We start from the raw sequence: 57,671 nt of genomic DNA on the forward strand, positions 1-57,671 counted from the left end.
TCTGCTGCCTAATATACGGAATAGCGGAGATGAGCACTCCTCCATTTTTGACATCACTGAAAATTCACAAGCAAGCAGTACTAGTTCAACCCGTTGTTCCAAGGTTTCCGTACTTAATGTGAGTTCGTTATACAGTTTGTCAATCGTTCGATCCAGAGGCTGTACCTGAACCCATAAGTGAATCTTTGGATAAATCCCCCGTTCAATGAGTTCAATAGATGCCCAATGATCCAATGCTTTCAGAACACTTTGATAAGCGTCAATGATTCGCCCTTCTCGCACCGCTCTTTTACCATGAACGTAATTGACCAAAAAGCGGGAGAACTCATGAAATCGCTTCTGCTCCCGCAGTGGATCGTTAAAATCAACAATTTCCTGTCTTAAAAGACGGACCCTGTCATCCCGTTCCCAAACAATACGACCTTCTAGCACATAATCTATAATGTTGGCTTGTTCACCAGCGATAATCCATTCCTTCAGACAACTGAGCGTTGCGTACAACACTTGGCATCTTAATCCATTCATAAATAAGTGTTGAATAGAACGAACTGGCTTGGTGCCTTCTCCAATAATTAGAATGAGTTCATCAAAGTCATACAACATCGAACCGTGAAAATACTCTCCCGGCTTTCTGTACGAAATAACACCTATCGAATCTTCCTGCAACAATTCATCATGCCTCAGGTTTAATTTGGTTAGCTGCACTTCTCCCTCCATACCTGCAAGGCGGCTATGACCGCAAATTGGATATTTGGATACATGTGATCATTTCTACATAAATAAGAGACTTCCTTCTTCAATTGTATAATTTTTTATCTTATTCACTTATTTTTTTCAGTGTTACCCAAGCGCTTGCATCAGCAAAAGTTCGATTCCACACACCAATTCCTCCGAGCTTCAGCGATTTGGCAAGTTCTACTCTTGCCTTCAGAGATACCTGATCCTCCAGCCAAATCTTTTTGACCACACCATCTTCTGTATACTCAACATAATTTTGACCTTCGGAAGCTCTAAACTTAGGCTTCAACTTAAATTTGGCTATGATATCCGCTGCTGCCTCCATACCAAGTGATTTGGAGGAGACCTTAATCTTCCCTTCTTTGGGAGTCTCGGACCACACGCGAGTATATAATGGAATACCTAAAACCACTTTTTGAGGCGGCACTTCATCTTCCTGAATAATTCGCTTAATTGACGCTTCCGTCCATGGTAACGAGGCGACAGAACCAGCCTTTGGACTAGCCGCCCAATGTTCATCATATGCCATTACCATGAGGTAATCTGTGATGGTGCCTAATGATTTTCGATCTAAAAAAGCTGACCACATCTCACTTTGAGATTTAGGCGTTACATCAATGGACAGTATCAAATCATGTTCCCGCGCCATCGGTTTAAGTTCCCGCAAAAATTGGGTGACATTTGGGCCATCCTTCGTATGAACATTTTCAAAGTCAATATTAATACCGTCCAGATCATTTTCTAGGGCAAGTGAAATCATCTGATCTACAATCGACTTTCGACGTTCAAAGGTGGACAAAGCTTCAGTTGTTAATTCGGGATTAAAGCTGTTGCTCAACAAGCCCCAAACCTCCATCCCCTTGCGATGTGCCCAGCTGACATAGGCAGGATCTGCCTTGCTTTCTACAGTGCCTTCATGATCGACGACACTAAACCACGTTGGGCTCACCACATTTACTCCAGGCATAGGATCAAACTTGGAAGGATCGGGCTTGCGATTATAGACAGCTTCCCAAGCGAGGTTTACTGATCTACCCTCCCAATGTCTCTCCGAGATGGACAAATCGTCCTTAACCGAAGGGATCACAAGCTCTTCTCCTTCAGCGACATGGTCTGACTTAATGTATCCTGCATAACCATTGTCTAACTGAACAAAATACCAATCGCCCTGTTTGGACCAAATACGCACCTTCGTCCGCTGAGATATATCTGTCAAAATGAAAGATAGGCTAGAGGCTTCTTTACGCAAGGCGATTCTAGCATCCTGTGGGCCATCCTTCTTTTCCACACTCCCCAGCCTGACCTTCTCTCCAGCCTTCATTAGGATGACAGCACCAGTCACAGGGTCTTCGTGTATAGAAACGCCGTATACTTCACGTACAGCCTCTATCGGGATATATACCTCTCCACTGATTACCTGAGGGGTTGCGCTCAGCGCATATGTTTTACCATTCAGTTCCCCTTGTGCCTTCGAAACCTTCATATGGAGCAGGTTCTGTCTCGTCGCCATAATGACGGTTTGGCTGTCATCCTCGTAGCGAACCGTAGGATCAATTTTACTTTGCACCAATTTAAGCGGCATCAGCATGTTCTTGCCGGAGCTCTGAGCTTCATACCCAGTCAACTTTCCCTGCATAAAAATAGGACGGACACTGCCCTGCCAATCGGGTTTCTCGTGAAGGGGATTACCAAACCATACGACAGTAATTGCACATATAATCGCTGCAAATAATAGCAGGCTTGCCGCTCCTTTGAATCGTGAACGTTTACGGCGGCGTCTGGAATGATTTCTGGCCAATATTGAACCTCCATTGTATGAACTTTGAATTTCCGTAATTTGTAACCTCAACAGATTACTTAAAACAAAAATAAAGTGATTTAAACAAAAAAACGCGGTAAATCCCCGCTTATGGGGAATTCCTCACGTTTCCAATCCATTACAATATATACATACCGCACAAAAAACTTCTATTCCTTGTTTCGTTACGTTTGTTTGTTACTACAAGCTTTGCATACTCCGTGTAACTCCATACGATGTCCATGCACCTCGAAGCCTGTTTCCAACGCGGCATGGCGTTCCACATCGGCCAAATACGGATAACTGAAATCTTCAATCTTTCCGCATTTTTCGCAAATGATGTGATAGTGCTCCGAAATATTGGCATCATAACGACTGGCGTTATCTCCATAGGTCAACTCATGTACCATACCCGCTTCTATAAACATCTTTAAGTTATTATAAACCGTAGCCACACTCATACTTGGAAACTTGGACTCAAGCGCTCGATATATTTCATCTGCAGTCGGGTGCCCCATAGTTTCCATTAAATAGTTTAATATGGCATGACGCTGGGGTGTTATGCGTACACCTGTCTTCTTCAGAAGTTCCAAAGCATGCTGGACGCGTGCTGCCATATATGTCCACCGCCTTATCCCTTACTTACGATCCTATCAATTACCACGCATCTATTTACAATTCACTTCTAAACCTACTCACATTGTACGGTCTACTTAAGTTTCTTGTCAACGCGCCGCATTGTCACCGGATGTTCCTATAGAAGTATCTGTCTCAGAAGCTCCGGGTTCAGCCGGAGAGCTTTCAGATGTATCGGGCGCAGTCGTACCCCCGGAATCATCCAAGTCGGGTAACGACGGCATCAGTAACTTTTTAATGGTTAAATTACTGTTGCCCTCTACGTTGATCGCATACTTGCCTGTCCCGTTTTGGCCTGAAATACTTTTACTGTCTATTTTAAATGGAAAATCGGATTGAAGATTACCATAACTGCTTGAACCCTCTAACTGAAAATCTCCATTCGACGGAAGATCCAATACGATATCACCGACAGCACTGTATATTTTCCAATCTCCGCCTATCTGCTCGCTATGCACTTTGATAGAGCCATTAAGCGAATTTGCATTCAGCTTGGCGGTAGAATTCAGCACATTCATGTCACCATTCTGAGTATCTACGGTGATGCCCCCTTCCGAACGAGCGAGCTGAATATCACCTACCATAGTGTGCAGTGTCACAACTCCTTCAATATCGCCTGCTTGCATGTCGCCACGGTTCGTGCGCACATCCACATCTCCAGAAATCCGATGCAATTTAACCTGACCGTTCAACGTACCTCCCTTGACATTGCCGATAGCGTTATTAACAGTGAGATTTCCATTACCGCTCTCGAGCCGAATGCTGTCAATAGCATCAACTCCATTCAAGGAAATATTCCCGTTGGAGGTTCTAATCTGCACATTGAACCGCCGGTCCTCCGGCACGGTGATCAGCATGTTCACACGGGGCTGACGTTTGCTTGATGCTCCGTACGACTTTGCCTCTGGACGAATCTGGATAGTCTTGCCGTCGGTAGAAGTCAGTGAAGAAGCTTGAGCAATCTTGTCCGCTTCGGCAGCAGGAGCTTGATCCACCCATAGAGTCCCTCGTACCTCTATATTGGACACAGGCCGTCTGATCAGTGTTACATCACCATTAACCGAATCAACTACTAAATCGGACGTCTGCATAGTTACAGGTACCAGCATACCACCCATATCATACCGATTCTCTTTAGCCTGGCTAAAATCCATAGAGGCTGACGTCAGATTGAGGCTGACACGGTTCCACAGATACATATAATGATTTTGCTGGGTCACGATAAAAACCGAGGCTGCCACTACCAAAGCGGACAGAATCCCCTTTAAGTCAGGTCTGAATCGCCTTCCGTTGTCAGACTTGCCTTCTTTCCGATAGTACACGGCAAAAAAAATCAGATACTCCAGTCCCCAAAGCACAAAGATTACGGGCCACCAAACGAGGAGCTGAAGCATATATTCAGTATTTTGAAACACATCTACAATAAGCAAAATGCCTACAGCCATCAACAGAAGCGAAGAGGTGTAGCGCCCGACTCTTATTTTGCGGTGCACGCCAGCTTCACCCTCTTTCTTTCAACTTTTTACGCTTAGAGGTCAGAAAGGCTTCCCTTAGAAAAAGGAATACACCGATCATCATTAATAAAATGGCCAGTGTAAGGAATCCATAATCCTCAAAGAAATTACTCAACCAGCGAGGTTTCATGCGAAACAAAATCATAAGCCCACCGCCTGCCACCATCAGCACAGCAAAAGCAAAGCCTCTCTCCCATGCATAAAAAGGACTACTTTGCTGGCCTCTAGCATCCATTCGTATATAACGATCTGGCTTACGCCGATAGCGAACCATGTAATCTGCTGACTGTAAGACATCATATACATTATAAAAATATAAAACGGGTATGAACAATCCAAGCAAAATAAGTAATGGAATGTTAATCCTCAAGCCGTCAGAGGAAACATACAGCATCGCAAAAATATCTAGCAGGAGCAATACAATAAAACTAAGCCCCCTAATAAACAGCCCTAAAAAAAGATGTCCCAGTCCGGGTAACAATGCCGCCATGATAATGGCAATCACTTTGCGAAGTTTAGCGTATTTTAGACGCTTCCCCTGTCTGGGCTGTTCCCGCTGTTCCGACGCTTGTAGCTGTCCAGCCTCTCCAGACGGTAACGGTTGTTCCGAGTTCATGCCATCCTCCCCTTTGAATCCCATGCGTGGTTCCTCTGAAAAACACTTCAATGCTTACATAGTACCCCAATCAGATTTAAGAGTAACTGTTAAAAAAAGGTACCCTATTACTCAACAGAGACTGCAGCTATATCTTCCCATTGTCGTAAATCTGCTGCAATACGTACAGGATTAAAATCATGACGGGCCAGCACCTCTAGGGAAACCTCCATACTCTGCCGATCTGGGTGTAATTCGTGAAATGGGACATTTTCATGTTCTTTAATCATTATTTTACGTATTTCCACTTTTTCTTGCTCTAAATAAGTCGAAATCTGCTCCAGCAGTCCGTGAGAGGACAATCCGTACAATGTAATAAGATGACGCTTGCGTCCACGCATATACCGAAGTTCAACTTTGTTAAACACCCATAAATTTAAAAATACGAGCACTGTCGCCGCTATAGACGGGAAATAAAAGCCTGCTCCCACCCCAAGGCCAATAGCAGCCACGACCCAAATGGAAGCCGCAGTCGTTAGTCCGGTAATGGATTTACCTGTGAACATAATCGTCCCTGCACCCAAAAAGCCTACGCCAGTGATCACAGCCGTAGCCAAACGAGCGGGATCTATGCGTACATTAGCTTCTTTAATAAAATCGGCAAAGCCGTAAATGGAGAGTAGCATAATCAGCGTCGAACCAAGGCTGACCATAATATGAGTCCTCAAACCAGCTGCGTGATTGGAACGTTCGCGTTCAAAGCCAATGAATCCACCGAGAAGCATGGACAGTAAAAGCCGTAAAATGATATGTGAATCGTCTATAATCCACGGATTATTCATTCGAGTCTCTCCTCCCGGTTATGTCGTGTTTCCCACTCCGGGTGCGCGATTTGTGGGCTTATGTGCATTTTTAATGCCAATTTAATGATATCTCAATGCTATTCCACCCTATGCAGATGGTAGGTGGTTAATTCCACGCCTGGGGCGACCTCGGCCGCAGATACGGGGCGAAAGCCATGTTTTCGGTATAATGTCACCGCAGGAGTATTTAAAGTTCCTGTAGAGACGATAAACAACGGGATATTTTGATATTCATTCAAAACATGCTTCATTAAAGAGTCTGCAATGCCTTTACGAAAATGATCCGGGTGAACCATCATACGGGTAAGGGTAAGCGAATCGGGCGACTCAGACTGCACAGCCAGTGCTCCTAGCAATTCACCGTCCTCCAGCCACCCATAAAAAGACTCTCCACAGCTTCTCAGCGTATCCAATGTATCCATCAGTGGAGGAATCTCATCAAACCCAATCAGCTCAGCTTCCAGCCTATAGGCAACGTGCTGTAGACGCCATATCTGACTGACGATATCATCATCTTCCAATGAACATAGGGTAATCATGCTGTTTTCCCTCCTAAGGAAACTCATAAAATGCCATCAGGATTCTAAAGCTTGTTCGCGCTAATCGTTCTCAGCGTCTATGCAAAAGGGGCCTGTCCCTAAAAGACAAGCCCCTGTCAAATCTATGCCATTAGCGGTTCAGCACTTCCGTCAGCAACTTATTAGCAAGCCCAGGGTTTGCCTTCCCCTTGCTCTCCTTCATCACTTGACCGACTAGGAAGCCGATGGCCTTTTGCTTGCCAGCTTTGTAATCTTCGACCGATTGCGGGTTAGCTGCTACAACTTGTTCGACAATCGTCAGGATTGCACCCTCATCACTGATTTGTACAAGCCCTTTTTCTTCAACAATTTGCTGTGGCAGTTTATCACTTTCCAGCATTTCCTTGAAGACCGTTTTAGCGATTTTGCTATTGATCGTTCCCTTCTCCAGCAGTCCGATCATTTCACCCAAGCCCCGTCCGGTCAATTTAACCTGCGACAGCTCCACACCGGCACTGTTCAAATAACCGAGTAAATCCCCCATAATCCAGTTGGATACTGCTTTGGCATCCTTGGTGAATTGAAGGCTATCCTCGAACAAATCGGCCAATGGCTTGGAGGACGTAATCACCTGGGCATCATACTCAGGTAATCCATATTCCGAAGTGTAGCGTGCTTTACGCTGGTCAGGCAATTCAGGAATCGAAGCACGGATGCGTTCTTTCCATTCCTCATCTATATGCAGTGTAACGAGATCCGGGTCTGGGAAATAACGATAGTCATGGGCCTGTTCCTTACCACGCATGGATAAAGTTTTACCTTGCGCTTCATCCCAACGACGTGTCTCCTGTACAATCGTTCCGCCTTCGTCCAGCGTCTGCTCCTGCCGGAACTGTTCATATTCCAGTCCGCGCTGTACGCCACGGAAGGAGTTCATGTTTTTCAGTTCCGCTTTAGTTCCCAGCTCTTTTTGTCCATGCGGACGAAGACTGATGTTCGCGTCGCAGCGAAGTGATCCTTCCTCCATCTTCACATCGGATACGTCACAATACTGCATAATGGCACGTATTTTTTCCAGATAGGCCTTCGCTTCTTCCGGCGAAGATATTTCCGGCTCCGAAACGATCTCGACCAATGGTGTGCCGACCCGGTTAAAATCGACCAAAGATGCGTAGCCACCATCAACATGTGTTAATTTGCCTGCGTCCTCTTCCAGATGCAGTCGAGTAATACCGATACGCTTTGTCTCACCATTCACTTCAATATCAATCCAGCCATTTTCGCCAATGGGTTGATCGTATTGTGAGATTTGGTAAGCCTTAGGTGAATCGGGGTAAAAATAGTTCTTGCGGTCAAATTTGCTCACATCAGCAATGGTGCAATTCAGCGCCATTGCTGCTTTCATCGCATAATCAACGGCCTGACGGTTCAATACCGGCAGCACCCCTGGATGACCGAGACAGACCGGACATGTATGAGAGTTGGGTGGTGCTCCGAAGGATGTCGAGCATCCACAGAATATTTTAGACTTCGTATGCAATTCCACGTGCACTTCAAGTCCGATGACCGTCTCATATTTGGATGTAGTTGTAGACATGAATAGGTTCCCTCCTTTTTGGCAAATTACAGCTGCGGACGCTGCTTGTGAAATTCGGTATTTTGTTCAAAAGCATGAGCTACGCGTAACACGGAAGACTCGTCAAAGGCTTTTCCGATAATTTGTAGTCCGACTGGCATTCCATCCGCAAGACCACACGGAATGCTGATAGCTGGCACACCAGCCAAGCTTACCGGAATCGTCAAAATATCGTTCAAATACATTGTTAATGGATCGTCCACTTGCGAGCCGATTTTGAAAGCAGTTGTCGGTGCAGTAGGTCCGATAATCACATCATATTGTTCAAATACACGATCAAAATCCTGTTTAATCAGTGTGCGCACTTTTTGAGCTTTCAAATAATAGGCATCGTAGTACCCGGAGCTGAGTGCATAGGTACCCAGCATAATCCGACGCTTCACCTCGGGACCAAACCCCTGCGTACGGGACTGATGGTATAGATCAAGCAGATTGTCCGGATTGTCAGAACGCACACCATAGCGCACGCCGTCAAAACGGGCCAGATTGGATGACGCTTCGGATGAAGCCAGCAGGTAATATGTAGCTACCGCATATTCTGTGTGAGGGAGAGACACTTCTTCCCAAACAGCACCCAGTCCTTCCAGCGTTTTCAGTGCATCCAGCACCTTTTCCTTGACCTGAGGATCTACGCCCTCACCAAGATACTCTTTAGGCACAGCGATACGAAGTCCTTTTACATCCCCGGTTAAAGCGTTCAAGTAATCAGGAATGTCTACCTTCGCAGAAGTGGAGTCCTTCTGGTCATAACCTGCAATGGCTTGCAGGACATAGGCCGAATCCTGAACATTTTTAGTAATGGGTCCAATTTGGTCTAAAGAGGAGGCAAAAGCCACCAGTCCAAAACGGGATACTAGACCATAGGTTGGTTTCAGGCCAACTACACCGCAGTAAGAAGCAGGCTGGCGAATGGAACCACCTGTATCCGAACCGAGCGTGAAATAAGCCTCACCCGCTGCAACAGCCGCAGCCGAACCGCCACTGGAACCGCCGGGAACACGTTCTAAATCCCAAGGGTTACGTGCAGGGAAAAAGCTGGAGTTCTCGTTAGAGCCTCCCATGGCGAATTCGTCCATGTTCATTTTACCGAGTGTCACGGTTTGCGCTGCGCGTAACTTGCTAACAACTGTGGCATCGTAAACGGGATCAAAATTTTTCAAAAACTGACTGCCACATGTTGTACGCAGCCCTTCTGTCACGATATTATCCTTAATACCAACCGGCAGGCCAAACAACAGCCCTCTTTCCTCTCCGGAAATCAGCTGATCATCCAGCTGACGTGCGGATGCACGGGCCTGTTCCTCGTCAACGGTAATATAAGCTCTGATCTTGTCTTCCCGCGCACCAATCGTCTCCAGAGCGTGTCCCACCAGATCACTCACGGAAATTTCCTTTTGATGCAGCTTGTTATGTATCTCGGGCAATGTGTTATTGAACAAGCTCAATTTGCATCCTCCTTTCAAATATGAGATCTATTCCAGAACAGCAGGAACCTTAAACTGTCCGTCTTCTTCTTCAGGTGCATTGCGCATCACTTGCTCATGTGTCAAACTCTCGCGAACTTCGTCGTCTCGCATGACATTGCTGACGTGCAGCACATGAGTGGTCGGTTTTACCTGCTCCGTATCCAGCTCATTCAGCTTCTCCGCATAATGGAGTATGGCGTTTAATTGTCCTGTCATCGTTTCTTCCTCAGCCGCGGTCAGATTCAACCTGGACAGCTTAGCTACGTGACGGACATCTTCCGTGGAAATGTTCATACAAAACCCTCCTCATGTATATGAGGATTTTGCAAAAAATCCAATAAGCGACTTCCAATGAGCAAGATATAGATCAAAATGGTTTAGTTCGTCTATATATTGCACTTCAGAGCGGCTGGAATCGAATTTTGCAAAATCCTGATATTAAAAAATGCTGCACCGAACTTCGAAATAACGTTTTTAATTATAGGATAGAACCCTTTACAATTCAATCTTTGACGCGGTACAGAAGCAAACTATACATCAATGAGGTAAATGCTGCTAAAAGAATATAAAAAAAGCACCTCTCGGTGCTCTTTCGAGAAAACTATAGGAGCTGAGATTGTGCCCATTATATATTTTTAAAAAGAGTCGGCAGTAGCCGACTCCTATATCCAAGCACGCAAATTGACTTGTCTGATAAAATCAGCCTGTGACAACAACTCTGCCGCGGTTTCTTCTTCCTCTTCAGTCTCTACTGAATCAAGACCACCGTTCATTACATGCTTGAACAGTTTCTCATTATGAGTAGCAAGGGCGTAATCTATCAGCGCTTCACGCTCAATCCGCTCGGCTTCCAGCTTGAGAATACTCTCTTCCAGCTCGATGTCCCCGGATGGTACAAAAAAATTGCGGTTCACCTTCGGTACGCGAATGACATAGTCAAAAGCATTGTCCGCATTACGGTCGTAAGCAATGATATAACCATGTTCGCCCACAGGAAGATTCTGCTCAAAAGCATCCGCGACGATCATAATTCTAGCTCCTAAATGATGCATCGTTAGCCCCCCCGTTTGTCTGAACTTATCTGCTAAGTCTACTAAAAAAAAAGTAGCTTGTCTATATCATCTATGTATCTTCATAATCGACCGTCTCCACGTCCCAACCTATGTTCATTCAGCCTCACATGCCAGTTTTGTGAAGAAATTCCGCCCCGTCGTTTCACCTTTTTCCAAGTTATGATCTTCGGCGCGGAACCTACCACAGAATCTTCAATATCTATTATATTGGGAACACGGAAACTACCTCCAATCTCACGTTGTACCCCATATATATGTTTTCTTTTCATTCTTGCTCCCCCTTGTGATCTGACGGCCTCATGCCTCTTTATCCTCTTAATGGGCAAAAAAAAGAACGCAAACCGGGATTCATCCACAGCTTGCGTGCTTCGCGAGTTTAGTATGTAACTTTAATAAATTTATGTTAACAAAAATAAAAACCTTTGTCTATACATAATTTATAATTTGTTGTCGAAATGGGGCAAAACCTGTCACACCTTTGATTTTGCCCCTACAGAAAACGTTCATCACATTTACCGGATATACGGATTATTAGCTTTCTCATAACCGATGGACGTTTTGGGACCGTGACCGGAATAGACTGTAACGTCATCTCCGAGCGGAAACAATTTGTTCTGAATAGAATCGTATAGATCCCGTTCCCGGCCACCCGTCAGATCCGTGCGTCCGACGCCCTGACGGAATAGCACGTCCCCGGAAAAAAGATCTTTGCCGCACAAAAAGCTGACACTTCCGGGTGAATGGCCCGGTGTATGGAAAACCCGGAACGTGTGCCCGATCAGGTTCAATTGCTGACCTTCTGCCAAATCATATTCGGCGGGTTCCGTCGAGATTGGAGGGGAGGCCTCTGGCCACATCAAGGAACCATTCAGCTTAGGAGATGTGAGCCAGTCTTGCTCCAAGGCGTGCAGATAAACCGGGCAGCCTTTGGTATTGCGAATCTCCTCTACTCCTCCGATATGGTCAAAATGGGCATGAGTCAGCAGGATAGCTTCAATGGTCAGTGGCTCAATAGCTCTGAGCAAAGGACCCGGATTCATCCCCGGATCAATAATAACGGCGCGCTGCGGATCATCCCCTTGAAGCAAATAAGCATTGGTTTGGAGAGGACCGAGATTAAAGCTGCGAATAGATAACGTCATAAGTTAAAATCCCGAGATCAGCTCGCGTAATTCCTGAACAATCACAGGATGGACCTCGGTTCCCTCCCCATATTTTTCAGCCATTTCTTTACGAGCAACTGCGATTTTTTCTTGATAATCATCAGCTTCCCGATCTGGATTTTCACGTTTGAATCCGATCATAATTTGTTGGACATGTGCAGGGCGTGGTCCCCAGTGGCCAAGTACGTGACCTCCTGTATCCGCAAAAATCACAATCGGAACAGCACGTCCGCCCATTGTCAGGAAGTCATCCATCAGCGCCTGATGGTTTTCCAAGATTAATACTTCGGTCGGAATCCCGCTATTCTCCAGCGCGCGGAACACAACTGGCACATTGCGCACCACGTCCCCACACCAGTCGGCAGCCAAAATAAGCACGCGCAGATCATCCCGATGGTTCAAGCTTTCAAAATACTCTCGATCCTCTTCGCGATTCCATACAAACTGATCGTACCCAGAGCGGAAGGCTTCTTTGTTCTTTTCCATGCCCTCCATAAACTGTTCAGGGCTTAAGCCCTTTCCGAAGTATTGCGATACATTAGTACGGCTCATGTTATACACTTCCTTTTTTGTTTTTGGACAAAATCCATTTGATAACAAAATAAATGATCAAGAGTGCAAGGGCAACCAGCAAAATCGGTTTGATGTAAGGTGCTGCCACTTCGTCAATTTGCTCCCACTTGTCTCCTAGCAGCATACCTAAATATATAAACAAAACAGACCAAGGTATAATCGCTAGCGTTGTCAAAATAGTAAAGCGCCATACGTTCATTCGAGCCAACCCGGCAGGGATTGAGATGGCATGACGCACAACAGGAATAAAGCGAGCTGTGAAAATGACCCCTGTGCCGTATTTGTTAAACCAGGCTTCAGCATGGTCGACATGACTTTTTTTGATAAGTATATATTTCCCATACTTATCTAATACCGGTCTGCCGCCATAGCGCCCAATCCAGTAAATGAATAGCTGGGCCAGCACCCCGCCAATCGTTCCAAAAACGACTGCGCCAAAAAAATTAATATGACCCGAGGATACCAAAAAGCCACCATAAGCGAGGACAATTTCGCTTGGAATGACCTCCACCATCAAGCCTAGCATAATACCAAAATACCCAAGACTACGAATGATCTCAAACAAATAATTAATGATACTAGATATTTGGTCCACTTCTCTTCCCACTCCCTGCCTGTTTCTCTATTTTCATTAGTGTATCACAGCGGCAGAACAAGTCGCCACTTCCCCCAAATAGGGAGGTCAGTGACCCCGCCCCCTCTGCCCGCATAAGTTGAGAGAGAGAGGAGGGGGTACAATATGCCTCCCGGCAAATTCCCTAAACATGACAATTCACAATCCCGTTTACCCACGGCTCGTGGTATCCGCCGCGCATGTACCAAAGAGTTGTATCGAACCTGCAAACGTCTGCCTGTTCACATTGCTCCTGATCTGGTCAAGCAGGGCGAGGAGCTATACTGCCGCAAGGTCGTCGGACACCTTATCTGGATTGCGGAAAACCATAGTAACCGCAAACTACTATGCGACTGGTGGGACGAAGATGTCAGCGAAGAGCTTGCGGCATTGTGGAAGGTGGATCGCGATGTTTTGTGCACCGCTTTTAGAAATGCCTATGGTGGATAGATGTTTGCGTACTGCAACTATGAACTGTGAACTACAAAAAAAGTGGAGCCACCCCGCAGTGGCTCCACTTTTACTATATTCCTAGCTGTGTGTCTGCTTTTTCCCTGCTCCTTCGGGAAGCAAATCCGCACAAGCGCGTTCCAAATAAGGATCAGCATGAATAAAATCCCGAAATGCTGTGTATTCACGCCACAGAACGGATTGTTCTCCCGCCTGCCCTTTGACGGCACGAATCAGAATGTTTTTAGGTGTATGCTCCATGTCGATAAATTCCAACAGCTGTGTCCGATATCCCATCATATCCAGCAGTTTGGCCCGGATTCCATCTGTTGCCAGTGCAGAAAAACGCTCCTTTAAAATACCATGGGAAAGCAACGGCTCCAATACCGGATTTTCCAGTTGGCTGAACAGCTCATGCTGGCAACACGGAACCGACAAAATGACGGAAGCTCCCCAGCGGACGGCCTTTTCCAGCGCCGCATCCGTTGCTGTATCACAAGCGTGCAAGGTAACAACCATATCCACCTGTTCCAGTTCGTTATAGTCTGCGATATCACCGACCAGAAACTCCAACTGTCGATATTGCAGCTTTTGAGCCAGAACATTACAGGTTTCAATGACATCTGCCTTCAAGTCCAAACCAACGATCTGCAATGGTCGCTTTTGCTGTACAGCCAAATAGTGATACAGCGCAAAGGTCAAATACGATTTGCCACAGCCAAAATCCACAATCGTCAATGGGCGGCCTACCGGAAGGCTAGGCAATACATCCTGCACCATTTCGAGAAACCGGTTAATTTGACGAAACTTATCATACTTGCGGGCCAGTACCTTACCATCCTCATTCATTATCCCCAGCTCAATCAGGAAAGGAATTCGTTCCCCTTCTTCGAGCACATATTGCTTTTTGCGATTATGAGACAGGTCGGCTTTACTTTTGCTCGGTGACTTTGTCAGAATGGATACTTTATATTTTTTACTGATCAGCACTTGGTAGTCTGCATCCTTGGCGCATAAAAGTCCTTGGCGGAACGTGTCCTCAAACAAGGCAGTCATACGCTCATTAGCTTCGTCAGGGGTCAGATTTTCATGAATGACTTTGTTGCTATAATGAAAAGCAAACTGGTAATGCAGCTTGTTTTTCAATTCTACAGGTTTGATTTGCACTTTAGTAAAAGAAGCATCCTCCCGTTTGCGAAGCTGACTCAGCGTCGCTGTTATGAGGGATCCTCCCGTGGTCAATTGGTATATAAGTTCGCGCAGTGAATCCAAAAGGTACATCTCACTTTCTTTCATGTAATTGGGTGATCTCAGTCAAACCCTCGGTGACTTCCTGGCGTGAAATTCCACCCAGCTCCAGCTCTGCATTGGTCTTATCCAGTAATTGACTATAAAACGCCTCCGCTTCCGCTAGAAGCTCTGGCTGCTCCCATGCCAATCCAAACCAGACATCGGCTGCTTCGTCCAGCCTGTTTTCTCGCTCGTAATGAACAGCCAACAGTTTGCTGGTTTCAGGGGGAAGCTCATATTCACGCACCAGTTTCACGATACACGCTATTCGTTCAGGCAGGACCTGCAGATCACGAGTCGCGCCATTCGTATCGCTGTACAAATATAAATGAAGAGATTTCATCAAGATTCGTATGCCCTCGTCTGTTCTGCTGGTTTCCAGGTAAATCACGGCTTCTTCTTCCAAAATGCGAGCCACCTGCTGGAGCTTGTCCGCTTCAATTCCAGGGCCCAATCGGAAAAGCTCAATAATTTGTTCCGGCGGCAATCGTCTGAGCAAATCTGAACGAAGACGAAACTGCTTGTTGAGCAGGTCATCTAGTTGTTTCAGCGCTTCGACGTGTTTATTTTCACGCCTTAGACCGAGCACCGATGCTACTGCCGATGTCAATTCTTCCATCATACTGAGCAAATAATCTTTTCTAAGCAAGCCGTTCCCTTCCTTTCATTCCGATGCCTAGACAACCAGGAACCCTGTCCCTTCTGATTGTAAGACATCCTTGTCTAAAAGCCAAATGCCCTACCATGCAGAAATACCACTTATAACCTTCACCCTCAGTTAACAACATCAATGATCAGGAAGTCAGAATGCTCACGTATGGCAGTGAATTCCTACGGTACAGCACTTTGTAGCAGATCATTTGACTAGCGAATGACGTTTTTTTTTAATCAATATTGCTTCTTCGTTAGTGTTGTGATATTTTTGTTTCATACGAAACAAAAAATCAATCAGTATATTTAAACATTCCATAAAATTATTTATAATAATTATTTTCTTTAGAAACAAAATTTATATGAATATTTTTGTGAGAAAGGATGATGGAGTTTGGGTAAACAATTTAGCTCGATATTACCGGAACATCAAGAGTTTATACAGCGGCAGCACATTTTCTTTGTAGGATCAGCACCGCTATCCAAGACAGGGCACGTTAACCTTTCCCCCAAGGGATATGATTCCTTTCGTATTCTATCGGACCAAAGGGTAGCCTATCTCGACTTGGCGGGAAGCGGCAACGAGACAAGCGCCCACATTATCGAGAACGGACGGGTAACAATCATGTTTTGTGCATTTGAGGGCGCTCCCAGTGTACTAAAGCTCTATGGTACTGGTACCGTCACGCTGCCCGATACTAAGCAATGGAATGAACTGTACCCTCTCTTCAACCCGCTTCCCGGTGCAAGACAAATCATTGTTGTGGACGTTCACATGGTGCAGAATTCATGTGGTTTTGCGGTTCCCTTTATGACATACACGAGCGAACGGGAAAAGCTGAAGGAAGTTTCGATTCAGATGGGAGAAGAAGCACTTAAAAGATATGCCTATGAGAAAAATTTGGAGAGTATTGACGGTTTGCCGACAGCGTTTGCCTTTAACAAAAGCAACATAAATTAGACACCTTACACACCTTAAAATAATTGACTACACAAAAAACCGGGACCTTCTGATTATTGCCTCAGACGGTTCCGGTTTTTTGGGCTTCCCTTAGTCTATTTTTTTAAGTTCTGCTCTAAAAATGTCAAGATAGCGTTCGCTAATAACTCCGGTGCCTCGAACAGGCTCATGTGACCTGCTTCCGGTAGGGTAACCTGAGTTACTCCGGCCCGATCTGTTGTAAACGTCCGCGCTGGAGGAATCGCCTGATCCTGCTCCCCCGCTACTAAAAGGGCTGGCAAGGCAGAAGCTGACAACACATCCCGTCGGTCAGGACGCTCGCGCATAGCCAATGATGCTCCTACAGCTCCTTGCGGAGGTGTTTTGTAGCCAATTTCTTTGACTTTAAGTAATTGGCTGGACATCGACTCCACATGATCAGGAGCAAACAGTCCCGGTACGAGTCCATCTACAAATTTGGTAATCCCCTCCGTTTGGATGGTGGATACAGCCTTATTCCGCTTTTCTTTACCTTCGTCTGTATCTGCATAAGCTGTGGAATGAATCAGTCCAAAGGCTGTAAGGCGCTCTGCATGTCTCTGCACTGCCGAAAGGGCTAGATAGCCTCCTAGGGAGTGACCAAACCAGGCAGCCTGAGGGATGTCCAATTGTTCTTGAAGTTTAAGCACATCATCTGCCATTTGATCAATCGTATAGGCTCCTAGTGGAGCATCGCTGCGTCCATGTCCACGCAAGTCTGGAACAATACAACGATAGCTTTGGGACAGCAATGGAACAACCTCATCCCAATAGGAGGAGCTTCCGCAAAAACCGTGCAATAAAATGATCGGATCTCCTTTTCCCTGTTCGGCATAGCAGATCGTCGTTCCTTCGCATAATACCTTTTCCATATGGAACCCTTCCTTCTCTGTATATAATCTATTGGAGCTGAATATATTAGTGAGTAGAACATGCTGATGTATATTATTAAGCAGACCATCAATATCTGAAACGGTAACCCTCTGGAAAATCTTGCGAAGCTGTTTTCAAACCAAATTCATAAGCCGCCGCATTAGCAATATGCGCAGCCATTGTCATGACCACGTGAAGCGACGTCATTTGGAGTGTCCAATAGGGTTTGGGACTGCGCTCATTCACAATCGCTGCAACACTATAATGACCAACAGACGGCAGAGCCAGCCCCACCGATCGCGCAGGGGTTAGCGGTTCACGCGCAATAAGAAACATTCCCGTTGAGCCGTGCTGTCCAAGACATGCATCTATGGCGATCACATGATGATCTTGGGGAATGCACTCCAAGTATGAAACCAGATGATCTGCATCACAGGGCTCCGTCATTGTGCCAATCACGTGCGGAAAGCCTTGCTCCTTGAGCATGGTGCCTACCAGTGGCCCGAGTGAATCACCCGACGAGCGATCCGTACCGATGCAAACAAAAGTCAACTTATCTATAGCATGCTGATGATGAATTTCTCGAAAAAATGGCGCGAGTCCATCTCTATCTGTTTTCTTTACATTATGTTCTAAGGACGAGCGGCCGGGTGCAGAAGTTCGATTATACAAAGACAACTTTGTCGCACCTCCTTGGTTCGGTTGTATATCGGTAATCTGGCTTTCAGTACATTCTACAACAAAAACATGATACAATACAGGCAACTTCCCCTGTTATGAAAGGATGGAAAATTAACGATGGATTTGTCTGTACCGTCTCATGCCAACATTGAGTATATGATTGAGGGTATTAAAACCAAGCTCCGTATGGCGAGTGGTGCTGCTATGCAGGCATCCGCTTTCTCGCTGGAGCAATACGAGGACATCCATGATGTCTATGATATGGTGATAAGCAAGCCTAACCTGAGCATTTCAGAGGTTGAAGCTATTGTTTCTGAACTGGGCAGATTACGCAAATCCTCCTGAATTAGCTTATAGGAAGACAACTTAGCTGTCTTACATCCTATCATCATGAGCAACAGCCTTTATGGCAGTGGCCCTGTCAGCGTAAATAAAGCTCGTATCTGCGCTCGTCTCAATAGACGTGCACCGGGATACGAGCTTTATTTTTTTGATTGCATATGCGCATTTTCATACACTTCTTCACTCACTCAGGATGCTTCAAGGCAAATCCGCTAACACCAATTCAGATATATCCTCATTACCTGTAGCTCGTATCTTTAATGTACAGCTTTTTTGAATTCGTGCAGCATCACCAGGCCCTAACTGAAAATCTCCATCCTGGCACGTAACTTCCACATGACCGCTAACTACATAAATGTGGGTGCGGCGCTCCTCTTGCTGCGGATATTCAAGCTGCTGGCCTTTTTCCAATCTGCTCAGATACAGATTTATATCCTGCGCGATAGATAATGCTCCCTCCACTTCTGAACCAGACACAACAGGCTGAAGCCGATTTAGGCGTTCACTGTGCTTGAATCTTTGCACCTGATAAGAAGGCTGAATGCCAGGGCTCTCGGGTAAAAACCACATTTGCAAAAAGCGGACCGGTCTTTCATCCCCAGTATTTCGCTCTTCATGTTCAATTCCGGTGCCTGCACTCAGAACCTGGATCGAGCCGCTTTTTAAATCCTGCTCATGTCCCAAGCTGTCGCTATGATGCAGTTGGCCTTCAATTACATAGGTGACGATTTCCAAATCGTGATGCGGATGTCTTTTGAAGCCTTGCTGCGGTTCAAGCTCGTTATCATTATGGGCTAGCATACAACCAAAATGGGCATTGCTCGGATCTTCATAATCGGCAAATGAAAAGCTAAACTCACTATGAATCCATCCTTTATTTGAGGTATGTCTTTCTGCCGATGTCACTATTTTAATCATCCTTAACACCTCCATGGATTCCAGTTCCGTAAAGCAGCCTTGCTTTGTGATGACTATCCCACTTCCGGCCCTGGCATTTACAAACGCTGTGATACGATCCCTTTACCCCGGGCTCAAATGCCTCAATCAGCCTGTCGTCTCCGTCGGGTTTTGCTCTTAAGTTCATTATTAGTTAAGTTAATAGTACGAAAAATTGAATCTATCACAGCCATAAGGAGGAGATTTATTACATATGCTATCCCATGAACCCCAATCATCCCGGTTCCTACCAAGCTATTTGCGTCGTAGTCTGTATGCATCTATTATCATGATCGCTGTGTTGCTGCTCATCGCCTACTCTGTGAAATGGATTGGCACAGCTCCTTTTCTATATTGGGATGAACGCATACAGAATGTCGTTTTTCCAGACACAGCAGCTGCTCGTTACCAACTGTTAACCATCGCTATATTCATTACATCTTTCGGTTCATTCCGCATGTCGCTGATCATCGCCCTCGGTGCTGCCACCTTGTGTTGGGTCAGTCTTCGCTCAAAAGCTTATTCCTTTGCGATCCTAAGCAGCTTTACGGCGATGTGGGTGCTGAACACGCTCATTAAAGAAATTTTGCAACGGGAACGCCCGTCACTTCAACATTTGGTTGAAGCCGGGGGCTACAGTTTTCCCAGCGGTCATGCGATGATTTCCATGGGATTTTACGGAATGATATTTGCCATTTGGGCCATAGAACGAAAGATTCGTGGGCGTTCGCTCTTTCTTCCGTGCGTTCTTGGTGCACTACTGATTCTCTTGATTGGATTAAGCCGCGTATATCTAGGCGTTCACTTTCCTACAGATATTGTGGGTGGCTATATTGCAGGTATTATTTGGCTGGTGTTTACCGTTCCTGTGATCTATTGGCGAGCGCGTATGCAGCTTCCTTCCACTCCCCACCGGTAAATGTCCGAGACGGCTTTTTGTTTCACTCCGGGTCACGACGTTTATATACGAAGTAAGCAAGGCACAGCAATATCGAAGCTCAGCATTCATCAAAAACGTTATGATTTTGTGAACTTAGGATAAGGGAGGCGATCCTTGTGTGGGGAATTGTACTAAGTATTATAATGGCTATTATTATTGGATTGATTGGCGATGCACTGGCTGGTCATGAAATGCCTGGCGGCATTGCGGGCTCTATGATTGCTGGATTTGTAGGAGCTTGGCTAGGTGTCATGCTATTGGGAGACTGGGGCCCGGTCATCGGAGATTTTGCAGTCATTCCAGCCATACTCGGAACCGCATTGTTCGTGTTCTTGCTCGGACTTGTGTCCAGGCTATTAAGAAGGGCTACCTAACATTTATATATATTTTTTATTCTATAAGAGGAGTGATATAACATGAGTAACATTGACAATCAAAATATGACAGGTACTTCAGGTTTTGCAAAAGGTTTATTTATTGGAGGTTTGATTGGTGCTGCCGCAGCCCTGCTGTTCGCGCCGAAGCCGGGTCGTGATTTGCGTAGTGATCTGTCTGATAAAATTACAGTTGTCTCCGATAAAACAAAGGACGTGGCATCTGTAGTTAGCAGCAAAGCAACAGATTTGGCCAAAACCGTTTCCACCAAAACAGCAGATGTAGCCAAAACGGTATCCGAGAGCAAAGACAATATCGTTTCCAGCGTAACTAAAGCTTCTGCCGATGTCGCTAATGAAGCGGCCAAAGCGGATAAAGAAGTTATGGATGCAACGGCTCAGGCGGCCAAGGATACACAGAAACAATTGAATGCTAATTCCTAATAGTTACACATTCAGATGACAAAAAAATAAGCCCTAGATACTGAACAGCCAGCATGCAAGAAGCTGGCTGTTTTTAAATGATAGAAAGGCTGGGATGACAATGAGCAAGCCAAACTCCTATGGAGATGATCTTACCGCGAACAACAAAAGAACCTTTCATCCCCTACAGGCTCAAGATCAGCCAGATGAGGTTTCATCCAAGCAGGCTTCTTCTACTCCTGATCATGTTAAAACGCATGATCAGGAGAGAGACTTTGATGTAAATGAGCATCCTTTTGAGCTGCGCCATGAGGTCAAGCGGCTTAACAAACGCTTAGATCAAATAGCAGATACGCTCGAAAGAGCAGAGTTCAAAGATATTCTGGAGAACTACTCCAGCACTAAAAGAAGAATTATGAGCAATCTGACCGCAGGGATTGCACGTGGTCTCGGCCTTACGCTGGGTACAGTGGTCATACTCGCCTTGCTCGCTTGGTTGCTCAGTTTCCTGGTACAATTAAATCTTCCGGTCATCGGAGATTTCATCGCCGAATTATTAGGATATATCAAAATGAGCCAAGGTACTAAGTAATTGTCCCTATCTCATTTAAAAACGATCCATCGTAACCAGTAATAGACTCCTCAAAGAGCCTCCAGTTACGATGGATCGTTTTTTATTTGTAAATTGTAACAGCTGTAGTCAGTCGCTACAATTTGTTGCGCTTGTTAGCTTTCAATAAGTCTCCTGTCCACCCCTTCATCATCAGCCAGCCGTACATTCCCGCCATACTTAGCAATGTGGCAATAATCACGGTGGTAAAACCCCAGCCTGTTTTAATCCAAGGCAGATTTTCAAAGTTCATGCCCCATATAGCGCCCACTACAGTTGCTGGTGTAAATACGGCGGTGACAATGGTGAGCGTCTTTGTAATCTCATTCCCCCTAAATGCAGAAATGGCGTCGTCAATGGAGATCAATGTGTCGATTTCCTTTTCATAATGCAGGAAAAGTCCTTCCATCCGAGTAACACGGTAAAGTAACTGCTTAAAAAAGCGATTCTCCTCCAGCTTATCCAGATATGCCTCCCGAGAAGCCGTTACCAGCTCTGAAAAAGGAATGAACATATTGCTCCAATACAACAGCTCGAAACGTGCATTCAATATAGAATCCATCAGCGTCCGAGCATTCCTTTTTTCCATGTCCTCTTCCAGTCTTCTCAGGTTGATCTCGAACTTATCCATACCTGTATGAAAATAATGAAGCACGGCTCTCGCCAATACAAACATGCCGTCAGCTGCATCCTCACACTGTTCCAGCATTTTTTGACGTTCCGCTGTGTGCATAATTTCACGGGTATTTTGATCCAAATTTAACGTCACTAACTTCTGATTTAGGACCAGAAAATAAAACTTGTTGCAATTGCGCTGACTGTCGATCTCCTCCTGAACAGAGTAGATCAGCGACCCGTACATTAAGGACTGATTGCCATCTGGAAAGCGCACAGATATAAAGCTGGATGGAATGTCCTCTACCTTGTCCAGCCATTCTGAGGCTTCTGGGAGCTTCTCCTTCAAGTGCTGTATGACCGAATCTTGCCAATTCCCAGCACTGATGTCCCACCATTCCCATCCTCCACGAAAGGAAGAAATCTGTTCAAATGCTGCCATGGATTCCAACCTTCCTCCCAACCTTTTTCGCTTTATAAAAAGGACACGCTTCCCATATCGGAATAACGTGTCCTTACGATGTGACGTCAAATATTTTAAGCCATATAATCTGCCATCTACTCATGAAATAGAGGAATTAGACATAATCTGCTTCAGCTTTTCCGTTGCCCGCTTCTGAATACGGGAAACGCTCATCTGCGATACGCCCAACGTCTGTGCAATCGCACGTTGAGATTGACCGTCCTGAAATGCCAGAAGAAGCACCTTTTGTTCCTGCTCCTTCAGTTGGCTTAAAGCCTGCTGCAAATCCATTCGTTTTTCCACAGTGTCATAATCGTTAGCATCCGAGCTAATGAGCTCGCCTAACGTAGCTGCACTCTCTTCCTGGGATAAAGGCGAGTCCAGTGAAACATAGTGATAGCACTCACGGCCAGCAAGCACCTCAATCGTTTCTTCCACGGTAAGATCCAAATAGGTCGCAATCTCGTCCACATTAGGTGAGCGTTCCAATTTAACGGTCAGTTCATCAATAGCATGTTGAACAAGCGCACCCTTTTCCTTAATGCGGCGAGGAACCTGGATGTACCAGGATTTGTCGCGCAAATAATTTTTCATATGTCCCAGCATACTTTTCATAGCGTACGGTTCAAATGGGATACCCAAGCTGATATCGTATTGCTGAAGCAGACGTATCAAAGCCATCTGACCGGTCTGATATAAATCCTCGTATAAGTCCGGACGGTTACGGGAGATCTTCCCGGCAGCCATCTTGACCATCGGCTCATACTTACGGATCAGCACGGTAGCAATCTCGTTATCTTTTGTTTGCTGGTACTCCCAGATTAGACCAACGGCTTCATCCATCGACTCCGGGGGAGTTACCTTTTCATTCATACTCTTTCCTCACTTCTGGTCAGTCGCTTTACAAGCACCACTTCGGTGCCTTTTCCTGTCTCATTCAAGATATGGACATCGTCCATAAGCGCCTGCATGAGATAAAAGCCTAATCCGCCTATCTGCGCATCATTCAACTCCTTGTCATGCAAGGATGCGATGCGGGACGGGTCCTCCACACGTTCAAAGCTCTCCCCTTCATCTTTGACACGAATGGACAACGAAACTTCATCAAATTCGAATATTACTTCCACGACTCCCCCCTCATGACCATAAGCATAAAGGACAGAGTTATTACAGGCTTCCGATACAGCCACTTTCATGTCTTCAATATCCTCATAAGAGAATCCCATTTTCGCGGCAATACCGTATAAATTTAATCTTACAATATCAACAAAGTCAGCAGTTGCCGGCAAATTAAGAACTACTTTTTGAATTTGAGCATTCATTTCTTTTTCTTTCCTTTCCTATTGGGAATTCTCCTGGGGGACAAAGAATTTGGCAATACCGGTCATATCAAACAGCTTTTGAATTTGAGGCGGTACCTCTTGAACAGCAAAGCGAGACTCCATCCCATGCCTTGCTTTTAAAATGGATAACAAGATACCAATACCCGTGCTGTCAATGTATTTAAGGTCTCTCAAGTTAATAATCAAATCTTGGCTGGACTCCCCCACCAAAGGCTCCATCACCAGACGAAAATCAGGTGCTACTGAAAGATCCAACTCTCCACTCAGATAAACGGTATTTACGCCATCGGTTGTTTCTGTAATTGCATTAAACTTCTCATTTTTATTTGTATTCATAGGCCTACTCTCCCGAAAAAAGATTTCCCTACATACTAACCCATTATACGAGCATTTGAATCACGGTATAACTTTTTAAACACTACCAAATACCACCATCTAAGCTTCATTGATTTGATCTTTACCCGACTGCATTGGAAAATGGTCTGGAGAATGCCGTAGCAACGCCTGTTTGACACTACTGATTTTAACGGGCTTACTAATATAATCATTCATCCCAGCTTCAATACATCGAGGCTGAATACCCTCCATGACGTTAGCCGTCATGGCGATAATGGCAGGTTGGGATCTTCCCGCCAATTGCTCACGCACTCTACCCGTACACTCTAGACCGTCCATCACAGGCATCTGTAAGTCCATAAAGATATAGTCATAGTCCTGATTCGCCATGACCATATCAAGCGCCTGTTGCCCATCTGCTGCCACATCTGAAGCTAAACCGAGCTTATCCAGTATATTTACCATCAGCTTCTGGTTAATCGGATGATCATCTACGACCAGTACAGGTTTACGGCTTGGAGATTCCTGATGTGGAATTTCCCAATCGTGGCTGGACTCCCCCTCCAGTTCATTTTCCTGAGCAAAGCCAAGCTTCATTGTAAAATGAAACGTCACGCCCTGTTCTCCGCTCGTATCTACACGGATATCTCCGCCCATCATATTCACTAAGGTTTTACAAATGGCGAGTCCTAACCCGGTACCACCATATTTACGCGTCATTGAAGAATCCAGTTGGGAAAAGGGCTGAAACAGCCCTCCAACCTTAGTGGGATCAATACCAATGCCTGTATCCTTCACAGAAAACTCAACCGTAAGTCCATTGTCGCTTTGCTCTTTGACAGATGCGAAGACATACACCCCGCCCCGGTCTGTAAATTTGACGGCATTGGATACCAGGTTAATCAATACTTGACGCAATCTTCCCATATCTCCATATAACACAGGAGGCATCTGTTCATCGAGGAAATAAACCAGTTCCAAGTTCTTTCGGTTCACCTCTACCGTAAATAGGCTGAAAACTTCCTTGATACAGGAAACCAGATCAAAAGGATATTCCTCTACCTCCATTTTGCCTGACTCCAGCTTAGTGAAGTCCAGAATATCATTAATGACTGCTACCAGCGCGTCTGCACTACGACGGATGATATCGGCATATTCCTGTTGGTCACTTTGCAACTCCGTCTCCATCAGCAAATCAATCATGCCAATGACGCCGTTCATAGGTGTGCGGATCTCATGGCTCATCATCGCCAGAAATTCCGTTTTGGCATTGGCAGCAATCTCTGCTGCCTCCTTGGCGGCAATCAGTTCGCTGTTCATCTTCTCCAGCTGCTGGGTCTTCTGATGAAGCAGCATGGACTGTGTCTTCAAGCGCTTGTTTGTCAGATACATTTGCACGAAGCCTTCAATTTTGGACTTGAGAATTTGCGGGATGAACGGCTTCACCATATAATCAATACCGCCCGCTGAATACCCCGCAAATAAATGCTCCGCTTCCTTGCTGTTAGCTGAAATAAAGATAATCGGAATATCCTTCGTTTTCTCTCTGGCCTTGATTAACTTTGCGGTCTCAATTCCATCCATACCCGGCATCTGCACATCGAGGACTACGATTGCAAATTCATCTTTTAATAGACATCGCAGCGCTTCTTCCCCGGATGTGGCCTTTACCAAATTATATTGTTCACTCTCCAGCACCGCCTCAAGAGCGAGCAGGTTCTCAGGTCTGTCATCTACCAGCAATATATGAATCGGTTCATGAAGCCCCATGGAATCCTCCTATGCATCTCTATTTAATCTTCCGGTAAATTTTTTCTATCCGGTCCAGCGGCTCGTAGGAATCACTATAATCGGTAAAGTGTATGGATTCCTTGGCCCCAAGCACCAACACACCAAAATGACTCAAGCTATCATAAAACAACCCATGCACGTGGTTGCGAAGTTCGTCGTTAAAATAGATCATGACATTCCGGCAAAAAATAACATTGAACTCGTTAAAGGACCGGTCAGTCGCTAAGTTGTGCTCCGCAAAAATAATATTTTTCCGTAGAAAAGGATGAAACATCACTGAATCATACTTGGCTGTATAATATTCAGAGAACGATTGTGTGCCCCCGGACTCCAAATAATTTTTGGTATACAGCTTCATTCGGTCAATCCCGTATACGCCTTCCTTCGCCTGCTGTAAAGATAGGTTATTCATATCCGTCGCATAAATGCGGGCCTTATCATATAAGCCTTCTTCATGCAGCAAGATCGCCATAGAATATACTTCCTCACCAGTGGAGCAACCTGCATGCCATATTCGAATGTACGGATACGTTCGCAAAATAGGAATGATTTTCTGCCTGAAATTCAGAAACAGCTCCGGGTCACGGAACATCTCGGTCACCGGAATGGAAAGGCTTTGTACCAGTCTATCGAAGGCGCTGCGATCATGCAGCACCTTCTCCAGAAGTCCTGATATCGTGCTTACATTCTCGGACTGCGCATGATAATAAACACGCCGCTTAATCGATGGCAGAGCGTAGTTACGAAAATCGTAGCCGTACAGCCGATGTATACCTTCCAGCAACAGCTCAATCTCAATCAATTCCCGCTCAGTATCATTCGATTTCACTTCATTAGCAGCATTATCCGACATATCCTTAGATGTCATAATCTCTCTCCAATTCCTAAATAGGTTTTGCCTGTGCCGCTCCAATCATGTGTCGATTTATATTACCCATTTTTTTGGGTTACGAATACAACCACACCCGCATTAATGATAAAAGCTGTTCGGTTTGAATCGGTTTTTTTACATAATCGGAAGCGCCTGCCTCAATACACTTGGAACGATCATCCTTCATGGCCTTGGCTGTCAGGGCAATAATAGGCAACTTCTCGAATTGTGGCATTAGCCGGATACGTCGCATCGCTTCATATCCATCCATTTCCGGCATCATCATATCCATCAGCACCAGATCAAAATCAGGTGTCTGTTCCAGCAGTTCCAGTGCTTCTCTTCCATTTTCCGCAAAGGTAACCTCCATACGATAGCTTTCCAGCACGCTGGACAGAGCAAATACATTGCGAATATCATCGTCTACCAACAATATTTTTTTACCTTCAAACAGCTCTTCCTTGTTGTATAGCTTCTGCAAAATTTTGCGTTTATCCTCAGGAAGATTCGCCTCTACACGATGCAAGAACAACGTTGTTTCGTCTAAAAGCCGTTCCGGCGATTTAACATCCTTAATAATAATAGACTCTGCATATTTGCGAAGTTGCGTTTCTTCTTTGCTATCCAGATCTTTGCCTGTATAAATAATGATCGGCAGATCAGTTAGCTGCTCGTTCTCTCGAATACGATCCAGCAGTTCAAAACCAGTCATGTCGCTCAGCATCAGATCCAGTACCATGCAGTCATACCGCTGGGTAGCCAGCTCATTCAGTGCTTCCTGACCTGTCGATACCGCCGTAATGGCAACATCATCATGATCGATCAGCTCAATAATGGATTTACGCTGATTGTCATCATCTTCAACCACAAGGAGACGTTTGACCATTTGGTCCGTATACGATTTTATATGTGAAAATGTCTTATCCAGACTTTCCTTCGAGGAAGGCTTTTTGAGATAGGCAATCGCGCCCATCATTAAGCCCTGCTTCACATCATCTATGACCGAAATAACATGCACTGGAATATGACGTGTCGATGAATTTCCTTTCAGCTCGCCCAAAATGGACCAGCCATCCATCACAGGTAATTGAATATCTAATATAATAGCATCCGGCAAATAAGACTGAGCCATGTTGAGCCCATCGTCTCCTTGGAGAGCGATCAGTGCCTTAAAGCCCCGGCTACGGGCCATATCGTACAAAATATTAGCAAAATTAATATCATCCTCAATAATCAGCAGCACTTTATCCTGCGAGGTAATCTCGTTTCGGTCGTCCCCCGGATGTATAATGTCCTCCACTTTGTTTTTCGAAGGCATCTGATATAATGGCAACCCTTTAGCAGGCATAATCATGGGAAGGTCCGTTTTTACCGAGGCTGCGACATTCTCAAAATCCGAATTCACATCCGCACCGTTAAGTTCCTCTCTCGAATGAGAATCCATATCCTCAGCCGTTGGTGTTTGTTCCGGCAAATACAGTGTGAAGCAACTGCCCTGTCCCTGCTCGGATTCCACCGTAATAACGCCGCCCAACAATCTGGAAAGCTCGCGGCTGATCGACAGACCTAGTCCTGTTCCCCCGTATTTCCGGCTGGTTGTACCGTCTACCTGCTGGAAGGCTTCGAAGATCAGATCCGTTTTATCGGAAGCAATCCCAATGCCCGTATCACGCACAGCGAGAGCCAGATAGGATCTTCGTGGATTTAGCAGACCAGGAAGCTGCTCTCCGTTTGCCCGAGATACATTGAAACGAATAGAACCTTCCGTGGTGAACTTGAAGGCATTAGACAGCAGATTTCGTAAAATTTGTTTGAGACGATAACCGTCACTAATAATGGCATCTGGCAAGTTCTCTTCGATTTCGGTATGCAGTTGAAGCTCACGTTTGGCTGCGACCGGAGCAAAATTCTGCTCCACAAACAGTTCCAGTTCCTTCAAATGGACCGCTTCATGGTTAATATCCATTTTTCCAGCGTCCACTTTGGATAAATCTAGAATTTCATCAATCATTTTCAACAAATCCGCGCCTGACATATAAATGGTTTGTGCATATTCCACCTGCTTTGGCTTGAGATTGCCTTCCTTGTTCTCAGACAAGAGCTGAGAAAGAATAAGCAAGCTATTTAGCGGAGTACGCAGCTCATGAGACATATTGGCCAAAAACTCGGATTTGTATTTGCTTGTGATTCCTAGCTGCATTGCCTGTTGTTCCAACTGAGCTCGTGCATGTTCAATCTCGTCGTTCTTTTCTTCCACTTCTCGAACTTGTTCTTCTAGCGCTCTAGTTTTGGCGATCAGTTCAGTATTAAAATGCTCCAATTCTTCCTGTTGACGCTGTAACAATTCCTCTGAACGTTTGAGCTCCTCTGTTTGCTCCTCCAAATTTTCGTTGGAGCGCTTGAGTTCCTCTTGCTGAGTTTGTAGCTCCTCGGACTGGCATTGCAATTCCTCAGTAAGTGCCTGGGATTCGCGCAGCAATTGCTCTACACGCATCCGTCCCTTGATATTGTTCAGAATGATCCCCAAGCTCTCTACTAATTGAGCAAACAGCTTCGTTTCCAGATCACTGAAGCGATCCAGTGACGCTATTTCTATAGCACCGATGCACTCATCCTCGAACAAAATAGGGAAGATCATAATTCCCACTGGCTTACTTTCTCCTAAGGCAGAGCCTATGGACAAATATCCGTCAGGAGCCTCTGTAATCAAGATCGGCTTACGATCCAGAACACATTGTCCGAGCAATCCTTCGCCCACATGGATAACGTCCCTAATCGAATTTTCGCCAGTCACCTTTGCATAGGAGCCGTATAACTTAAAACGGTTGTCTTCTACATCTTTTCCTTGCAAATAGATGGCTCCATAGCTGCCTCCCAAGATGGGCGTAAACTCACTAATGAACATCTGAGCAACCTGCTCCAGTGAATTCACACCGCGGAACAGCTCAGTCACCCGAGCAGTATTGGCATTAAGCCAAGTTTGATCCTTCTGCGTTTGAAGGACGGAATGCTCGAATTTCCGCTTTTCTTCCAAATCCCCGGCCATTTGTTGAAATACACGAGCGACTTCACCGATTTCATCTTTGGAGGCAACACTCATTCGGCTGATGGCCCTGTACTTTCCCTTGCCAAAACCATTAATCATGAGATTAACGATATTTAGACCTTTGGCAATGCTTGGGAGCACCCACAAAATAACCAGTAAGCCCATGATCAGACCGGCGGCCATCAGAATTGTGGTAATCTGTACAGATTCCTCATAGGCCCGATTGGCTTGCTTCATGTCGTTATCAATCTCCCGATCCTGAAAAACGGCAAGGGCATTAATGCTGTCCATTGCCTCCTCTTGAGCAGGCAAACCAGTACTATTGCGGAAAGCGTTAGCCTCATCAATGCGATCTTGTCCCAGCAAGGACACTAACCTTTGTTCGTAACTTAGAAATTCATTCCAGGCGACGGCTACCCGATCAACCTGCTGCTGCTCTTCACTGGTGCCTGAATTTGTTTGCAGACTTGCCAGCACTTTCGTTCCAGTAGCGGAAATATCATCGAGCTCACGTTTGGCCTCGCCGACGGAGGAGCCCGGATTTAAAAGCAGGTTGGCCATAACTTTGGCCATATCATTCACCTGACCGCGAATAGCCGTTGTTTTCCGGACCTTCACATATCGGTCCTGGTAAACCTGATTCAGCTGCTCATTCAGGCTCCCCATACGGTCATAGCTGATTAGCGTCAGCACAAGGAGGATCGCCATAAGCGATCCAAAGCCGATCAGCAGTTTATTTCTGATTTTCATGCAAGCTCTCTCCCTCTTTCAATGAAATCCAGATCAGGCACTTATCATCATCGCGATCCTGTGGCGCCTCATTACGAAAAAATGCATCCAACATCGCTTCTTCATTCCAATCCTCATACTTACGTAGACACTCAGTCAGATACTCCAACTGCTCCTCATATTCACCTTCCACCGCTTCCAGCAAGCCATCCGTATACAAAGCGATATGTCCAGTTCCTTCATAATGAATCGTGTGCATTTCTGCATCAATCTTATCAAACAAACCAACCGGGCTACATGCACGGTCAAATTTGGTAATGCTGCCATCCTGGTTGAACAGCAAACCGGGAGGATGTCCCGCATTTACATAGTCAATTCGCCGTGAACGGGTATCAATCACCATATAAATCGCCGTAAAATAATACTGTACCAGCTGCTTGCCCAGATCCAGTTGATTAAAACGACGATTCAGCTCTTGTATGACTTTCTCAGGCTCCACATATGTGGTCACCGTATCCTTAAGTACAGACGCAATGAACATGCAGAACAGCGAGGAAGAAATGCCATGCCCCATCATATCAAGCAAAATGATGGCATATCGCCCCTCCCCTAACGGATACCATGAATATAAATCCCCTGCCAGTTCAAAGGAAGGCTGATAGAGCGCATTCACTTGCAGCACCGGGTCCTGAATGGCAGGACTAAGCACCGCCTGCTGCACCATCGCGGCCAGCTTCAACTCATCCTGAATTCGCTGATCCCGATCCTTATGCCAGTCCTTCTCCTGTTTGAGACGCAAAGCAGACCGGATTCGCGCCATTAGCTCTACCTTGTTGATCGGCTTCGTGACATAATCGACGGCTCCCACATCCAGAGCTTCGGCCAATTTTTTGGAATCGCCTACTGCCGTTACCATAATAATCGGGATATCTTTTAAATGCTCATATTCCTGCACAATACTGCAAGCTTCAATGCCGTCCATTTCAGGCATCATCATGTCCAGCAGCACCAGATCAATATCTGAAGGACGGGGTCGAAGACTAATGGTACGATCGCCGATTCCCAGATGCTCCAACATTTCTGCGGCCGAGCTAGCAGAGATCACATCCCGATAATTTTCTTTTTTCAGTATTTCACGAATAATAATGACATTCGTCGGGTTATCGTCAACAATTAGAATTCTCATTGGCCTCTCCTTATCTGTAACTCATGTATTATACTATACCTGCTTAAACGGCAACACCCTTGTTCATTAGTAGTAGTGTTTCCGTAAGAAGGCATTCCAAAAACATAGATAAGGAATGAGGCTGGAACCCCATTCCTTATCTATGTTTTTGGAGGACCCGCGAAACACTTGTGCTGCGGTCAACATCCTCTTTTTCGAATCTAATGCCACTCTGCTTTTATGGTGAACAGCAATATCACGCTTTTTTAGCAATGACCAGCACTTTACCCTGATCCAGTTCTTTTTCATAAAAGTCAGCTTCGGTATCTGTAAATCCCAAGGAAGTAATTTTAGCGCGAAGCTCATCGCCGCGGGAACGGAACAAGTTGGCTAATGAGTCGAAAACGCCCTCTTCCTTAATCCCGATTTCCTTGGCATCCACCGTATCAGCAATACGATCTGTCCGATCCTGATCATGAGCGAGCACGAACACATCCTCATAACGATAGCCCGTGTTACGCAACTCATTTACTGCTTCAACGGCTTGTACACCGTTATCTACCACTTTGGCATAAGATTTATGATTGGTCTGATTCATGTTTCTCACGCTCCTTTAAGGATTGACTTCTCTGACTATTACACTTCACATATCCATTTGAAACTTCCATGTTATGTCACGCCTCGAAAAAATCGATTACCATTCCGTTTCATCAAAAAACTCAACATACTTAGGTTTATCAGACGTCTCATCCATAAACACTTTGATTGCACGTTGTCCGCGTACATAGACCTCTCCGTCTTCCGCCGTGAATTGCGAGCCACCCAGCGCCTGATCCAGCGTTTTCCGTTGCAGCGGCAACCACTCATCATTTACCTTAATTCGACCGGCAGCAGGGTCTACATGCACATAAGAAACGACGTCCTCACGCATACCAACTACAACATCTGGATATTGGTATTCTGTAGAAAGCAGCAGCATATCCTTTTTGACTCGTAGTGGCTTGCCCAGCTTTTTCAATACATCGGCACGTGTATCATCCAAAGATATGCCGTTTAAGGTATGAAAATCTGCTGGTACAGCATGTGGAGCGGGTATCGTCTGTACAGTCCTAACCATATGCCCCGCTGTTTGCGGGGAAACGGTTTGCTGAACCGTATCCTGTCCGGAGAAGGGAGTGAGCAAACCAGCAGCTAGTAATAACGTCTTCATCATAAATCTCACCCTTTCAATGAATTTCCTGTAGTTTACGGTTCAGCCACTATGCTACTGACGCATTTTCTGCCACACCCCAGCAGCGATGTCTACATAACCCAACCAGTTTTTACCCGGCTTGGCCGCTGGCTCCTCATAAGTCGCATTGTAGCTCTGAACCGTTCGCTCCGTTGCGGTCAAAGGTCTATTCGGTGTCGTTGCGTTAATCGCGTTATCCGTTCTGGAAGTATTACTCGCAGCGCTATGCGATTTCTGAAACCGTGTCATTAACGCTGTTGAAGCCTGCTTGGCAGCCAGCGTCACTTCGCTGAGTACCTCCCCCAAGTTTCTAACCGATTCCATCACTGGCTCCACTTGCTTCAATTTATGATCAACATCTGCGGTGATGTCATTCGCATGTCGAACCGTTTGTTTTACTTCATAACTCAGTTCATCTACCGTTTTTTGTACATCCTGTAAGGTTTGAGTCACCTTATCCAGTGAGCCTTGTGCTGCTTTCAACGTTTTAATGAGGAAAATAACGAGAACTGCAAATGCGATAGCAATAATAAAAATGCTGACCTGTGTTAACATGGCGTAACCTCTCTTTCGTCTTTCACGATGATGTTTATGATTACTGCATAGTTACCCTTTAGATTCAGACACGAAACAACGTCCAGGCTGGCTTCTTCTCCGCTCCAAACGTTATGATTCACGGACTCTCGCACCGTTTAAAACAACATATAACGATGGCACAGCCACGAGTAATCTATAGAAGTCACCGTCATCTGTAACCACGCTCTATCGGGGCGTGAGTATGCCACATTATATACAATTAAAGGAGGATACAGAACATGCTAAAATGGTCCGCTTTATTCTTAATTTTTGCTGTGATCGCCGGAATCTCAGGTTTTTTTGGTATCGTCGTGTCCATAGCTGCTACAATCGCTAAAATATTATTTGTGATATTTCTGGTGTTGTTCGTCATTTCACTCTTTACCGGAAGAAGACGGGTTTCATAGTTATCGGATGATAGCTGTACAAAAGCAATAAATGTTTATAAAAAAAGGATGTTCCCACCCTGGTCAACAGGGCTGTGGAACATCCTTTTTTGATGCAGCTTTTTTACGGTTAACGACGTTTTTATTGAATCACGCTGCCCCCAAACAGGAAACGGTCCTGCCAAGGCTTGCTGAAATCCGTAACTTTTACACCGCCACCCGCTACAGAAAACGTATGGAGAAGCTTGTTGTCTCCCAAATATACAGCTACGTGTGTAATCGTTTGGGAGGAATTATCCAAGGACGTGTACGCCCCGGAAGATGCATTATAATTTGTAAAGAAGAGTAAATCGCCACGCTTCAGCGTAGTCATGTCCGTATTCGGCTGACTGTTTTGCTTGATCCACTCACCCTGTGAACGAGAATCTGCCGGAAGCTGGATACCTACAGCCTGACGGAAAATTTGACGGGTAAATGCCGAGCAATCAAAAGTAGCCGTACTGTTACGATCCGAACCATATTCATATGGAGTTCCGAGATAAGTCATCCCCGTGTTAATAACCTGCTCTATTGCAGCCGCTGCATCACCGGAAAACATGTTCATAGTTGACGCAGGAGATGCTGTCACAGGTATTGCGGTAGTATCAGGAGTGGTTGTCACCGGAGCAGCCACAGGCTGCTGCACAACAACGCCCTCACCAATACGAATATACTGTGGAGACGAGCTAACATAGCCCACCGTACCATCAGCATTGGTAACCTTGAACCAATAGGCATTACTTGGATCGGTAATCGTAACGACATCCCCTGCATTCAAATAGCCCAAAACCTCGGAAGAAGTGGATGCCTCCGCCCGCAAACGAACGGACGTTTGAATCGTGGCTTTCGTTTGACCGGCAGAACTATTCACTGAGGCCACAGCCTCTTTAGCTGAAACATTTTTAACTGACTCTGCGGCTTCCGATTTACGGCTGGCAGATGAGGTGACAGCAGCAGCGACGCTGGTAGCGCCAACTTTTATGTACTTGTCGGAGCTGCTAGTATATCCGGTTACTCCATCAGAAGTCTTGATCTTATACCAATAGCTGTTTGTTTTCTCCAATACCGTTACGGCCTCTCCCTGCTTCATAAAGCTGACTACATCCCCTGTAGTCGAAGGACCGGATCTAAGCTTTACAGCCGCCTGAATAACTGCCTTCTGTCCTGTGGATGCTGTTGATGCCGCTGCGTCAACCTGACTTGGCGCCACATGAATTGCTGCCAACAGCGCGGCTGACGTCATGAGCATTCCCATCACGCGTCTTCTCAATGTTGCACCTCCTGGCTGTTTTTACGAATTTGAAGAGCATATCCAATTCCGACGAATATAGCCGGACATGCCTTCATTATAGTAAAAGCAGCAGGAAGAGAGATATAATCCAAACGTCACAAAAGGAAGCGTATACGCCTTTTGCATATAGGTCTAAAGTCACTTTTAACACTAACTATTCAATAATTAATCTATAATTTGGGTTCTACATGGACATGGACATGCATCGTATTATGAACCTCTTGCAGACGTTCCTCAATCCGGTCGCTGATTCGATGCCCTTCAATCAGGCTGAGTTGCGGATTGACCTCAATGACCACATCCACCAGCGCATGATTGCCGTGTACACGTGCCTTAACGTCCCGAATCCCCTCTACTCCAGGTATACAGGCAATCGTACTCCGTAAGTCAGACAGCTCTTGCTCATCAAATCCATCGGTCAAGCTGTGCGTGGAATCCTTAAAAATATCCCACGCTGTTTTACAAATGATAAATCCTACCGCAATCGCAGCTACAGTATCCAGCCAGGGTAGGCCGAACTGTGCGCCGATAATGCCAACTGCTGCCCCAACACTGACAAGTGCATCCGATAGATTATCCTTGGCCGCTGCCAGCAAAGCCTTATTGTTAATTTGCCGTGCCAGTCTGTTATTGTAAAGGTACACTCCCAGCATAATCACAGCACAAATTACAGCTACACCCGCGGAGGTGATATCCGGTATTTGCTTTCCGCCTTTGAAAATGCTCCCGATCCCATCAATAAGCACCTGCAAACCGACGACAGCCATAATAAAGGACGCCAGCAGCGCCGCGATCGTTTCTGCCCGAAAATGTCCATAGGCATGGTCAGAGTCCGGTGGCTTTTGGGAAATTCTCAGTCCAACCAGTACAGCAACCGACACTACAATATCAGTGACATTATTGAAGCCATCCGCCCGCAACGCGCTAGAAGCAAATATATATCCGCTAATCAGCTTAAAGGCGGACAGCAAGAGATAAGCAGCAATGCTCACCCACGCCCCACGCTCACCTTTTCGTATCTCTTCATAGACATTTACCACAACGCAGGACACTCCTTCAAATATATAGTTCCCAGCAGAACGATGTCACCGGGCCCAAAAATAAAAATAGCAGCGTTGCTGCCCTGAATAATAACAATTTTCTTTGGTTAACTGTTATTTTCAGGATAGCAGACGAACTTTGTGTGGGTCTAGAGAAACAGTCTTTCCGCTCTGCATCGCTGTAGTAACAACGAAAAAGTATTGCCAGGCCCCATTCCTGTAGGTTACACAAAACATTTTTTCCTTCACGCAAAAGACAGAGGTTTTCTCTTCCACCCCACCCCAGATGTGTGTTATCATTGTTGCCCTTGTCCCTTCTTTTAAAAACGTATAAAATGAGGACACAGCCGCGTTTTTCTTCAATCCAGCATGATTGACATGAATCTGGCGGCAACAGGAGGAATTTATTCATGAGCGATGCTAATGAACCACGTAAAGTTAATCTCGCAGATGCCATTCGGGAAAAGCTGGCACAAAAAAAACAGCAGTCCGGCGCTTCACAGCAGGGCGGCTTTCAAGGCGGTTCCGCCAAAACACTGAAAAGCCAAAATACGAAGAAGCCGAACAACCAACGCCGTCGTACAGGCGGATCATAAGCCACCCCATAGTATATATATTGTACGTAAAATCGGACGAGGTCTATCTTACCTCACTCCGGAACCGAGTAAGCTATGGGTCATGGCACAAACGAAAAAAGAGGAGTCTCCCGACCATATCAATGGCCTAAAGGAGCTCCTCTTTCGTTTATCTAGTTGTTGAAGTTAGCCGGTTTGGATTTTAGCCGATTTCTACCGGATACATACGTTCACGCAATTTTGTGATTTCTTCATTTTCCAAGTATTCATCATAGCTCATCGTACGGTCGATTACGCCGTTTGGTGTAATTTCCACGATGCGGTTCGCAATAGTTTGAATAAACTGGTGGTCATGCGAAGTAAACAATATAGTGCCGTCAAAATCAATCAGACCATTGTTCAGCGCTGTAATGGATTCCAGATCCAAGTGATTGGTCGGTTCTTCCAGCAACAACACATTGGCACCGTTCAGCATCATTTTCGCCAGCATACAGCGAACCTTTTCGCCCCCGGACAGCACACTTGCTTTTTTAAGCGCTTCTTCACCAGAGAAAAGCATACGTCCCAAGAAGCCGCGCAGGAACGTTTCGTCCTGATCCTTGGAATATTGACGCAGCCATTCCACAAGATTCATATCCACACCTTCAAAATAGGTGGAATTATCTTTCGGGAAATAAGCCTGGCTAGTTGTAATCCCCCAAGAGAATTCTCCGCTATCCGCTTCGATCTCGTTCATCAACACCTGGAAGAGCGTCGATTTAGGCATGCCGTTCGGGCCAACAAACGCGATTTTATCGCCTTTGTTCACAACCAGACTGAACTCATTCAGCACTTGCTCGCCTTCAACGGTTTTACTGAGGCGGTCTACTGTCAGGAGTTGTTTGCCTGCTTCGCGTTCAGGCTTGAAGTTCAGGAAAGGATATTTACGGTTCGATGGACGGATGTCATCCAACGTAATTTTATCCAGTTGTTTTTTACGTGAAGTAGCCTGTTTGGACTTGGAAGCATTCGCGGAAAAGCGCTGAATAAAGGCTTGCAGTTCCTTGATCTTCTCTTCCTTTTTCTTGTTGGCATCACGAGTCAAGGCAAGCGCAAGCTGGCTGGACTCGTACCAGAAGTCGTAGTTGCCGACGTACATCTGGATTTTGCCAAAATCAATATCCGCAATATGCGTACATACCTTGTTCAGGAAGTGACGATCATGGGATACGACGATGACGGTGCCTTCATAGTCCATCAAGAAATTTTCCAGCCATTGAATGGATTCGAGGTCCAAATGGTTGGTAGGCTCATCGAGCAGCAAATTGTTCGGACGACCAAACAACGCTTGAGCCAGGAGAACACGTACCTTGTCATTACCACTCAGCTCAGACATGTTCTTGTCATGCAGGTCGCGGGAAATACCAAGACCGATCAGCAAGGAAGCTGCATCCGGCTCGGCATCCCATCCGTTCAGCTCCGCAAATTCACCTTCAAGCTCCCCAGCACGTAGGCCGTCCGCTTCGGTAAATTCCGTTTTGGCATACAAAGTATCTTTTTCCTTCATGATTTCATACAGACGCGTATGGCCCATAATAACGGTTTCCAGAACTGGGAATTCATCGTATTCATAATGGTTCTGCTTGAGCACTGCCATCCGTTCGCCCGGTGTCATGTGAACCTCGCCTGAATTGGCTTCGATTTCACCGGAAAGAATTTTCAAAAAGGTGGATTTGCCCGCGCCATTCGCCCCAATCAGGCCGTAGCAGTTCCCAGGAGTAAATTTGATATTTACGTCTTCAAAAAGTGGGCGTTTACCATAACGAAGCGTTACGCCGCTTGTACTGATCATATAAGCATACCATCCTTATCATTAGTAAAGTGCTAAACACAAAATTACCGACGGCAATAGTATAACACACAAAAGATCGGATTCGAACCGTAGTATAAGTATAACCGCCCCTGAATCTCATCCAATATCTTATAAATAAAATAAAAAATGCTTCTGTCTCCACGATTGTCACCTGACAAACACATGGACCAGAACCATTTTCATGTTCTAAATTCGTTGAGATGCCGTTAGGACAGACACGTTATTCAGTCGCGGCATTGATGTTCCATACGCTTGTAATTGTCAGGAAACCCCGACACCTATCGGAATGAGGTACATGCCGGCTTCATCATCCTGTTTGATTACGACCTCCACGTCATAGACCGCCTGGATCAGTTCAGATGTAACGACCTCTGTAGGTGGGCCGTTCGCTATAATACGCCCTTCCTTCATGGCAATCATCACATCGCTATACCGAATAGCCTGATTGATATCATGCAACACCATCACAATTGTCAGTCCATGTTCCTGGTTTAACTGCCGAATGAGCTCTAAAATTTCAAGCTGGTAGTACATATCCAAATAGGTGGTCGGCTCATCCAAAAATAAAATTGGCGTCCGCTGTGCCAAGGCCATTGCAATCCATACACGCTGCCGTTCTCCTCCTGAGAGCTGATCCAACGTGCGAGTTCTACGTTCGTTCAGGTTAGTGCAGGCTATTGCCCACTCAATCGCCTCCTCATCCTCGTCACGTCTCGCTGTGAACATGTTCTTATGCGGCAACCTGCCGAAGCTTACGAGCTTTTCTACTGTCAAGTCGGAAGGTGCCTCGTTCTGCTGATGGACTACCGCCAGTTGACGGGCCAGCTCCTTGGGCTTGTAGTGGGCTATCTCCTTGCCGTCCAGAATCACCTGGCCCAAGCGGGGAACAGCATTGTTAGACATCACGCTGAGCAGCGTCGATTTGCCGCATCCGTTGGGACCAATAATGGTCGTAATCCGTCCCGACTCAATAACAGCATTAATAGCATGTAGACGATCTGTTTTCCGATCATATGAGAAGGTTATATCCTTAATGTCCATAGGTGCGATCCGCCTTTCTGATCAGGAATATCAGGAACGGCCCGCCAATGACGGCCATAATAATAGAAGCCGGGATTTCATTGGGAGCAAGCACCGTCCGCCCCAGTGTATCCGCGAGCAGCAGCAGCAAGCCGCCGCATAAGGCGGAAAATGGAATCAACCACTTATGATCCGAGCCAACTAGGTAGCGGGCACAATGCGGAACGAGCAGGCCGATAAAAGCAATCACTCCCGCGATGGCTGTAGCCGTTGCTGCAAGCAGCACTGCAATCACAGAAATCAAAAGTCGTGCACGCGTTACATTGAATCCCAGATTTTTAGCTGTTTTATCTTGAAGGGACAAGAAATTGCACCAAGAGAACACGAGCATAGCTAAAATTAGCCCAATCCCGCCATAGGTCACAATAACCTCGACATCTACCCATTTTTTCATAGACAAGGTTGAAGTGGTAACCTGATTAATGCTGGTGACTGCATAACTGCCTCGATAGTTAAACGACTGACCTAGGCCGGAAAAAATGGCGTTCACAGCCACCCCGATCAGAATGAGACGAATCGGATGCAAGCCAGATTTCCATGAAAAACCATAAACCATTAAACAGGCTAACGCCCCGCCAATAAATGAAAAGAATGGCATCCAGAAATAAAGCGCAGGAAAGACCGTCACCGCAATCAGCGAGATCAATGCCGCTCCCGAAGAAATGCCGATAACCCCTGCATCCGCCAGTGGGTTTTTCATGACGGCTTGCAGCAAAACACCCGCTACTGCAAGTGCTGCACCTGCCATAACGGACACGAAAATCCTCGGTAGTCTCAGGTCCTTGACCACATTCACCTGATCATCTGTACCTGTCCACAATCCGGTCATCAACTGACTCAAATCCACCTTGAGACTACCTGTCATCGCTGAATACAGCATGACGCCAACGAGCAAGACAATTACAACAATAAGGCTCCATACTTTTTTGGACATGTCATCAGCTTCCTTTAATTCGAAGGATACAGCATTTTCATCAGCTCATCCAGCGCCGAGTTTGCCGCTAAATTCCCTGTTGTGCCAAACAACGGTTCAGGCAGATCATAGACATGCCCATTTTTCACAGCGTTGAAATGCTTCCAGATATCGTTAGTTTTAAACTCTTCATCGAACATTTTCACTACTTCATCCGGCATCCCGTGTGCAGCGCGCAAAATGATATCGGGGTTGGATTGCTGCAAGGCTTCGGTATTGTGGGCAATGAACTCCACCTTCTCGCCCTGAACCACATTTGTTCCGCCTGCAATTTTGACCAGATCCCCGATATAGGAATGCTCGGTAGCCACCAGATAGCTTCCCGGTACTCCCAGCAAAATCAATACTTTAGGGGATTTCTTCCCTTTGATTTTTTGTTGAATCTCAGCTACTTTGGCATCCAAAGCTCCATTAATCTCTTTGGCCTTATCGGCTTTGCCAAACGTGTCTCCCAGCTTTTGAATCTCTTTTTGCATATTCGTGAGACTTTCAAAATTCAAAAATTCGGCATTAATTTTCAAATCTTTAAATTTAGGCTCCAAATCATATTTCAGTGTCGTCACCGACAGTACGTCCGTCGGCTTCAGTGACATCACTTTTTCCATATCAGGACTCATCGGATTACCCACATCAGGCACATCCTTGTAACGGTCAGGCAGCACTTTTGTGCTTGTCGGCTTGCCTGCCAAATCCAGGCCCAGCGCATCCGTGATTTCCGCAATGGCTACCGTAGTTGCCACAATACGAGGAGCTTGAGCTTTACCATCAGACGACTTTCCGGTTGTATTAGATGTTGCCGCTGATTTCGAACCATCGCTCTGATTCTGTCCAGCCTGTGCTCCTCCCGAACATCCAGCCAGCAACAAGATCACGATGCCGATTAACATATACAAACAAAACGATCTTCCTTGAGCCAATGCTATATACCGTTTCATGAAAATCCACTCACCTCAATTCAAAATATAGAACAACAGCATGAGCCCCAGTAAATGCTGACAAGTCTTGACGCCGGGGCACCAAGACTTGCTCGCATACAAACTTTGCTGTTATTCGGGCTTCATGGATGTCACAACCTGAGGCTACTTCGCTTTCAGGCTTGCTTCATCAAATTGAAACTGAACTGTATACCAGTGATCATACGGCACTCCGCCAAGGACCAAGCCAGGCACAATGACGTGTGTGTAAGCACTGATTTTCTGGGACAAGTCCCCTACCTCGAATTGAACGACACGTGTATCGCCGGATGTCGAGATCACTTCTACATCTTTCAGGGTGCCGTTTTGCTCCACTTGTAGAGTTGGCATCCAAGAGCTATTTTTCAAGGTCACTTGGATATAGCGCTTGTCTCCCTTTTCAATCAGTGTGGCTGGCTTGTCGAGATAACCGTCCATAACGGAAGCTTCACTCGTTTTGTCTTTAAATACGTTGTATTTAATCGTGTATTGCTTCTCGGAAGCCGTTTGAGCCGGTTGCTCAACTACTGGTTTTGTTTCAGCCACAGATGCAGTTGTTTCTGCTGCCTTGTCCGTAGAAGCTGCTGTCGGTTCAGTTGCGGTTGCCGTTGTAGCTGCATTGACTCCCTCACCTTTAAGCGACGCACGGTCAAATTGAATCTGTCCGCCGAATTTCTCATTTAGAATGTATTTCTCAGGCAGATATACCTGTGTGTACACACTCAACTTTTTATCCAGATCAGGCACTTCGAATGCAATAGTGTGCGTGTCACCTTTGGTGTCCGAACCCATAATCGTCGGATTGGCATAACGGCCTTCAAAATCCGTTTGGAACAGCTTCAAAGCCTGGTTGTCCGTAACGGTTACATGAGCCTGAACCTTCCCATTTTTCACAATCAATTTCGCTAGACTCTGTACAAAAGGAGCTACTAGAGAATCCTTGTCCGTTCCGTTCGCCAGCACACGGAAGTTCGCACTGTACTCTCCATCCGCTAAGTTGTTTTTCCCTTGCTCTACTTCGTCTGCTTTAGTTTCGTTGTAGTAAGAAACATCACTAGTGTTAAATTTAAATTCAAAATCGTATACCTTCTCTACCCGATCCTCAGTCTTAAAGACCATCGGAGTGGCACTTGCCACTTTAGGGGCTTCATAGACAACCAGTTGGCCTTTTACATTGTTTTTAAAGTCATTCACGCTAAAACGAACGTGCTTCGTATTGCTTGCTGCATCCTCCTGGGTCACTTCTGCGTCTCGGTAGTCCCCGCTTGCGTTGTCCCAAATGCGCAGCGCCTTCACTTCATTACTGTTTTGCAGCTTCAGACCTACAAACCGTTTGTCGCCTTCCACGACCAATTGCGCCGATTCGTCAGTGATGAAGCGTTGAGCCGGAGAATCCACTCCTGTGGAACCATCAGACAAAACGATACTGAATTTCAAAGCATATTTACCATTGGCAAGCTTGTCGAAATCCAATTTAACAATGGGATCAGCTGCACCCGAAGAGGAAGGCTCGACAAAGCTGCGAATGGTAGCAGGCTCGAATTGATACTGCACATCATATACGTGGTCATAAGGGATGCCACCCAAATCCAATCCAGGTACGATGACATGCGTGTTCACTGTCACTTTATCCGACAGATTTGGTACTTCGAATTGTACTGTTCTTGTATCTGCGGAGCTCGATTGATCGACAACCTGAGCCTCTGCACCATTTACTTTGAACGTTTTAATCCAACTGCTCTTGTCCATTTTGATCTGAATCACATTTTTACCGGACTGTCTTAACAGCGTGGCTGGTTTCTGCATATAGCCATCCATCACAGATATTTCATTGCTTCCATTTTTGAGTACGGAGAAATCAATGCTGTATCTGCCGTTTTCAGTCACGGGAGTTGTGCCGCCATCTGTTCCTTTTACTGCAATGCTGCTGCGGTCAAATTGCAGACGAAGCTTATGATCCATCTCATAAACCCCACCTGGATAGGACATACTGACATGTACCTGTGCATTCAGAATAGCATCCAGATCCGCTACCTTGAATTTCACAACACGTGTGTCTGCTTTCTTGTCCACGCTTACGATATCTGCATCTGTCAACGTTCCGTTTTGTTCCGTTTTGAACTCCGTCACCGTTGCGCTATCTTTAATGGTAAAAGCTGCCTCATACTTGCCTTTAGATACAGTCAATGTCGCCGGAGACGACAAATATTCTGCCATTCTTGATGGTTCATCTTTTGTTTCGTGCAACGCATTGAATTTGATCGAATACGTTCCATCAGCTAAAACCTTCCCGGGCGTACCTGGCGTCCCAGGATCAACCGGGGATGTTGCCGTTCCTAATTGGAGATCGACATTATATGTTTCCACATAATTTAACTCAGGCCAGTTGATGCTTACCCATGCGTTCAGCTTGGCAGGCACTTCTTTAACCTCAAATTCGATAACACGTGTATTCGCCGTTTGATTTTCGCTTACTACGGCCGTATTGGTCAATACTCCGTTTTGTTCTACTTTAAAGCCGGCAATCTGTTTGCTCTTTTTCAAAGTGAACTGTACATATTTCTTGCCCTTACGTTCAACCAGGGTACCCGGTTTTTCTGTATATCCATCCATCATGGACTTTTCACTTGAACCGTCTTTTAACAGCGTAAAGTCCAGATTTGACGTTACTGGAGTTGAACCGTTGTCCGTTCCTGGCTGGTCAAATTTAAGGCGGATTTTGTGGTCTGCACTATACGTACCCATTAGAATATGGACTTGTGCGTTCAAAACTGCATCCAGATTCGCTATCTTGAATTTCACCGCACGGGTATTGGCTGTTTTGTCCTCACTTACAATATCCGCATCAGTCAACGTTCCATTTTGTTCTGTTTTGAATTCCGTTACTGTAGTGCTGTCTTTAATGGTGAAGGAAACTTCTTTTTGCCCCTTCGATACCGTCAAAGTCCCTGGAGACACCAGATATTGCGCCATTCTCGATGCTTGATCTTTTGTTGCATCCAGCACATTAAAGTTAATAGAGTACGTTCCATCCGGCAAGGTCGGTGGTGCACTAGGATCAGGTTTAATACTTGTGTCAAACTTGATTTGAACATGATACCAATGATCGTAAGGTACTCCTCCCAGTTCCAAACCAGGCACAATCACGTGAGTGTAAGCATTCAATTTATTGGACAAGTTGCTTACTTCAAACTCAACCGTACGCTGATTAGCGTCACTAACCTCCGAAATAGTTGCTGCTTCTACAAATTTACCGTTTTGCTCTGTTTGAAATGAAGGAATCCAGCTACTGTTATTAAACGTCAGTTGAATATACCATTTATCTCCTTTTTGAACGAGCTTTGCAGGTTTTAAGGCGTAACCGTCCATCACGGAAACTTCTTCTGATTTGTCCTTCAGTATTGTGAAATTAAGGACACCCGGTTTCAAGGGAACTTCCGGCTCAGGTGAAGGGATAGGGGGAGTTACGGGTCCCTCTTTTACAGCTATAGTTGATGGATCAAATTCAATCCAGTTTTGTCTGAGTCTATTATTTAAATTGTAATTCACATCAATTTTCTGTTCCAAATTATACACATCAAATGTTACTGTGCGTGGTTCATACGTCTTTTCCCCTTTTACTAAATCTGAAATATGGGTAGGAACGGTTTCTCCGTTTTGTTTAAATTCGATATCTGTAAAGGGGGTATTAGGATTGTCGAGAATTAAAGAAACATGATAAGTAGCCTGTCCTACAGTGGAACTCTGTTCAACCGTCAACGTAGCTGGCTTTAGGAACATATCATTATAAGGGGAAGTCACTACCCCTGACACCTTGCTTTCACTTTTAACAACGTAGTTAATAGAATATTCATTAGTATCCTTCACAGTGCTGAAACTCTGTGAGTCTGCGGCCGTTACTGTGTACGCACTTGCCACATCTACTATTGGAACCACTTCTTCTGGACTTGGCTCTACCGGATATACATCTTGAGTCACAGAGGACTCGGATACACCAGATTCAATTGATGGGATTGTCTCATCAGAAGCAGATACGGTCGGAGCGAATGGGAAAACAACTGAGAGCAGCATAACAATAGCCGCAAACGTCATTAAGTATTTTTTAAATTGCCTTTTCAAGTGTATTAATCCCCCTACTTAAAATATACTCATTTGGAGCTCAATAGAATTCCAAATGAGTATAAGATCAATGTATAATTACTCCACTATTAAATGGAATCTTCGTCAAATAAAAATTGAACAGTGTAATCGTGATCATATGGAATGCCGCCAGTGTATTCTTTTGGCACACTTACATGCAACTTAACATTCAATTTTTGGGAAAAATTACTCACAGGGAACTCTACTATTCTTGTATCACCTGATGTACTTACCACAGTCGCATTCACATACTGACCGTTTTGTTGCGTTTTGAATTCAGTGACCCAAGTACTTTTAGTAATAGCTACTCTAACTTTGTATTGACCATTATTTGCGATTAACGTAGCAGGTTTGGCGACATAGCCGTTCGAGTCCATGTAGGAGGTTTCATTGGTACCATCTTTGTACACTGTATAATCAACGTTATACGTTCCATTAGGCAAAGCCGCATTCGCTTTATTGGCAGAAAATGGAGCTAGTACCACAAAAACAAGCGCTGCCATCAGTACAGTAAGCATTACTTTTTTCAAAGACAATTTTTCCATACGATTCATAATCATGTTCATGTTTTTAATCTCCTTTTACGTTTTATTTTGGATTAGATTTCGTCGAATTGCAGTTGTACATCGTATTTGCCTGTGTAGCCGATTACTGGAATTGTGATTTCAGCGTAAGCATTCACTTTTGCATTCAGATCAGCAACTTCGAATTCCACTACACGAGTGTTGCTAGCAGTATCTGTGCTTACTACAGTCGCATCTTGCAGTACGCCATTTTGCTCTACTTTGAACGTTGTAATCAGATTGCTGCTTTTCACAGTCAGACGAACGACATTTTTGCCATTAGCTACTGTAACCTGAGCAGGCTTCGTCAGGTAGCTATCCAATCGAGAAGTCTCATTGGTTTGATCCTTCAGAACGGTATAGTCTACGTTATACGTGCCGTCGGCTGCTGCCGCTTTAGCTGAGAATGGAGCAACGAGTGCAAAAACAAGCGCTGTCATGATCAATGCGACGAATACCTTCTTAAAAGAAAATTGCTCAAAGCGATTCATTACCATATTCATATCTACACACACTCCTCAATTTTTTATGCTTGAATTTATGTTGATTTTATGAACGATAAAGATAACTTGAATTTACTTCTTGGAAGATTTAGTTGATTTCGCGGACTGGACGGCTGCTACTTTTTTGACGCTTTTGGAATCAAAAGCGAAACGGATCGTATAGTCATGATCGTAGTTATACGCAGGGACAGTAACATGAATTTTAGAGATTAGCGGGCTGTTCACACTCGTAATTGGAAATTGTACGGTGCGGGTATCGGTTTTGGCATCCTTATGGATGACCCTTGTATCGATGATTTTGCCTTTGTAATCTACTTTAAACCCGGTTGTCCATTCGCTATGATTCAGCTTAATTTGCATGGTCATTTGACCTTTTTTTACATACAACTTAGCTGGTTTTTCAAAATAATCATTAGCCATGGACACTGAATCATTTTCTGCCTTGAGAATATTGTATTTGAGCGTGTATGTACCATCCGCCAATTTTGGAGAAGCCGCAGCGGCTACTACAGATGACGAAGTTGGCCAAAAGCTCAGCACACTCACCAGCAGAAACACAGCAATAATTGCAGAATACCCCTTCTTCATTTTGACAGCAGTCCCTCCCCACGAGAATATGAGTAATTGATTATCATTCTCAATTGATAATTAAAAAAAATAGCTCATTTTGAGCTTGGTCTCCCCACCTTTCCATTCCAGAATTTCGCAAAATAAAGTAAACCCATCACCAATATATCTTACACTTTTCGAAAATGTCAATATGTATTTGCATGTACATAACCCCTTGATATATGCTATTTTTTAAGAAAAATTTGTAGTTTCTTCTTCTATAATTCGAATATATCCCTTTTATTTTTAGTTCAAAATTTATTTAAAAATTTTCTTTTTTCAATTGACAATCCCCAGTGATATTCATTATCATTCTCTTATACATAAATGAAAATGATTATCATTATTGTTTAACTCGAAAATTGCAGGAGGAATAACATGAAATCTTATGTGTTGTGGTCGTCCGCAGCGCTTTTATTGGCAGTTACCGGATGTAGTAATGGTGCCTCGACCGCAGATCACAAACCAACCAGTGCATCCGTATCTGCCACTTCTGGCACGACAAGCGGTGCCGCGATTCAAGTTACTGATTTTTCAAAACGGACGTTAGCGTTTCAAAAGGTCCCACAACATATCATTGCGCTAAGCAATGGCGATCTGGACATCATATACGCATTGGGTGGAACTGCCGTGGGCAGGCCCAACTCCAATGGACCTGCCGTCGTACCTGCTGCTGAGAACGTTCAGCAAGTAGGCTCCACTCATGAAGTCGATCTGGAGAAAATTACGATGCTCAAACCGGATGTCGTGCTAGGCAATTATCCTATGAATGAAAAAGACATTCCAGCCATTGAAGGAGTCGGTTCACAGCTGCTGCTGACGGGAGCCAATTCAGTTCACGATATTCAGTCGCAAATTACGCTGTTCGGACAATTACTGCAAAAGCAGGCTCAGGCCGTGAAGCTGAACCAGCAAATTGACCAACAAGTAGCTAAGCTGCAAAAGGAAACCGCTTCTGCCTCCAAACCGAAGGTGTTGCTAGTCTACGGAGCCCCGGCTACGTATATGGCGGCACTGCCAAATTCACTAAGCGGAAACATTCTGGAAGCTGCGGGTGGCTCTAACATCGCCGCTGATTTTCCGGGCCTGCAAAATTTCCCGCAATATGCGCAGCTGAACACAGAACGCATCATACAGGCTGACCCTGACTACATCTTCATCATGACCCATGGCAATACGGAAGATGTTAAAGCCGCATTTATAAAGGAAATGCAGGAAAATGCAGCTTGGAACGGAATCCGAGCAGTCAAAAACAATCAGGTCGAGGTTTTACCTTCAGATCTGTTCGGTACGAATCCGGGCACACGTGTCACTAAAGCGCTGGATTTGATGCATCAAAAGCTGTATCCGGCGAAATAGGCGATGGAGATGAACAAACTACAGCGCGCCAGAAGACGCACCATCGCCTGGATCACCCTTCCGATTCTACTGCTGGCCGTCTCTGTGTACGGTCTGGCCTACGGTTCGGTGTCGATTCCACTTCAAGAAATTAATCATGTTTTGCTACATAATGATGAATCTACATATCGCACGATCCTGATGGATCTCCGGCTACCCAGAGTATTAGTAGGTTTACTTGTAGGAGCTTGTCTCGCAGCTTCCGGAGCACTTCTTCAAGGTGTCATGAAAAATCCATTGGCTGACCCTGGCATTATTGGTGTATCGGCTGGAGGTGGACTTGCCGCCGTCATTACGATGGTGATGCTTCCACAGCTCAGCTACCTTCTTCCGATAACCGCCTTTTTGGGAGCCTTTCTGAGCGCAATCATCATTTATCTGCTGGCTTGGGACCGAGGGGCATCGCCTGTTAAAATTGTGCTCGCTGGCGTTGCGATCAACGCGCTGCTGGGCGCACTCACCAACGGTGTAATGGTCATGTACAGCGACCGCGTACAGGCCGTTCTTCCTTGGCTATCCGGCGGATTAAACGGAAGAAGCTGGCATCATTTAGAGTTCATGGCGCCTTACGCCATTATTGGCTTAATCGCCTCTCTGTTTGCGATTAAACCAGCTAATTTGCTGCTGCTGGGCGACGATTCAGCACAGCTGCTGGGCCAGAGAGTGGAGCTTCAACGTATGCTCATTATCCTGCTCTCTGCCCTGCTCGCCGGTACGGCGGTCAGTGTAGCCGGGTTGATCGGCTTTGTAGGACTGGTTGTTCCCCACGTCATACGGCTGCTAATCGGGGAAGATTATCGTTTCCTCCTTCCCCTTTCCATTGTGGGCGGCGGGACACTGGTTGTTCTCGCAGATACGGTGGCGCGATCCTGGTTTGACCCGATTGAACTGCCTGTCGGTATTTTGCTGGCCGTCATCGGGGCACCGTTCTTCTTAATCCTGCTCAAGAAACGGGGGAATTTCGGATGACAGCCATTCAGGGTGAGCATATCTCCTTACAACGTGGGTATTTCAAGCTGGACGATGTGAATATCACCTTGCCCGCTGGTCAGCTCACTGCGATCGTCGGACCTAACGGTTCAGGCAAGTCCACGCTTTTGCGGATTATGACCCGGCTGCTCAAGCAGGATCAGGGTCAGGTTTCCATCCTGGGCAAGCCCGTGCAGGAATACAAACGACGTGATTTTGCCCAGACAATTACAATGCTACCGCAAATGAAGGATATGCTGCCGTTATTGACGGTCCGCGAGCTGGTCGCTTACGGAAGATCTCCTCATGCCAAGGGCTTGAGGGTACGCCATACCGGACAGGACCAGCAAATCGTGGACCATGTCATGAAGATCACGGGCATCCAGCCCTATGCAGATCGGATGTTCCATACTCTATCGGGAGGTGAACAACAAAAAGCACGAATTGCAATGGCCTTGGCCCAACAAACGAATATTCTTTTGCTCGATGAACCGACCACTTTTCTGGATATCGCCCACCAATTTGAAGTTATGGATATGCTACGGCGTATCAATCACGAGTCCAGCTTGACGATTGTTATGGTACTGCATGATTTGCAGCAAGCTGCGGCCTATTGTCATCATATGATTGCGCTTAAAAAGGGACGCATCGCCGTTGCCGGCGAACCCCGTGAGATTTTGACGTCTGCTTTTCTTCGCGACATTTATGAAATGAACGCTACCATCAAATTTGAGAATGGCTATCCGGTTATTATACCGACCATACCACATCATTCAGGAGGAATTTAATATGGTTATCGTTACAAATACATCTAAAATCACACCGGGCAATGCACATCTACTCATCGAAAGATTTAACAAAGAAGGAAAAGTTGAAAAAATGGAAGGTTTTCTCGGTCTGGAAGTGTTGCTAACTGAAAACACGAAGGATTATGAGGAAGTAACGATCAGTACACGCTGGAAAGAAAAAGAGAACTTCCAAGGCTGGACGAAAAGCGAAGCGTTCCACGAATCCCATAGCCACCGGCAAATTCCAGACTATATTATTGAAAATAAAATCACGTTCTATGAAGTTAAAATCGTTCGTCATCCCATCGCCAACAGCGATTCCTCTTTGGCGAGTGATACGGAAGCAGTTTAATCCTGCATCACAGCCTAAAAACAAAAAAAGCGACTCCGCAGACAACATCATTTGTCCGCAGAGTCGCTTTTTCTATAAGGATTATGTCGAATTCCTCAAATTGTAGTTGAGCAGCGACGTCCAATTTTCAGCGTCTCTCCGTGCCCCAGAACATGAATGCGTTCCTTCACAATACCCATACGCTCACGCTCCGCTTCGAGACGATCCAGCGCCTCTCTTGGCGTATCATCCGCTAGCTTGAAGGCTCCGTAGTGCATCGGAATCATCTGATCTGCGCCGCAATCTACAAACCCTTGCAATGCCTCCTCCGGTGTCACATGCTGCGAGGTCATGAACCATTCCGGTTCATACGCACCAATCGGCATAAAGGTCAGGTCAATGGCAAAGCGCTCGCCAATCTCCTTAAACCCACGAAAATATCCAGTGTCTCCCACAAAATACAACGTCGGTGTATGCTCTGAATCTGTATTCGAATGAGGATGAGATTCCGTGACGGACGTGGCAGAGCCAATCACCTGCTGCTCATTTTGCAGAACGTATCCACCCCAATGTGAAGTATTCGTATCAAACGGCGTGCGTCGTGTCCAATGCTGGGCTGGAACAAACGTAAATCGTACCCCTCCTACCGTAAAATGCTCCCACCATTGCAGCTCATGACAGTTACGAAAACCTTTGCGGATCATTTTCACCTTTAACCCCGTGGGTACGAGCATCAGCGTATCTGCACGATATAATTTCCGCAACGATTCTAAATGTAAATGATCATAATGTGAATGAGACAGCAGAATGATGTCCAGTGGTGGTACATCCTGAATACGAATGCCAGGCGGAGCCAACCTTTTATCAAAAGCCATACGCTCTGCCCATACCGGATCGGTGACGATATTCAGCCCAAGATACTGGATGAAAAAGGTGGAATGTCCCACCCAGGTCGCTGTCGCCATCTCCCGATTGCTATGCAGGAACTCCAGCTCCGGGGGATGGTTTGGCACAACGAACGTATAATCCTTTATTTTGCTGCGTCGCTCCTGCCGCCATTGTCTGAATTGCTTGATTGTTTTATCGGTATTTACTTGATCCATATTGTTAAAACGAACTTTGGGCATGATGCAGCTCCCTCCCTGATGAACCCGTTCTCCAAAAAACGCAGCGGTTCAATTTAACTATATATTGTCACTTGAGTGTGAACATAAAATGATGCAACATCCTGATATATGTAAAGTATAATTCAATCACGTCTGTAAAGGAAATTCTGCGATAATACAGCAAAAACAGACCTCCCGGATCAATCAGGAAGGCCTGTTCCACCTGTTGTTGTCAGTCTTGTGGATTTTTAAAGCGTGCCGAATAAATAAACAAAAACACAATCGCCACGACAATAATGATAGGTGACTCGTACATAATCGTAAAATACTCGAATGCAGCCACTCTAACTCACCCTTTCTTCCCTTCATGTCCGCGCACATATTTTGCATCGAACAGAAACAATCTTAATATCAGGATCAGCGAAGGGATCAGCACCAGCAGACCCGCAACAAATGCCGTAATCAACGCATACGCCATCGTAGAATTCGTAAAGCTGTCATGCACATTGATGTAGGGATACAAAACATACGGAAGATGCGAGCGGCCATAGCCATACCAGGCAAATGCAAATTGCAGCATCACCAATATGAATGAAACCCCCAGATGCCGCCGTTGCCATACTAGATAAACAGCTCCCACAAAGCATATGAAGGATGCAACAAACATCCAGGCTATGTTCAGCATATTGGTAAAATGATCTGGATTTTGTTTGTTAATCTGAAAAAATGCGAGCAGACTCGCTAAAATCGTAGGAGCACTCCAAAGCAACGCGTATCCTCGTACGATTTCGAAAGCAATCTTGTCCCCCGCCCTTTTGGCATAAAAGGACAAAAACATCGCCGAGATATACAATACACTCACCAGCGCCAGAATAATAACCGCCCACGTGTAGGGGTTGCTTAATAGCTGGCCCCATTGCAGATGAACACCTGTGCTGTTTTCTACAATAATGCCGCCCTCCGAAATAGCGAGAACTGTGGACAGTGCCGCCGGAATCAGCAATCCTGTCGCACCGTACAACGCCATGTAGACGATATTATTCTTACCGGAATGCCCATACGTATTGTATGCATAATACACTCCTCGGATGGCAAGAAGCACAATCGCAATACTGCCGGGAACGAGTAACGCCGTACCATAGTAATATGCCGCATCCGGGAAGAACCCGTTTAATCCCACCACAAAAAAGATGAGAAATACGTTTGTTACCTCCCACACCGGGGACAGATACCGTTGAATGATATTGTGGATTTTGTTCTGGTGGCCTGTTAACACACTGTAAAAGCTGAAAAACCCTGCACCAAAATCAATGGATGCCACAAGCAAATATCCGAACAGGAACGTCCACAAAATGGCGATACCTACAATCTCATAGCTCACTTGCCTTCAGCCCCTTCCAGGCCCAGCTGCGTTATCTCTTCTACCGCATCCTTATTGCGGAATAGCTTGCTGAGTACCTTAATGGCCGAGAAACACAACACCAGATACAAAATAACAAACAACACCAGCATCCACCCCACACTCGTAGAAGTGGTCGCTGCTTCGGAGACCTTCATATATCCGCGTAAAATCCACGGCTGTCTACCGACCTCCGCAAACATCCATCCGAGCTCAATAGCTACCATCGCCATCGGCCCCACCAGAATGAGCGCCAACAGCAGCCATCTAGGGTATGGTTTGCGACCTGGCAAACGCTTGCGGATCAGATATAACAGCGGAATGACGAGAATTAGCACCCCTGTGGTGATTTTGAGGTCAAACATATAATGGATAGACAGTGGCGGACGCTGATCTACGGGATAATCATTTAAGCCCTTGACCTCCGTACTGGGCAGGTTCCCGGCCAACACACTAAGTGCATAAGGCACTTTTAGCGCATACTTGATTTCACCGTTCTTATCCATGTATCCGCCATATACGAAGGGCGCGTGCGTCATCGTATCAAAATGCCATTCGGCGGCGGCCAGCTTCTCTGGCTGATATTTGGCCAGAAATTTACCGGATGCGTCTCCAATCATCACGGTACTGATGGCAAACACAATGGTACAGGTGGCAGTCAGCTTCAGCGCCTTTTTGAAATAAGGGTGATTACGTCCCCTCAGCATGCTGTAAGCAGCCAGTCCCATCAGCACCCCAGCGCTCAATGTATACGAAGAAGCCAGTACATGAGAAACTTTGGTCGGGGTAGCCGGATTTAGCATGGCCTGGATGGGATGAATATCAGTCATGACTCCATTTTTGAGTGTAAAGCCTTGAGGTTGGTTCATGAACGAGTTCACAGTCGTAATAAAAACTGCTGATGCAGATGAGGCAATCGCTACCGGGATGAGCAGCATCAGGTGAAAATATTTGCTTTTAAACCGATCCCAGGTATACAAGTAGATGCCCAGGAATATAGCTTCGATGAAAAAAGCAAACGTCTCCAAAAACAGAGGCAGCGCAATCGCTTGTCCAGCCACCCGCATAAAGGTGGGCCAAAGCAAGCTGAGCTGTAGACCAATGGAGGTGCCTGTAACGACACCCACGGCAACGGTAATGACAAACCCTCGCGCCCACCGTCGGGCCAGCAGTGTATAATGCGGATCACCGGTTCGCAGCCCACGCCATTCTGCTAGTGCAATCATTAAGGGTACGCCAACGCCGATGGATGCAAATACGATATGAACGAACAGGGTAATTCCGGTCAGCATCCGGCTTAGCAATACAGGGTCCAATGAAGACAAATGGGTTTCACTCCTTCATTTCACATTTTAAACATCGCGGATCACTCTGGATTACCAACTAAGGAGTCAAGCGAGCTATGCTTTTAATTACGGCGTATAGCATAATGGCCGCAATTACTATACATACAATAATGAGCGTTCTTTCCTGCTTGCGGAACATAGGAACGCCTCCTTCACTTATCTATTGGCGCATTTTGGTAACCTATTCACAGTTTGGTTCATTCTTCCGAGTTTTAACCCTGCTTATACATTGAATGTAGCCGTATTTCTTTTTAGATATTGTCTTATGCATTTCAATACGTTATATTGATATATAGTTAGATAACCTAATTATATGAAAAGAGTGAACTTATGCCACCAAAACAAAGTAAGCGGGACACCGTCCAGCAACCCCTTCCCCGTCTGGGTCCAGAACCTTATCTGGAGTTAATGGATCAAACTGCCCTTGCAGGAACGGACCGACAACTTGCCCGCATTGGTCTCTTCTTGTTGTGGACGGGTGATAACGTGCTGGATGCGATCGATCTAGATCTATCTGCCTACGGCCTCACAGAGAGTAAGCTAGATCTGTTGTTGCTGTTGACACTGCACCAATCTCAGGCTCAGATGAGCCCCTCTATGATTGCCGACCGTCTAGGAATCCGTCGTGCATCTGTTACATCAATCTTGGACTGGACAGAGCAACGAGGATGGATTATCAGAGAACATAATTCTACAGATCGACGCAAAATTCATGTACGCATTACAGAAGCGGGGACTCATCTTGTACAGCAGGTGCTTCCTGTATTTTGGTCTTCCTGTGCTTCTCTAGCGAGTATTTTGGAGCCAGAGGAGCAGGTCGTTTTTTCGCGGATTATAGAAAAAATCCATCATCATATGGAAGGCAGATTGGGGGTGGGCAGATAAATTTTTTTAAACATATAATTAGGTTATCTAATATAATTAATTGCGCGCATCAACAAGCTGCTTATTTTATGATCAAGGAGTGTTTAATTGATGAGTAAATTACGAACCAATCATACCGGTATACAGAAAGAAAATGTGGCTCTCCCTTATGCATGGATGACTGTAATCCTATGCTGGTCAGCGATTGCCGTTATGTCCAGCCTGTATGTGACGATCCCTTTGGTCCCTCTTTTTGCTAAAGTGTTTGGAAAAACGCTTGCTGAAGCAGCCCTGCCGGGCAGTATCTTTTCCTTAGGCTTTGCGGCGGGATGTCTTGTTTATGGTGGATTGTCTGACCGCTTTGGACGAAAGCAGGTTATCGTCACCGGACTGCTCGCATTAACGATTATTTCGTTATCCATCAGCTTAACCAGTCAATATTCTGTATTAGTTACACTGCGCTTGCTTCAGGGTTTAGCTGCGGCCACCTTTTCTCCCGTTGCTCTTGCATACGCTGTCGATATGTTCCCGACCGAAAAACGGGTAACGGCTATCGGCTTTATCAGCACCGGTTTTCTAGTAGCAGGTATCGCTGGTCAGGTATTTAGTATTGTCATTAGCGAACAAATGGGGTGGAATAGGGTATTTCGGATGCTAGGTATTTTGTATGCAATTACCTTCCTAATCGTCCTTTTTTTCCTGCCTAAAACCCCCTCTCCTCAACGAGGTGTTCGCATTTGGGCAGCTTTCAGTCAGTTGGGGACCGTTCTGCGCTCGTATCCTTTATGGTTAAGCTACACAGTTGCTTTTGTTCTCCTGATGTCCTTTGTGAGCATGTATACGGTTTTGGGTAGCTATCTTGGCGGCCCTGAATTTGGCCTGAATAGCCGACAGATGCTTTATGTCAGATCCGCTGGTATCATCGGCATGCTCCTTTCACCATTCGCCGGAAAGCTAGCCCAGAAATACGGTGTGCACCTTATATTACGTACAGCTCTTATTCTTTCCATTCTGAGTTTGGCGCTGATGGGAATGACACACTCTCTTATGACTATCGTGGTGTTGAGTGTATGCTTTGTCAGCGGCATTGCCCTGAGTGTTCCTTCACTCATAGCAATCGTCGGCCAGCTCGGCGGTGCAGCGAGGGCTATAGCTGTCTCACTATATACCTTCATCCTGTTTGCCGGTACAAGTCTAGCTCCTGTGCTTTCCATTCGCTTGATGGATAATGGCGGTAATCAGACAACTACATTTATGCTGCTGGCAGCTGTTCTGTCTCTAGGCTTTATCGCCTCCCTGCTCATTCGCAGCCACCAGAACGATCCGCTGAAGCGGAATGCATAGACAGCATCAAACTATAAACCGAACTTAAAAGCTACCTATAGTGCCACTGCGCAGTCGGATGGTGCTTCCCATCGCCACCGCTCCCGGATTTCTAGAATAAAGCCTATGATTAGGGTAGAAATCCGGGGACAAAAGCGACCGCTACGCTTGTACAGCACCATTCCGCCTACTCCGTTTTCATGTTAATTTTTCGAGTTCGGCTTATATAGCATCCTGTTTTA

At 45.6% G+C, this 57,671-nt stretch carries 60 protein-coding genes (1 of these 60 running past the window's edge); 15 read left to right on the plus strand and 45 right to left on the minus strand.

The genetic code is table 11. The annotated features are described in order from the left end of the window. From KAI36_RS22250 to uptA, 15 genes are all read right to left on the minus strand, one after another. Nucleotides 1-705 carry the 5' portion of a nucleotidyltransferase-like protein gene (locus KAI36_RS22250; RefSeq protein WP_220026045.1) on the minus strand. 174 nt of this gene lie to the left of the window's left edge, so 705 of the gene's 879 nt are visible here — the first part of the coding sequence; it begins with the start codon at nucleotides 703-705; its stop codon lies beyond the left edge, outside the window. 112 nt (nucleotides 706-817) lie between these two features. After that, entirely contained in the window at nucleotides 818-2,536 is a 1,719-nt protein-coding gene (locus KAI36_RS22255) for a glycosyl hydrolase family 18 protein (RefSeq protein WP_220026046.1), read from the minus strand. A 185-nt stretch (nucleotides 2,537-2,721) separates the two neighbouring features. Next, complete coding sequence (locus tag KAI36_RS22260) at nucleotides 2,722-3,153, minus strand: Fur family transcriptional regulator (RefSeq protein WP_013311903.1); 432 nt, start codon at nucleotides 3,151-3,153, stop codon at nucleotides 2,722-2,724. 108 nt (nucleotides 3,154-3,261) lie between these two features. Then, complete coding sequence (locus KAI36_RS22265; protein WP_220026047.1) at nucleotides 3,262-4,665, minus strand: DUF4097 family beta strand repeat-containing protein; 1,404 nt, start codon at nucleotides 4,663-4,665, stop codon at nucleotides 3,262-3,264. 7 nt (nucleotides 4,666-4,672) lie between these two features. After that, the gene (locus KAI36_RS22270; protein ID WP_220026048.1) at nucleotides 4,673-5,326 is read right to left on the minus strand and encodes a hypothetical protein; all 654 of its coding nucleotides are present in this window, start codon (nucleotides 5,324-5,326) and stop codon (nucleotides 4,673-4,675) included. 83 nt (nucleotides 5,327-5,409) lie between these two features. Further along, on the minus strand, nucleotides 5,410-6,123 hold the full coding sequence (locus tag KAI36_RS22275) for an MgtC/SapB family protein (protein ID WP_071642911.1): 714 nt from the start codon (nucleotides 6,121-6,123) through the stop codon (nucleotides 5,410-5,412). A 98-nt stretch (nucleotides 6,124-6,221) separates the two neighbouring features. Beyond that, nucleotides 6,222-6,683: a GNAT family N-acetyltransferase gene (locus KAI36_RS22280; protein WP_220026049.1), complete on the minus strand. Its 462-nt coding sequence runs from the start codon at nucleotides 6,681-6,683 to the stop codon at nucleotides 6,222-6,224. Between the two features lie 130 nt (nucleotides 6,684-6,813). Then, complete coding sequence (gatB, locus tag KAI36_RS22285; protein WP_013311908.1) at nucleotides 6,814-8,259, minus strand: Asp-tRNA(Asn)/Glu-tRNA(Gln) amidotransferase subunit GatB; 1,446 nt, start codon at nucleotides 8,257-8,259, stop codon at nucleotides 6,814-6,816. A gap of 26 nt (nucleotides 8,260-8,285) precedes the next feature. Continuing rightward, a complete protein-coding gene (gene gatA, locus KAI36_RS22290) occupies nucleotides 8,286-9,743 on the minus strand; it encodes an Asp-tRNA(Asn)/Glu-tRNA(Gln) amidotransferase subunit GatA (RefSeq protein ID WP_023990257.1) in 1,458 nt (485 codons plus the stop codon). A 27-nt stretch (nucleotides 9,744-9,770) separates the two neighbouring features. Further along, complete coding sequence (gene gatC / locus KAI36_RS22295) at nucleotides 9,771-10,058, minus strand: Asp-tRNA(Asn)/Glu-tRNA(Gln) amidotransferase subunit GatC (RefSeq protein WP_013311910.1); 288 nt, start codon at nucleotides 10,056-10,058, stop codon at nucleotides 9,771-9,773. 368 nt (nucleotides 10,059-10,426) lie between these two features. After that, the gene (locus tag KAI36_RS22300) at nucleotides 10,427-10,816 is read right to left on the minus strand and encodes a hypothetical protein (protein ID WP_013311911.1); all 390 of its coding nucleotides are present in this window, start codon (nucleotides 10,814-10,816) and stop codon (nucleotides 10,427-10,429) included. A gap of 80 nt (nucleotides 10,817-10,896) precedes the next feature. Further along, a complete protein-coding gene (locus KAI36_RS22305) occupies nucleotides 10,897-11,106 on the minus strand; it encodes a hypothetical protein (protein ID WP_025721772.1) in 210 nt (69 codons plus the stop codon). A 243-nt stretch (nucleotides 11,107-11,349) separates the two neighbouring features. Next, entirely contained in the window at nucleotides 11,350-11,979 is a 630-nt protein-coding gene (locus tag KAI36_RS22310; protein WP_023990259.1) for an MBL fold metallo-hydrolase, read from the minus strand. A 3-nt stretch (nucleotides 11,980-11,982) separates the two neighbouring features. Then, nucleotides 11,983-12,552: a thioredoxin family protein gene (locus KAI36_RS22315; RefSeq protein ID WP_013311914.1), complete on the minus strand. Its 570-nt coding sequence runs from the start codon at nucleotides 12,550-12,552 to the stop codon at nucleotides 11,983-11,985. Nucleotide 12,553: 1 nt separating this feature from the next. After that, nucleotides 12,554-13,168 carry an undecaprenyl phosphate transporter UptA gene (uptA, locus tag KAI36_RS22320; RefSeq protein ID WP_013311915.1) on the minus strand — a complete coding sequence of 205 codons (615 nt, stop codon included), beginning with the start codon at nucleotides 13,166-13,168 and terminating at the stop codon, nucleotides 12,554-12,556. 144 nt (nucleotides 13,169-13,312) lie between these two features. On the opposite strand from uptA, the gene KAI36_RS22325 reads away from it, so the two are divergent. Then, the gene (locus tag KAI36_RS22325) at nucleotides 13,313-13,636 is read left to right on the plus strand and encodes a hypothetical protein (protein WP_029517184.1); all 324 of its coding nucleotides are present in this window, start codon (nucleotides 13,313-13,315) and stop codon (nucleotides 13,634-13,636) included. Between the two features lie 81 nt (nucleotides 13,637-13,717). Here the strand turns inward: KAI36_RS22325 and KAI36_RS22330 are convergent, their stop codons facing one another. Continuing rightward, nucleotides 13,718-14,932 carry a class I SAM-dependent methyltransferase gene (locus KAI36_RS22330; protein WP_025721769.1) on the minus strand — a complete coding sequence of 405 codons (1,215 nt, stop codon included), beginning with the start codon at nucleotides 14,930-14,932 and terminating at the stop codon, nucleotides 13,718-13,720. After that, nucleotides 14,919-15,575, minus strand: coding sequence for a DUF6483 family protein (locus KAI36_RS22335; protein ID WP_025721768.1), 657 nt, complete (start codon nucleotides 15,573-15,575; stop codon nucleotides 14,919-14,921). Before KAI36_RS22335 ends, KAI36_RS22330 begins: the two co-directional genes overlap by 14 nt. Before the next feature lie 396 nt (nucleotides 15,576-15,971). Between KAI36_RS22335 and KAI36_RS22340 the strand changes: the two genes are divergently transcribed. Then, nucleotides 15,972-16,538 carry a pyridoxamine 5'-phosphate oxidase family protein gene (locus KAI36_RS22340; protein WP_025721767.1) on the plus strand — a complete coding sequence of 189 codons (567 nt, stop codon included), beginning with the start codon at nucleotides 15,972-15,974 and terminating at the stop codon, nucleotides 16,536-16,538. A gap of 95 nt (nucleotides 16,539-16,633) precedes the next feature. Here KAI36_RS22340 and KAI36_RS22345 read toward each other — a convergent pair whose 3' ends face one another. Together KAI36_RS22345 and yyaC are read right to left on the minus strand one after the other, a co-directional pair. Next, nucleotides 16,634-17,428 carry an alpha/beta fold hydrolase gene (locus KAI36_RS22345; protein ID WP_025721766.1) on the minus strand — a complete coding sequence of 265 codons (795 nt, stop codon included), beginning with the start codon at nucleotides 17,426-17,428 and terminating at the stop codon, nucleotides 16,634-16,636. 88 nt (nucleotides 17,429-17,516) lie between these two features. Continuing rightward, nucleotides 17,517-18,107, minus strand: coding sequence for a spore protease YyaC (yyaC, locus tag KAI36_RS22350; protein ID WP_258382212.1), 591 nt, complete (start codon nucleotides 18,105-18,107; stop codon nucleotides 17,517-17,519). Nucleotides 18,108-18,227: 120 nt separating this feature from the next. Between yyaC and KAI36_RS22355 the strand changes: the two genes are divergently transcribed. After that, nucleotides 18,228-18,455, plus strand: a complete 228-nt coding sequence (locus KAI36_RS22355) for a DUF1128 domain-containing protein (RefSeq protein WP_013373034.1) — start codon at nucleotides 18,228-18,230, stop codon at nucleotides 18,453-18,455. Nucleotides 18,456-18,650: 195 nt separating this feature from the next. On the opposite strand, the gene KAI36_RS22360 is transcribed toward KAI36_RS22355, so the two are convergent. Then, nucleotides 18,651-19,370: a pirin family protein gene (locus KAI36_RS22360; protein ID WP_025721764.1), complete on the minus strand. Its 720-nt coding sequence runs from the start codon at nucleotides 19,368-19,370 to the stop codon at nucleotides 18,651-18,653. A gap of 232 nt (nucleotides 19,371-19,602) precedes the next feature. On the opposite strand from KAI36_RS22360, the gene KAI36_RS22365 reads away from it, so the two are divergent. From KAI36_RS22365 to KAI36_RS22380, 4 genes are all read left to right on the plus strand, one after another. After that, entirely contained in the window at nucleotides 19,603-20,307 is a 705-nt protein-coding gene (locus KAI36_RS22365) for a phosphatase PAP2 family protein (protein ID WP_220026051.1), read from the plus strand. 137 nt (nucleotides 20,308-20,444) lie between these two features. Next, nucleotides 20,445-20,702 (plus strand): GlsB/YeaQ/YmgE family stress response membrane protein, encoded by a 258-nt coding sequence (locus tag KAI36_RS22370; protein WP_220026052.1) that lies wholly within the window; start codon nucleotides 20,445-20,447, stop codon nucleotides 20,700-20,702. A gap of 42 nt (nucleotides 20,703-20,744) precedes the next feature. Then, entirely contained in the window at nucleotides 20,745-21,146 is a 402-nt protein-coding gene (locus KAI36_RS22375) for a YtxH domain-containing protein (protein ID WP_220026053.1), read from the plus strand. A 94-nt stretch (nucleotides 21,147-21,240) separates the two neighbouring features. Continuing rightward, a complete protein-coding gene (locus tag KAI36_RS22380) occupies nucleotides 21,241-21,717 on the plus strand; it encodes a DUF5665 domain-containing protein (RefSeq protein WP_034095093.1) in 477 nt (158 codons plus the stop codon). A gap of 115 nt (nucleotides 21,718-21,832) precedes the next feature. On the opposite strand, the gene KAI36_RS22385 is transcribed toward KAI36_RS22380, so the two are convergent. The 11 genes from KAI36_RS22385 to KAI36_RS22435 form a co-directional block, all read right to left on the minus strand. Continuing rightward, complete coding sequence (locus tag KAI36_RS22385) at nucleotides 21,833-22,792, minus strand: magnesium transporter CorA family protein (protein ID WP_220026054.1); 960 nt, start codon at nucleotides 22,790-22,792, stop codon at nucleotides 21,833-21,835. A 120-nt stretch (nucleotides 22,793-22,912) separates the two neighbouring features. Further along, on the minus strand, nucleotides 22,913-23,686 hold the full coding sequence (locus KAI36_RS22390) for a sigma-70 family RNA polymerase sigma factor (protein ID WP_013311929.1): 774 nt from the start codon (nucleotides 23,684-23,686) through the stop codon (nucleotides 22,913-22,915). Beyond that, nucleotides 23,683-24,135, minus strand: coding sequence for an anti-sigma B factor RsbW (gene rsbW / locus KAI36_RS22395; RefSeq protein WP_023990271.1), 453 nt, complete (start codon nucleotides 24,133-24,135; stop codon nucleotides 23,683-23,685). Before rsbW ends, KAI36_RS22390 begins: the two co-directional genes overlap by 4 nt. Nucleotides 24,136-24,153: 18 nt before the next feature. Next, nucleotides 24,154-24,492, minus strand: coding sequence for an STAS domain-containing protein (locus tag KAI36_RS22400; RefSeq protein ID WP_023990272.1), 339 nt, complete (start codon nucleotides 24,490-24,492; stop codon nucleotides 24,154-24,156). Between the two features lie 99 nt (nucleotides 24,493-24,591). Continuing rightward, nucleotides 24,592-26,262: a response regulator gene (locus KAI36_RS22405; RefSeq protein ID WP_220026055.1), complete on the minus strand. Its 1,671-nt coding sequence runs from the start codon at nucleotides 26,260-26,262 to the stop codon at nucleotides 24,592-24,594. Nucleotides 26,263-26,281: 19 nt separating this feature from the next. After that, complete coding sequence (locus KAI36_RS22410; protein WP_220026056.1) at nucleotides 26,282-27,151, minus strand: CheR family methyltransferase; 870 nt, start codon at nucleotides 27,149-27,151, stop codon at nucleotides 26,282-26,284. 79 nt (nucleotides 27,152-27,230) lie between these two features. Continuing rightward, nucleotides 27,231-30,950, minus strand: a complete 3,720-nt coding sequence (locus KAI36_RS22415) for a response regulator (protein WP_220026057.1) — start codon at nucleotides 30,948-30,950, stop codon at nucleotides 27,231-27,233. Continuing rightward, nucleotides 30,934-32,115: a PP2C family protein-serine/threonine phosphatase gene (locus KAI36_RS22420; protein ID WP_023990276.1), complete on the minus strand. Its 1,182-nt coding sequence runs from the start codon at nucleotides 32,113-32,115 to the stop codon at nucleotides 30,934-30,936. Before KAI36_RS22420 ends, KAI36_RS22415 begins: the two co-directional genes overlap by 17 nt. A 235-nt stretch (nucleotides 32,116-32,350) precedes the next feature. Next, nucleotides 32,351-32,692 (minus strand): YflT domain-containing protein, encoded by a 342-nt coding sequence (locus KAI36_RS22425; RefSeq protein ID WP_023990277.1) that lies wholly within the window; start codon nucleotides 32,690-32,692, stop codon nucleotides 32,351-32,353. Nucleotides 32,693-32,788: 96 nt separating this feature from the next. Then, nucleotides 32,789-33,307 carry a hypothetical protein gene (locus tag KAI36_RS22430; RefSeq protein WP_034095094.1) on the minus strand — a complete coding sequence of 173 codons (519 nt, stop codon included), beginning with the start codon at nucleotides 33,305-33,307 and terminating at the stop codon, nucleotides 32,789-32,791. Nucleotides 33,308-33,358: 51 nt separating this feature from the next. Continuing rightward, on the minus strand, nucleotides 33,359-33,880 hold the full coding sequence (locus tag KAI36_RS22435) for a DUF948 domain-containing protein (RefSeq protein WP_220026058.1): 522 nt from the start codon (nucleotides 33,878-33,880) through the stop codon (nucleotides 33,359-33,361). Nucleotides 33,881-34,140: 260 nt separating this feature from the next. On the opposite strand from KAI36_RS22435, the gene KAI36_RS22440 reads away from it, so the two are divergent. Next, nucleotides 34,141-34,308 (plus strand): DUF1328 domain-containing protein, encoded by a 168-nt coding sequence (locus tag KAI36_RS22440; RefSeq protein WP_220026059.1) that lies wholly within the window; start codon nucleotides 34,141-34,143, stop codon nucleotides 34,306-34,308. Between the two features lie 121 nt (nucleotides 34,309-34,429). Here the strand turns inward: KAI36_RS22440 and KAI36_RS22445 are convergent, their stop codons facing one another. Then, nucleotides 34,430-35,596, minus strand: a complete 1,167-nt coding sequence (locus KAI36_RS22445; protein WP_103744649.1) for a C40 family peptidase — start codon at nucleotides 35,594-35,596, stop codon at nucleotides 34,430-34,432. A gap of 191 nt (nucleotides 35,597-35,787) precedes the next feature. Beyond that, complete coding sequence (locus KAI36_RS22450) at nucleotides 35,788-36,657, minus strand: cation diffusion facilitator family transporter (protein ID WP_028541844.1); 870 nt, start codon at nucleotides 36,655-36,657, stop codon at nucleotides 35,788-35,790. 410 nt (nucleotides 36,658-37,067) lie between these two features. On the opposite strand from KAI36_RS22450, the gene KAI36_RS22455 reads away from it, so the two are divergent. Beyond that, complete coding sequence (locus tag KAI36_RS22455; protein WP_013311941.1) at nucleotides 37,068-37,253, plus strand: hypothetical protein; 186 nt, start codon at nucleotides 37,068-37,070, stop codon at nucleotides 37,251-37,253. A 181-nt stretch (nucleotides 37,254-37,434) separates the two neighbouring features. Here the strand turns inward: KAI36_RS22455 and KAI36_RS22460 are convergent, their stop codons facing one another. The 8 genes from KAI36_RS22460 to isdC all read right to left on the minus strand — a co-directional run bounded on the left by KAI36_RS22460 (nucleotide 37,435) and on the right by isdC (nucleotide 47,884). Beyond that, a complete protein-coding gene (locus KAI36_RS22460; protein ID WP_103744651.1) occupies nucleotides 37,435-39,063 on the minus strand; it encodes an ABC-F family ATP-binding cassette domain-containing protein in 1,629 nt (542 codons plus the stop codon). A 282-nt stretch (nucleotides 39,064-39,345) separates the two neighbouring features. Beyond that, nucleotides 39,346-40,125 carry an ABC transporter ATP-binding protein gene (locus KAI36_RS22465; RefSeq protein WP_025718721.1) on the minus strand — a complete coding sequence of 260 codons (780 nt, stop codon included), beginning with the start codon at nucleotides 40,123-40,125 and terminating at the stop codon, nucleotides 39,346-39,348. Continuing rightward, entirely contained in the window at nucleotides 40,115-41,098 is a 984-nt protein-coding gene (locus KAI36_RS22470) for a FecCD family ABC transporter permease (RefSeq protein WP_028541843.1), read from the minus strand. The genes KAI36_RS22465 and KAI36_RS22470 overlap by 11 nt, the downstream gene beginning before the upstream one ends. Before the next feature lie 14 nt (nucleotides 41,099-41,112). Next, nucleotides 41,113-42,072 carry a heme ABC transporter substrate-binding protein IsdE gene (isdE, locus tag KAI36_RS22475; protein ID WP_103744653.1) on the minus strand — a complete coding sequence of 320 codons (960 nt, stop codon included), beginning with the start codon at nucleotides 42,070-42,072 and terminating at the stop codon, nucleotides 41,113-41,115. A gap of 144 nt (nucleotides 42,073-42,216) precedes the next feature. Then, the gene (locus KAI36_RS22480) at nucleotides 42,217-46,209 is read right to left on the minus strand and encodes an NEAT domain-containing protein (protein WP_220026060.1); all 3,993 of its coding nucleotides are present in this window, start codon (nucleotides 46,207-46,209) and stop codon (nucleotides 42,217-42,219) included. Nucleotides 46,210-46,298: 89 nt separating this feature from the next. After that, nucleotides 46,299-46,796: an NEAT domain-containing protein gene (locus tag KAI36_RS22485; protein ID WP_103744655.1), complete on the minus strand. Its 498-nt coding sequence runs from the start codon at nucleotides 46,794-46,796 to the stop codon at nucleotides 46,299-46,301. A 32-nt stretch (nucleotides 46,797-46,828) separates the two neighbouring features. After that, entirely contained in the window at nucleotides 46,829-47,296 is a 468-nt protein-coding gene (locus KAI36_RS22490) for an NEAT domain-containing protein (protein WP_029519187.1), read from the minus strand. Nucleotides 47,297-47,368: 72 nt separating this feature from the next. Then, a complete protein-coding gene (isdC, locus tag KAI36_RS22495) occupies nucleotides 47,369-47,884 on the minus strand; it encodes a heme uptake protein IsdC (RefSeq protein ID WP_103744656.1) in 516 nt (171 codons plus the stop codon). Nucleotides 47,885-48,283: 399 nt separating this feature from the next. Here isdC and KAI36_RS22500 point away from each other — a divergent pair, with 399 nt between their 5' ends. Genes KAI36_RS22500 through isdG form a run of 4 tightly spaced genes read left to right on the plus strand, consistent with a single transcriptional unit; the run spans nucleotide 48,284 to nucleotide 51,412 of the window. Further along, the gene (locus tag KAI36_RS22500; RefSeq protein ID WP_025718706.1) at nucleotides 48,284-49,264 is read left to right on the plus strand and encodes an ABC transporter substrate-binding protein; all 981 of its coding nucleotides are present in this window, start codon (nucleotides 48,284-48,286) and stop codon (nucleotides 49,262-49,264) included. A 9-nt stretch (nucleotides 49,265-49,273) separates the two neighbouring features. Beyond that, on the plus strand, nucleotides 49,274-50,272 hold the full coding sequence (locus KAI36_RS22505) for a FecCD family ABC transporter permease (protein WP_179085951.1): 999 nt from the start codon (nucleotides 49,274-49,276) through the stop codon (nucleotides 50,270-50,272). Continuing rightward, complete coding sequence (locus KAI36_RS22510) at nucleotides 50,269-51,060, plus strand: ABC transporter ATP-binding protein (RefSeq protein WP_103744657.1); 792 nt, start codon at nucleotides 50,269-50,271, stop codon at nucleotides 51,058-51,060. The genes KAI36_RS22505 and KAI36_RS22510 overlap by 4 nt, the downstream gene beginning before the upstream one ends. 1 nt (nucleotide 51,061) lies before the next feature. Beyond that, the gene (gene isdG, locus KAI36_RS22515; protein ID WP_103744658.1) at nucleotides 51,062-51,412 is read left to right on the plus strand and encodes a heme oxygenase; all 351 of its coding nucleotides are present in this window, start codon (nucleotides 51,062-51,064) and stop codon (nucleotides 51,410-51,412) included. Nucleotides 51,413-51,507: 95 nt separating this feature from the next. Here isdG and KAI36_RS22520 read toward each other — a convergent pair whose 3' ends face one another. From KAI36_RS22520 to KAI36_RS22530, 4 genes are all read right to left on the minus strand, one after another. Then, nucleotides 51,508-52,518 carry an MBL fold metallo-hydrolase gene (locus KAI36_RS22520; protein WP_103744659.1) on the minus strand — a complete coding sequence of 337 codons (1,011 nt, stop codon included), beginning with the start codon at nucleotides 52,516-52,518 and terminating at the stop codon, nucleotides 51,508-51,510. Nucleotides 52,519-52,729: 211 nt separating this feature from the next. Continuing rightward, entirely contained in the window at nucleotides 52,730-52,840 is a 111-nt protein-coding gene (gene cydS / locus KAI36_RS27745) for a cytochrome bd oxidase small subunit CydS family protein (protein ID WP_445482602.1), read from the minus strand. A gap of 6 nt (nucleotides 52,841-52,846) precedes the next feature. After that, complete coding sequence (locus KAI36_RS22525) at nucleotides 52,847-53,878, minus strand: cytochrome d ubiquinol oxidase subunit II (protein WP_103744660.1); 1,032 nt, start codon at nucleotides 53,876-53,878, stop codon at nucleotides 52,847-52,849. Then, nucleotides 53,875-55,221 carry a cytochrome ubiquinol oxidase subunit I gene (locus tag KAI36_RS22530; RefSeq protein ID WP_103744661.1) on the minus strand — a complete coding sequence of 449 codons (1,347 nt, stop codon included), beginning with the start codon at nucleotides 55,219-55,221 and terminating at the stop codon, nucleotides 53,875-53,877. Before KAI36_RS22530 ends, KAI36_RS22525 begins: the two co-directional genes overlap by 4 nt. A 351-nt stretch (nucleotides 55,222-55,572) precedes the next feature. Here KAI36_RS22530 and KAI36_RS22535 point away from each other — a divergent pair, with 351 nt between their 5' ends. Together KAI36_RS22535 and KAI36_RS22540 are read left to right on the plus strand one after the other, a co-directional pair. Beyond that, nucleotides 55,573-56,127, plus strand: coding sequence for a MarR family winged helix-turn-helix transcriptional regulator (locus KAI36_RS22535; protein WP_023990302.1), 555 nt, complete (start codon nucleotides 55,573-55,575; stop codon nucleotides 56,125-56,127). 90 nt (nucleotides 56,128-56,217) lie between these two features. Then, nucleotides 56,218-57,450 (plus strand): MFS transporter, encoded by a 1,233-nt coding sequence (locus KAI36_RS22540; protein ID WP_103744662.1) that lies wholly within the window; start codon nucleotides 56,218-56,220, stop codon nucleotides 57,448-57,450. Nucleotides 57,451-57,671: the final 221 nt, after the last annotated feature.

The sequence above is a fragment of the Paenibacillus sp. S02 genome, assembly GCF_019454065.1.
GTDB classification, from domain to species: domain Bacteria; phylum Bacillota; class Bacilli; order Paenibacillales; family Paenibacillaceae; genus Paenibacillus; species Paenibacillus polymyxa_B.

Coding starts and splice junctions, on each gene's coding strand:
- KAI36_RS22345 (WP_025721766.1), bottom strand. CDS start 17,428: ATGGAAAAGGTATTATGCGAAGGAACGACGATCTGCTATGCCGAACAG.
- KAI36_RS22280 (WP_220026049.1), bottom strand. CDS start 6,683: ATGATTACCCTATGTTCATTGGAAGATGATGATATCGTCAGTCAGATA.
- KAI36_RS22405 (WP_220026055.1), bottom strand. CDS start 26,262: ATGGGGCTTCATGAACCGATTCATATATTGCTGGTAGATGACAGACCT.
- KAI36_RS22270 (WP_220026048.1), bottom strand. CDS start 5,326: ATGGGATTCAAAGGGGAGGATGGCATGAACTCGGAACAACCGTTACCG.
- KAI36_RS22385 (WP_220026054.1), bottom strand. CDS start 22,792: ATGGCAGCATTTGAACAGATTTCTTCCTTTCGTGGAGGATGGGAATGG.
- KAI36_RS22505 (WP_179085951.1), top strand. CDS start 49,274: ATGAACAAACTACAGCGCGCCAGAAGACGCACCATCGCCTGGATCACC.
- isdE (WP_103744653.1), bottom strand. CDS start 42,072: ATGAAACGGTATATAGCATTGGCTCAAGGAAGATCGTTTTGTTTGTAT.
- KAI36_RS22380 (WP_034095093.1), top strand. CDS start 21,241: ATGACAATGAGCAAGCCAAACTCCTATGGAGATGATCTTACCGCGAAC.
- KAI36_RS22400 (WP_023990272.1), bottom strand. CDS start 24,492: ATGAATACAAATAAAAATGAGAAGTTTAATGCAATTACAGAAACAACC.
- KAI36_RS22360 (WP_025721764.1), bottom strand. CDS start 19,370: ATGATTAAAATAGTGACATCGGCAGAAAGACATACCTCAAATAAAGGA.
- rsbW (WP_023990271.1), bottom strand. CDS start 24,135: ATGAATGCTCAAATTCAAAAAGTAGTTCTTAATTTGCCGGCAACTGCT.
- KAI36_RS22435 (WP_220026058.1), bottom strand. CDS start 33,880: ATGTTAACACAGGTCAGCATTTTTATTATTGCTATCGCATTTGCAGTT.
- KAI36_RS22305 (WP_025721772.1), bottom strand. CDS start 11,106: ATGAAAAGAAAACATATATATGGGGTACAACGTGAGATTGGAGGTAGT.
- KAI36_RS22465 (WP_025718721.1), bottom strand. CDS start 40,125: ATGGACATTAAGGATATAACCTTCTCATATGATCGGAAAACAGATCGT.
- KAI36_RS22355 (WP_013373034.1), top strand. CDS start 18,228: ATGGATTTGTCTGTACCGTCTCATGCCAACATTGAGTATATGATTGAG.
- KAI36_RS22425 (WP_023990277.1), bottom strand. CDS start 32,692: ATGAATCAGACCAATCATAAATCTTATGCCAAAGTGGTAGATAACGGT.
- KAI36_RS22510 (WP_103744657.1), top strand. CDS start 50,269: ATGACAGCCATTCAGGGTGAGCATATCTCCTTACAACGTGGGTATTTC.
- KAI36_RS22310 (WP_023990259.1), bottom strand. CDS start 11,979: ATGACGTTATCTATTCGCAGCTTTAATCTCGGTCCTCTCCAAACCAAT.
- KAI36_RS22325 (WP_029517184.1), top strand. CDS start 13,313: ATGCCTCCCGGCAAATTCCCTAAACATGACAATTCACAATCCCGTTTA.
- KAI36_RS22275 (WP_071642911.1), bottom strand. CDS start 6,123: ATGAATAATCCGTGGATTATAGACGATTCACATATCATTTTACGGCTT.
- KAI36_RS22365 (WP_220026051.1), top strand. CDS start 19,603: ATGCTATCCCATGAACCCCAATCATCCCGGTTCCTACCAAGCTATTTG.
- KAI36_RS22500 (WP_025718706.1), top strand. CDS start 48,284: ATGAAATCTTATGTGTTGTGGTCGTCCGCAGCGCTTTTATTGGCAGTT.
- KAI36_RS22260 (WP_013311903.1), bottom strand. CDS start 3,153: ATGGCAGCACGCGTCCAGCATGCTTTGGAACTTCTGAAGAAGACAGGT.
- isdC (WP_103744656.1), bottom strand. CDS start 47,884: ATGAAGAAGGGGTATTCTGCAATTATTGCTGTGTTTCTGCTGGTGAGT.
- KAI36_RS22460 (WP_103744651.1), bottom strand. CDS start 39,063: ATGATCAGTACAAGCGGCGTAACGCTTCGTTATGGTAAACGCCCACTT.
- KAI36_RS22390 (WP_013311929.1), bottom strand. CDS start 23,686: ATGAATGAAAAGGTAACTCCCCCGGAGTCGATGGATGAAGCCGTTGGT.
- gatC (WP_013311910.1), bottom strand. CDS start 10,058: ATGAACATTTCCACGGAAGATGTCCGTCACGTAGCTAAGCTGTCCAGG.
- KAI36_RS22520 (WP_103744659.1), bottom strand. CDS start 52,518: ATGCCCAAAGTTCGTTTTAACAATATGGATCAAGTAAATACCGATAAA.
- KAI36_RS22455 (WP_013311941.1), top strand. CDS start 37,068: ATGAGCGATGCTAATGAACCACGTAAAGTTAATCTCGCAGATGCCATT.
- KAI36_RS22430 (WP_034095094.1), bottom strand. CDS start 33,307: ATGATGAAGACGTTATTACTAGCTGCTGGTTTGCTCACTCCCTTCTCC.
- KAI36_RS22410 (WP_220026056.1), bottom strand. CDS start 27,151: ATGACATCTAAGGATATGTCGGATAATGCTGCTAATGAAGTGAAATCG.
- KAI36_RS22330 (WP_025721769.1), bottom strand. CDS start 14,932: ATGAAAGAAAGTGAGATGTACCTTTTGGATTCACTGCGCGAACTTATA.
- KAI36_RS22315 (WP_013311914.1), bottom strand. CDS start 12,552: ATGAGCCGTACTAATGTATCGCAATACTTCGGAAAGGGCTTAAGCCCT.
- KAI36_RS22375 (WP_220026053.1), top strand. CDS start 20,745: ATGAGTAACATTGACAATCAAAATATGACAGGTACTTCAGGTTTTGCA.
- KAI36_RS22535 (WP_023990302.1), top strand. CDS start 55,573: ATGCCACCAAAACAAAGTAAGCGGGACACCGTCCAGCAACCCCTTCCC.
- KAI36_RS22300 (WP_013311911.1), bottom strand. CDS start 10,816: ATGCATCATTTAGGAGCTAGAATTATGATCGTCGCGGATGCTTTTGAG.
- KAI36_RS22420 (WP_023990276.1), bottom strand. CDS start 32,115: ATGAGAATTCTAATTGTTGACGATAACCCGACGAATGTCATTATTATT.
- KAI36_RS22540 (WP_103744662.1), top strand. CDS start 56,218: ATGAGTAAATTACGAACCAATCATACCGGTATACAGAAAGAAAATGTG.
- gatB (WP_013311908.1), bottom strand. CDS start 8,259: ATGTCTACAACTACATCCAAATATGAGACGGTCATCGGACTTGAAGTG.
- KAI36_RS22470 (WP_028541843.1), bottom strand. CDS start 41,098: ATGTCCAAAAAAGTATGGAGCCTTATTGTTGTAATTGTCTTGCTCGTT.
- isdG (WP_103744658.1), top strand. CDS start 51,062: ATGGTTATCGTTACAAATACATCTAAAATCACACCGGGCAATGCACAT.
- KAI36_RS22490 (WP_029519187.1), bottom strand. CDS start 47,296: ATGAATATGGTAATGAATCGCTTTGAGCAATTTTCTTTTAAGAAGGTA.
- KAI36_RS22415 (WP_220026057.1), bottom strand. CDS start 30,950: ATGAAAATCAGAAATAAACTGCTGATCGGCTTTGGATCGCTTATGGCG.
- KAI36_RS22485 (WP_103744655.1), bottom strand. CDS start 46,796: ATGAACATGATTATGAATCGTATGGAAAAATTGTCTTTGAAAAAAGTA.
- KAI36_RS22440 (WP_220026059.1), top strand. CDS start 34,141: ATGCTAAAATGGTCCGCTTTATTCTTAATTTTTGCTGTGATCGCCGGA.